We start from the raw sequence: 42,204 nt of genomic DNA, 5'->3' as shown, positions 1-42,204 counted from the left end.
AGGTCGCCGCGCGGTCTTACCGGGCCTGGAAAAGCCGGCTCCCGGCCCTGCGAACCCTGGAGGACGCCCGCATCACTGATGCGCTGCGTGGCCTGAAGGTTCCTGACGGGAAGGGCCAGCCCCGCCCCGAGGTGATGTACGGGCGGCGGAAAATGACCGTCTGGCTGCGGCGGAACGGCTTCCCCGAGGCCTCCAAACATACCGTGGACCGGCTGATGCGTGCTGAGGGCATGAACGGACTGGTCCGCGGACGCAGGACGCGCACCACGATCCCCGGCAAGGACGGCCGCAGGGCACGGGATCTGCTGAACCGGGACTTCCATGCCCCTGTTCCGAACCATACCTGGGTCACGGATTTCACCTATGTTCCGGCCTGGTCCGGGTTCGTCTACGTCGCACTGGTCATCGACCTGTACTCCCGGGCCATCGTGGGGTGGGAGACCTCCACGGTCAAGGACACCACGTTCGTGGAGCACTGCCTGCGCATGGCGCTGTGGCGCCGCGAACACTCCGGCCGGCCGGCACGGGAAGGGCTGATCCACCACTCCGACGCCGGCTCGCAATACACCTCAATCCGCTACACCGACACCCTGACTCTGGAGGGCCTGCAACCCTCGATTGGCAGTGTCGGGGATGCCCTATGACAATGCTGCCGCGGAGACCGTGATGGGCCTGTTCAAGAACGAGGCCGTGGCCCAAGGGTCCCCGTTCCGGACCGGGGCGCTGAAGACCGAAGATGACGTGATCGAGATCGTGTTCGAGTGAGTCCACTGGTACAACACGCAGACTCCCGCCGTCAACCTATGGGGCAGATTCGGGGGGTTGTTTGGGCGCAGGGGTAGGTGGTGGACGTGCCGGTCGGCCTGTCCACTAAGAGGGCTTTTGCGAGTTAGCCTGCGATTTGCAGTGGCGTTTCGTCCGTTGAGGGTTTGGTCAGTCCCGTGGTTTCTGGCTGTGCGTGGGCGGGAATTGCTTCCTTGCGGAGGGCGTGCAGGCCCGGGTCGTATTCAGTGCGTTCGTGCCAGCATTTCCAGAGAATGCGGACCCAGCGAGCGGCGATGCCGCGCAGTGCCCGGTGATGGCCCTGTCCGGCGGCACGGGCGGCCTGGTAGTGGCTGCCGGACCAGTGCGGGTCGTCACGGACGGCGACGAAGGCCCACCAGTCGATGGCGTGGCGCATGCGTTTGTTCGCTGCGTAGCGGAAGCGGACCTGTCGGGTGCGTCCGGAGGCGCGGGTGACCGGGGCCAGTCCGGTTTCGGCCAACAGGGCTGCCGGGGAGGGGAACCGGGCCCGGTCTTCTCCCATGCCGGCCAGCAGGGTCGCCGCGGTGACGGGCCCAGTGCCGGGGAAGCTGGTGAAGATTCTCGTGTCTGGGTGCAAGGCCAGGAGCCGGTCGATTTCAGTGTCGTAGTCTCGAAGGTGTCGGTTGAGCAGGGCGAGCTGTTCGGCGAAACGGACGGCAGTGAAGGCCTTGCCGTGGTTGGTTCCGGTCCCGGCGGCCAGTAGGTGCGGGCGGAGCCGCTCTATGAGTGTTTCCGCAGGTGTCCGGCCGGAGTAGTGCTGTGCCCTGATGAAGGATTCCATGCGTTTGACGCTGAGCCGCGCGGTCTGGACCGGCAGCGATTGGCGATGTTTTCAAGAGTTCCCAGTATTTACAAGGGCTGGAATCTGGTTCGAGCCCCACCTCGGGCACAGTGTTTCCGCAGGTCAGACGTCTCTTTCGCCTTTGAGTGTTGACTGTCAACATCCCGCGCGCGGGTCCCCGAACCTGACTCCGTCGGAAGTCTTCAGTTGTGGCTGGCCGTTCCTGTGGCCGGAGCTTCCTTTCTGCCGGCTTGAGCGATGGTCTCGCTTTTCACTTCTTCATGGGCCTGGGTGGCCGGAGCAACGTGACCCAGGTTCGCGAGGGGGAGCAGGGTTGTGTGCTGCTCGTTGGGTGTTCCTGTTTGCATACCTGTTCATGGTGGCTTTCTTGATCCACTGCATGACCGGGGTGAAGTTTTTGAGATCTTTTTGGTGGCTGATTCCGCAGCTTGGACGGGCGCTTCATTGGCCACTGCTTCATGGCGGCATGTGGTGGAAACTGCGTGACGTGAAAGGTGAGCCAAACGGCTTGCTCCCAACCGTCATAGATGCAGCCTGAACTGGGCTGAACGTTCCAGGCAGGAGGCCGACCGCTGCCTCTCAACACTCGGCAATTGGACGTGGTCGTCCAATTGAAATCGCCGGTTCGATCGCGGCAGGCCTATGCCGTGGCTTTTGCGGCGAGTCTTGCGCGAAAGGAGCCCGGCCTTACATGTAGGCCGGGCTCCTGCTATTTCGGGCCGTATTGGACCCATTTGTCGGGGTGGTGTTCGCCGTCGATCATGCGGATGGTGCCGGATGGGGATCGCATCACAATCGATTCGGTGGTGATCGTCGATTTCTCGTATCGGACGCCCCGGAGCAGGTCACCGTCGGTAATGCCTGTCGCTGCGAAGTAGCAGTTGTCACTGCGGACGAGGTCGCCGGTGCCGAGGATCTGTGCTGGATCATGACCGGCTTCGGCGGCTTTGGCACGTTCCGTGTCGTCCTGTGGTGCCAGTCGTCCCTGGATAACACCGCCGAGAGTCTTGATTGCGCAGGCGGCGACAATGCCTTCGGGAGTGCCGCCGGTGCCCATCATCGCATCAACGCCGGTGCCGGGCCGTCAGGCGGCGATGGCGGCAGCGACGTCGCCGTCCAGAATGAACTTTGTTCGTGCGCCGGCTGCCCGGATTTCATTGATGAGGTCACGGTGGCGTGGCCGTTCCAGGACGGCGACGGTCAACTGGCTGATCTTGACCCCCTTGGCCTTGGCGATGAGGTGGAGGTTCTGTGCGACGGGAAGGCGCAGGTCAAGCAGATCCGCGGCTTCGGGTCCTGTCACCAGTTTTTCCATGTAGAAGTCAGCCGATGGGTCGAACATCGCGCCCCGTTCGGTGGCGGCGAGGACCGCCAAGGCGTTGTTCATCCCAAGGGCTGTGAGCCGGGTGCCGTCAACCGGGTCGACGGCGACATCGCAGGCAGGGCTCGTACGAAGCTCACAGCCTGAATCTCAATCCCAAGAACAAGCCAGTATCCGGTTACGTAGCTTGGGCAGGCGTCGGCGACGACGATGAAGAAGAGGTGGCGTAGGACCACAAATGGAGACCCACAACGACAAGAAGCTCCGGTTTGGACATCCCAAGCCGGAGCTTCTTCAATGGTTCAGGCTAGTCCTTTTGCCGGGCGATGAAAGCGCCCATTCCGGGGACGGTGAACTGCACGAGCCCGTGTTCGGGCGCGAAGATGATTCCCTTTTCGATGAGGCGGGCACGCTGGCTGGTGAGAGAGCTGTGATCCTTCCCGAGGCGGCTGCTGAGGTTCGCTGTGGCGGAGGGACTTTCGCCGTCTTGGCTCATTGCCCGCAGATAGCTTCGTTCGGCAGGTGTTGCCCGTTGCCAACGTGCGACGAAGAAGCCGTGGTCCAGATCGGCTGTTCCGAGCTCCACGGCCAGGCGTGCATCTCCGACCGTGATCACCTTGTCTGAGGCTGTCTGCCATAGCGCGCGCCCGTAGGCCTGAAGGAAATAGGCGTAGCCGCCGGCTGCATCCAGCACCGTGGTCAGGGCCTATCAGCCTGGAGACAGATCATTTCTGTCAGGGTGAGATTTAGGACTGCTGAGTCACGCTGTGCGGTAAGTCGCGTTCGGCTCTATCCTGACACGCTACGACAAACTACCTGACGTCGGCATGGGGTGTGCCGTAGGCATGGGGTGTGCCCTAGACTGGACGATCTCATCCTGGGCTGGTTTTCCGGACCTGATGATGAGTCCGGTACACAACGGCCCGTGTCGCCGAAACTTTGAGCATGCCCCGTTCCAGCGTTGTTAGGAAGGCACAAATAGTTCGGCATTGAATATGCGCGCGTACTAGCACTTGTAATGGTTCCGAGACTGGCCCACTAAAAAACAAGGGCGCCCGCTCAGACTCCCGAAGGTGGGTCGGGGGACGCCCTATTGCAGCGCGGTGCTAACGGCCGTAGGGGTCTGTGATGCCGATGTATTGGGTGGTGGTGTATTCGGCGATGCCTTCGGATCCGCCTTCGCGGCCGAGGCCTGATTGTTTGACGCCGCAGAAGGGTGCTGCGGCGTTGGAGATGACGCTGGCGTTGAAGCCGACCATGCCGAACTCGATTTGTTCCGCGACGCGGAGGAGGCGGTTGAAGTCGCGGCTGTAGAGGTAGGACGCGAGCCCGTACTCGGACGCGTTCGCGAGCCGGATGGCTTCTTCTTCCGTTCGGAAGGTGGTGACGGGGGCGACGGGTCCGAAGATTTCCTGGTCGAGGATGGCGGCGTCGTTGGGGACGTTGGCGAGGACGGTGGGCTGGTAGAAGTAGCCGGGCCCATCCACCGGGCCGCCACCCGTAGCAGCAACAGCGCCGGCGTCGAGGGCGGCACTGACGAGGGCGTGGACGTCGTCGCGGGCACCGCCGTCGATGAGCGGGCCGACCTGGGTGGCCGGGTCGGTGCCGCGGCCGGTGTTCAGGGCGCCCATGGCGGCGGCGAACTTCCGGGTGAATTCCTGTGCGACGGATTCGTGTACCAAGAAGCGGTTGGCGGCGGTGCAGGCTTCGCCCATGTTCCGCATTTTGGCGACCATGGCCCCTTCTACGGCTTTGTCCAGGACGGCGTCTTCGAACACGATGAACGGTGCGTTTCCGCCCAGTTCCATGGAGGTCCGCAGGACTTTGTGCGAGGCATCAGCCATGAGCCGTTTGCCGACCGGGGTGGAACCGGTGAAGGAGACCTTTCTCAGTCGGGAGTCCTTCAGCAGCGGCCCGGAAATGCCCGAAGCCGAAGAGGACGATACCACGTTCAGGACCCCGGCAGGCAGGCCCGCTTCCATCATGGTCTGAGCGAACAGCTGGGACGTCAACGGCGTCAGTTTGGCGGGTTTGAGGACCATGGTGCAGCCGGCGGCGACGGCCGGGGCTACCTTCCGGGTGGCCATCGCCAGCGGGAAGTTCCACGGCGTGATCAGCAGGCACGGTCCCACCGGCTTGTGTTGGACCAGGATCTTGTTCTTGCCCTCCGGGGTGGTGAGGTACCGGCCGTAGTCCCGGACGGTCTCTTCGGAGAACCAGCGCAGGAACTCGGCGCGGTAGGTGACTTCGCCGCGGGCTTCGGCCAGGGGCTTGCCCATTTCCAGGGTCATCAGCAGGGCGAAGTCTTCGGCGCGTTCGGTGACCAGGTCAAAGGCCCGGCGCAGAACCTCCGCCCGGGTCCGGGGCGCTGTCCGCGCCCAGGACGCCTGGGCGGCGTCAGCCGCGTCCAGAGCTGCAATGGCGTCTTCGCTGGTGGCGGAGGCGAGGGTGGCGAGGACCTGCCCGGTGGCGGGGTCGTGGACGTCGAACGTGCCGCGGTCGGACGCCTCCCGCCATTGCCCGCCGATCAGAAGGCCATTGGGGACAGAATCCAGCAATTCGAGTTCGGTGAGTGTGGGGACAGGGATAAGCATGGGTTTTCCGTTCGTTGAGCAGGTTACGGTGCGCGCCCGTGAGAGGTTGCGGTCTTGTGCGGCCGGGAGAATGCGTGACGCTGGTGGCTTAGTAGGCCTTGACTCTCTGCTCGACTATGAGGTGGATGAGTGCGAAGATGCGGTATTCGTCGATGGCTTTGAGCGCTGCTTCGATGGCAGCGGGGACATCGGCGTCCTGTTCAACCTTGATGCCGAAGCCACCGAATGCCTGGGCCATGAGCGCGAATTCCGGGTTTTTCAGTTGCGTTCCGGAGACCCGGTCAGGGTAGTGGCGTTCCTGGTGGGTGCGGATAGTGCCGTATTCCTGGTTGTCCATCACGATTACCAGGGGAGTGGCACCGTACTGGGTTGCGGTGGCCAGTTCCTGGCCGTTCATGAGGAATTCCCCGTCGCCTGCGATGGTGACGATGCGCCGGCCGGGGTATTCCAGGGACGCTGCGATGGCGGAGGGGACGGAGTAGCCCATGGAGCCGTTGCGGGCGCTGACCATGGAAGCGTAGCGCTGGGTGGGGAAGTAGCGGTGCGCCCAGTTGGTGTGTTCCCCGGCGCCAAGGGTGATGGCATCCGTCGGCAGGATTGGCACGAGGTTCGCCATCAAGGTGTCCATCCGGGCAGGACCGTTCGTCGGCGCCGCCGGGGGTAGGGCTGCAAAGGATTCCTGCTCGCCGCGCATCCGGGCCGTCCAGGCTTTCCATTCGTCCCTGACCGGGAGTTCGATCTTGGCCAGGTCGCGGATGAACACGTCAGGTTTGGCGACGATCTGATAGGAGACCGGTGCTGAGCGGCCGCGGAGGGATGGGTCGATGGTGACCAGGAAGTTTTTCTTGGACCAGTCCTGGCGGCACAGGAATCCGTCGGTGATGACATCTCCCGGGGACAGTGCCGACAAAGACCAGCAGGTCAGTTTCTTCGAGCAGGTCATAGGTCGGGCGGGGGCGCCCGTAGCCGATAGGACCGACGTAGGACGGGGAATCAAACGGGACAGTACCCTGGGTCCGCCATTCGGCCGCCGCGGGGATATGGTGCTTTTCCAGCCACGCGGTGAATTGGTCAGCGCCTTCCTGCGTCCAGTCGTTGCCGCCGGTGACGAAGAGCGGCTTGCTGGAGCTGGCCAGGGCAGTGGCCAGGGCATCGGAATCCACCCTCGTCATACCTCCGGTGGCGACGGGGATGGGCGGGTGAAGTTCGGCGGGGATCTGTTGCCGGATGACGTCCTCGGGCAACCCGATGACAACGGGGCCGGGCCGGCCATTCATTGCAGAGAACAGGGCCTCGGCGACGATTTCCGAGGCACGCTCGGCGTGGTCCAGGACCATCACGCGCTTGGCGCCGGTGCCGAACCAGGCCTTGATGTCGAATTCCTGGAAAGCTTCGCGGTCCCGGTGCGCGAACGGGATCAGGCCCACGAACAGCACCATGGGGGTCGAGTCCTGCCACGCGGTGTGCAAACCGACATGGGCGTTGGCCGCACCCGGGCCGCGGGTGACCATCGCTATGCCCGGCATCTGGTTCATCTTGCCGTCGGCCTCGGCCATGTACGTGGCCCCGCCCTCATGGCGGCAGACAATCGTTTCAATGGGGGAGTCGTGGAGTCCGTCCAGGACGTCAAGGAAGCTTTCGCCCGGGACGACGTGGGCGCGCCTGATGCCATGGGCCACCAGCGTGTCAACAATGACGTGCCCTGCCGACTTTGAAGTTGCCACCCGCAGATTGGACTTGGTTTCGTGGGGTTCGGACTTGGTCTGGGTCATAGTCAAAAACTTTCATGAGTGATCCGATTTAGAGGGGTACTTGGCAGGAGGTGTCCGAGTTTTGTTTTTTTGCCATCGCGGGTCTCCATCGACTGTCAGTGGGGCGCCGCAGTTTTGGGGATGACGGGCAGGAGCAGACGTCCGCTGCTGAGTTTCGGATGCTTGGGTGAACAGCCGGACGGCAACGAGCGAGTGAAGAGGTCCTGCTGGGCAGCGGAAGGGAAAACCGGAACCTCCCGAGTTGCGAGAAGCGGGAGGTTCCGGTGGTAGGTGGATGGTCCGCTATTGAGCTCGGTACGGCGATCGGCATGTTCTCAGTCGGCTTTCGGCCCTTGGCAGAAGCAGCAATTTGCCTTGGTAGCCGGGGCCTGGGAACGACGTGATCGGACTTCCTTAGGAGGGCCACCCTTTATTCCGTGCTTGCCGACAGTCAAGCGGACTTAGCAGGCGGCAAGCCACCGTCGTTTTTCGATTCTTTGACCAAAAGGTACCGTCGAGGTCACGGCTACCGTAAAGGACCAATAATCGTGTTGGGTAACCAGGACTCCCGCGCCTCCCATTAGTTGCGCCTTTAGTTCTGCGATTTCCACTGCTCGGGCTAGATCATTGTCGATGGTGACCGCATCATCTCCGTTGACTCCCAGAACCGATTCTGATTCTTGGAATATGGTCATTACTTTTTCTCCATCTATGGGGGCAGCATTAGCTCGGCGGGTTTGTTCCTGGATTAGGAGCTCGGTGCTGCGACCCGATCGAATTTTTTGAATCCGCGCGCGTACTGCTGCGGATAGTCCATTGGTTCTCCCAGTTCGGCCGCCGCACGCTGTGCCCAGTTGGGGTTGGAAAGCAGTTCCCGCGCTAGGAATACGGCGTCGGCTCTGCCCGCGGATACGATTTCAGCTGCCTGGCCTGGTTCAGTAATCAGTCCCACGGCAGCGGTGGGTATGCCTGCTTCGCGTCGTATTTCTTCGGCAAACTGCACTTGATAGTTCGGCTGCACCGGAATCTGGGCATCGGGTGCTATGCCGCCGGTCGAGACATCTAACAAATCGACTCCGTGTTCTCTAAGAACCTTTGCGAGCAGAACCGTTTCGTCCCGAGTCCAGCCAATTCGTCTGTCCTCAGTGTCCCCAGCAAGCCAGTCCGTGGCAGAGACTCGGAAGAACAGGGGTTTGTCCTCTGGCCACTCGCGTCGCACGGCATCGACGACCTCGGTAGCAAATCGCATCCGGTTAGGAAGGGAACCTCCGTAGTGGTCGGTGCGGTGGTTCGAGAAGGGTGACAGGAATTGATGTATGAGGTACCCGTGGGCACCGTGTAGTTCCAGTACATCGAAACCGGCATGGCGTGCGCGACGAGCAGCTGCACCAAAAGCCTCGACGACAGAGCGGATTTCCGCAGTTGTGAGTTGCCTCGGTGCGGGAATGGAACCGAAAGGTTCTGTGCTGGGTCCAACACGGTCCCATGTCCTCTCGATATGGTTCCCTTCTTTCCAAGGGCGGCCTGTCGCAGCTTTTCGCCCTGCGTGCACTAACTGGATGCCCACCGCTGTTCCATGGGCGTGCAGAAAATCAAGGATTCTGCCGTGAGAGCGGGCTTGCTGGTCGTTCCACAACCCCAGGTCGTACTCGCTGCTGCGTCCCTCCGGGCTGACGGAAGTCGCTTCCACCATTGCCAGTCCAACGCCGCCTATCGCACGTGCCGCGAAGTGTTGAAAATGCCAGTTGGTCGCTGCACCAGTGTCGGGTCCGGTGGGTGTGGATGAAAACTGCATCATTGGTGACATCCAGATGCGATTTCGGATTGTCAATCCGCGCAGCGTGATGGGATCGAACAGGCTCGTCATCGTGCCACCGCCGCAGGTACGTCCGCGCCCAGGAAGGCTTTTCCGTTACGCAGCAGCGCGGCCCGGTCCAGCCCGCAGGTGTTGACGAAGGACGGCAAGCTAGTTTCGGCCATGTCAAACGGGTAGTCGGTTCCACAAAGGATCCGGTTCTCTCCAGCATGTGACTGCAGCAGGTCAAGAGCTTGGGCGTCGTGCGTCACGGTGTCGATGTAGGCTGCCCGGAAGAGTTCTCGTGGATTCCGTGAACTGTGGGCCCGGACGTCCGCTCTGGCCTGCCAGGCATGTGCCCAGCGTCCCAGGAGGGCGGGCGCGCAGCCACCACCGTGGACAAAGCAGATCCTGAGATTCGGTAGTTCTTCTAAAACCCCGCCAAGGATGCTGGATGCGACCGCTGTGGCGGTCTCCACAGGGTTGCCGATGAGATTGGCCAGGTAGTGAGATGACCATTCAGGTCGCGGCAGCTGCATTGGATGCACGAGCACAGCGAGTTGGTGCTTTGCGGCTGAACGCAGCACTGACCGAAGCACTCCGGTGTCGAGCGATGTCCCTCGTAAAACAGGGGGAATCGCGATGCCTGCAAGGATACCGGCCGCGGCGATATCGGCCACCTGATGGTCGGCTGCCCCGGCGTCATCAAGCTGGACCAGTGCCAGGCCGGAGAGTCGGCCGGAGGACTCGGCGACGACCTTTGAAAGGCTGGCGTTGTACGAGTTGATGTAGTCTTCGGCCGGCGAGTTTACAGCGAACGCGAAAGGCGGCGGCGACAGTGCTCGTAGGGCTATGCCATTGGCATTCATGTCGGCGATGATGGCGCTTATATCGCTCATTGCCTCTGTCCGGATAGACAATGGCAGGTTGCCTAGGAACAATTCACCGTCCTGATCCCGCATGGCCCCGAACGGAGAGCCAGGTGGGAGCCCGAACAGGTCTGCCGGCAGCCAGTGTGCGTGGACATCAACCAAGTCGGCGCTCATGGCCCCACCACCGGTAGTGGTTCGTTCTCGGAGTCGAGGTGTTCGACAGTGGTGAAAATCAACTCCGTTTGACCGACATTTTCGATGTCATGGAGCAGATATTCTCCGTGCGAGAAATGGAAGTGGCGGGTTTCTCCGGCTGAGTACGAGACGTCACGAGTGGTGCCGTCGTGTGTGTGTTGACGACTGGTGCCGGCGTTAATAGCGGTCCAGAAGTAGTCCAGGACGTGGCGGTGGGCGTGCCAGCGGTCCCCCGGTGAGAGTCGTATTTCCCAGACTCGCACACGGTTATTTTCACTGAGGAGTTTTGATCCCACTTGCCCGTCAAATGCGTGGGTGTCGAATTCCTGGCGCAGCTCGTCGGACCATCCTTCGAAGTTTGTCCCGACAAGGGTTCCGGCGAGGGGCAGATCGCTAAGGAAGCTATCAGTAGTCATGGGTGAGCCTTTCGATGGTGGTTGTGGGTTAGCGGCCCGGGCCGTATAGGCCGAATCGAAGATCTGCGTCTCCTGGGGTCCACGTGTTGGTGAACTGGGATCGTTCGCCCATGGCCTTTACCCGCGCGAGCAGGTTGCTGCTGAGCTCGAGCTGGCCGGGTTCCCACTTCTCCAGGGCCTCGGCGACGTTGCCTGCCGAGGCTGTCAGCGCCTCACTGAGCGCCCAGGCATCTGCGGCGGCCTTGGCGGTGCCGGCGGCAGCATGAGGTCTTGCTCCACACGCCGCATCCCCGATCAGGGCCACCCGGCCACTCACCATCTTCGACGCACGCGAATCCCAGACAACCTGGATAAAGGGCGCCTCGGTCGCCGTCACCACTTCGGCTGCGGCTGGGGCAAGGATGCGCGTGGCAGTCTCGCGCATCTCGTCTACATAGCGATCTTGAACCTGGTTGGGGTGCACTGACACTTTTCCCAGGAATCCTTGCTTGTTGGTGAGCATTTCGTCGAGGTCCGGCCCCGCGGCTACGTTGCGGTACCAGACGTAGTTCATGAGACGTTGGCCCTTAGCGACGCCTCGCTCGCTGGGGATGGGATACATGGTGATTTGGGAGTGCGGAACGACGTTGTAGGTGACTGCGTCATTGAGCAGGGCGGCTGTTTCGGCGGTTAGATTGGCTTCGTCGACCGTTCCGCGCCATCCGATGTACCCGGAGTAGTCGAGGGTGACATCGGGGTCGATCCGGGCTCGGTTGCCTGATGTGACACCGTCGGCTATCACGACGAGAGATGCTTGCTCTCGCCGGCCGCTGACGAAGCGCACGGTCACGGAGCCCTCGTCCTGATCAAATCCGCAGGCAAATTCACCGAGGTGGTAGTGCTCGCGTCCGAAGTCCGCGAGCAGGGCTCTATAAAATGTTCCCCAAGACGTATGGGACCAGGAACGGGCTTCTCTATCGATGATGTGGTTGTCGGAATCAATGTACTGGACCCAGTTTGTCGTGGTGCTAACATCTTCTGGTCGCTGTGAACTGCGCTCCCGAAACCATCGCAGGGTGTCCGGTTGCAGAACGATACCGCCGCCGCGGCCGTCCAAATCAGATGGTGTTCGTTCATAGACATCAACTTCAAAGCCGAGGTCTCGGAGTAGAAGGGCGGCAGTGAGTCCGCCAATGGATCCTCCGATGACCACTGCTCGCGATCCGCTGTAGGCGTTCATGTCGAGGCTCCTTTCGCTGATACGGGGTCGGTTGAGAGGTCTGAGGGGGTGTCAGTTGGGAGTTCGGCGTTGCGAGTTTCAGGGGCGAAGTACAGCCCAATGAGGCCGATAATTCCTGTGGCGGCCAATACCGCTGTCGCCACGCCGAGGTTGCCGCCAAACCAGGACGTCGCTATGACACCGGCGACGAGCGGACCGGCGGCGGTGATATACCGGCCGATGCTGTTCGCCAGGGCAATTCCGCTCGCCCTCATACTTGGGGAGAACATTTCGGGTCCATAGACGAAGTTTCCTGAGAGTGCTCCAAACAGCCCGAACCCAACGATGGGGATGACAATCAGGTAGGTGGTGTAGTTGTGCTCGAACGGGAAGAGGTAAGCGATGCTGAGCCCGGAAATCATGAAGCTGACCAGGAACGCTTTGCGCCGTCCAATGGCGTCAGCGAGGAAGCCCCATGAGGCGTACCCGAGGATTCCGCCGGCGTTGAACAGCATTGATGAGACTGCAACGCGGTGGTTGGCCACCTGGGAGGAGAGGGATTCGGCGACAGTCATGTCCCTAATGATTTGGGGGTACCACGTGGAGACGCTCCAGAATGCCAACAGGGAGCCGGAAGCAAGGGCGGTGCAGATGAGGGTTGTTCGCAGATGCGGTGGTGACAGGAGCCGACGTAGGACGAATTGGTCTTCTGGTCGGCGTGTGGCTTTTCCTTTGCGCTCCTTGCGCTCCGCGATGACCGTCTTAATCTCTTCAGGTTCGGGAACATAGCGGCGCAGGAACCACACGAGAAACGCAGGGACGACTGCCAGGACAAGCATGAACCGCCATCCATGATCGCTTAGCAGAGCGTAAGCCAACGCAGCCATGAAGAAACCGGCTGCATAGCCGGACATCATCACACCGCAGGCCCGGGCACGGTACTTGTTGCGCCAGACTTCTGCAACGAGTGCCGCCCCTACTGGCGCTTCAACGCCGGATCCAAGGCCGGCGATGAATCGGAGAATGCCGAGCTGCCACCATGTGTCGGCAAATGCCGCCAATGCCGTAAAAAGGGCGTAGGTGAGGATGCCGATCGAAAGTACTCGGACCCGACCAAAGTAGTCGGCGAGAACACCAAAAAGGATTCCGCCGGTTGCCCACCCGGCAAGGAACAGGGCTACAGTCAGACCACCGTAGAGTCCGATCTGACCGGGACTGACCACGATGCCGGAGTGAGGCAGCAAGTCCGTCATGGCAGGGCCTAAAACCAGCGCGTAGAGGCTGCCAGCGAATCCGTCGAGTGCCCATCCCATGGTGGTGCCGAAGAGTACTAGCCATTGCACCCGGGTAATTTGCTGCCGCCAGCCAAGACTAGCCGTGGATCCGTTATTCAGAGTCACGTTATTGTCCAATCGTCAAAGGGTCGGTGACTCAGTTGAGCCGCTCGGGGGCGTCGGTCCCGTACCAGTCGACGTCATGGTCGGCGATCCGAACGACGATGGTCTTTATCCAGGTGAAGTCGTCAAAGGACTCTGTCCCAGCGTCCTTCCCGGTTCCGGATTCCTTGATACCGCCCCACGGCAAAGACGGTTCAAGACGGTGGTGATCATTGACCCAGACCATGCCCGACTCAATCGATGCCGCGACGCGATGGCCACGGGCGAGGTCGCGGGTCCAGACAGCCGCGCCCAGGCCGAAGCGGTTGTCGTTGGCCATTTCGATGGCTTCCGCTTCTGTGTCGAAGGGGACGACGACAGCGACGGGGCCGAAGATTTCCTCTTGGGCGACACGCATGGAATTTGTTGCGTCGGCGAAAACCGTGGGCCGCAGGAAGAAGCCGTTGCGAAGATCGTCAGGCAGGTCCGGGACTTTTCCTCCCGCGGCGAGCCGGGCGCCCTCCTGCTGACCGATTTTTATGTAGTCCATGACTTTGCTGCGTTGCAGGTCGCTGATCATCGGCCCGATCTGAGTTTCGGGCTGAGCGGGATCACCAATTTTGATTGCATTTGCCCTTGCAACCAACGCGGAGACAAACTCGTCGTACCGTTCCCGCTGTACGAGGAACCGTGCGCCGGCGACGCACGACTGCCCGGACGCTACGAACGCGGCGAAGGCAGCTCCTTCGGCGGCAGCCTTCGGGTCGTAATCGCCAAATACGATAACAGGGGTCTTGCCGCCTAGTTCAGCTGTGACGCGCGCGAACCGTGATGCTGTCGCTACTGTAGCGGACCTGCCGGCTTCGGTCCCGCCCGTCAGCGTAATCTTGGCGACGTCACCGTGCTCGCTCAGTCCGATCCCAGCTTCTCGTCCCCCCGTCACAACATTGATCACTCCTTCCGGGACGCCCGCATCGGTGATGATACGGGCCATCGCAAGGGTGGTGAGGGGGGTAAGTTCGGACGGTTTGAGGACGACTGTGTTCCCGGTCGCCAAGGCCGCTGAAAGGCTCCGGGCGAGGATCAGAGCAGGGTGATTGAAGGGGGTGATGATTCCGCAGACTCCCAGGGGTGTGCGCTTCTGGTAGGTCAAGTAGGGGCCGTCACTGGGTAGGACAGCTTCGCGTTGAGCCGCGAGAAGTGCGGCGTTGTAGCGGAACCACTCCGGCACACGGGACAGCTGAGCTCTGGTTTCAGTAATCGGACGGCCATTGTTCTGTGTCTCGAGTGTGAACAGCGATTCGCTGGCGGCCTCAAGAGCGTCAGCCGCCCGGAGCAATACCTTCGCTCGCTCCGTCCGGCTCATGCGCGGCCAGGGTCCGGACTCGAAAGCCGCCCTCGCAGAGGCAACGGCCTTGTCGACGTCGACACGTCCTCCGTCAGGAACTGTGGCGATCGACCGGCCTGTCGCGGGATTCGAGATGGTCAAGGATGCTCCACTATCGGCAGAAACATTCTTGCCGTCGATAAACATAAATTGCTCGATCATGTTTGTCTCGTTTCTTGGTCGTCAGCTGCTCTGCTGCGGCCTCTCTCGGGAAAGGATCATTACCAGTATGCGATCTCAATCACATGCTGAATATGTGCGAGCCCACATAAAAGTCAACAGCAGGTGTTTATCGCGACACCTTCGGTATCATGGAGTAGTGAGCTACCCCTCGATAAGTGGACCGCCGAGCGCTGAAGCCTCCTTGGAGAGTACCGAGGGATCCCTTGAGGTACGGCGGTGGCTGGACAGCGTTCGTGCGATCACTCAGACAGTCGTCACCGCGCAGCCGCTCACCGATGTCCTTGATCTCATCGCCGGGACGGCCGCATCGCTGATGGGGTATGACTTTTGTGGCGTACTTTTACCAGACGCTTCTTCTCGCAAGCTCACAATCGAGGGCTCCAGCGGCCTATCCTCGGATTACATCGCCCAGGTCAACGCAAACCACCCGGTCCTTCTCGACCAAGACGCTGCTTTCGAAGCTCCATCCAGTAGGGCGTTTCGGACCGGCCGACCCGTGGCTATTGCCGACATCCAAGCGGAACCGCAATTCGCGCCTTGGGGAGGAGTTGCCAAGGAGCAGGGCTACCGCTCCATGATCTCGGTGCCGTTGCTGGATTCCGACCACGCCGTTATTGGCACACTAAACTGCTATCGCGCGAACATTCACGACTATGGCCAACAGGAAACTGCGCTTCTCGCAGTGCTAGCCGATCACGCTGCTATCGCTCTCACTACTTCTCGCTTGCGATCGGCTGAAGCCCGACAGATAGAGGAATTGGTACTGCTCAATCGGGAACTTCACTTACAGCGAGACTTGCTGCAGAAGTCCGAGGATATCCACCAAAAGCTGACTGAGATTGCCCTGAGGGGTGGCGGTGTCCCAGGCATTGCCGCGGCACTGTCAATCCTGATTTCGCGAGACATCTTGATCGAAGACGCACAAGGGACAGTGATCGGTCGCTCAGATCCCGCCGTCAGGTTCCCGGACGATCAGACGAGAGCCGGCACCAGAGACGACGAGGCTAGCCTCTTCGGGATCTACCCAGTGCTGCTTGACGAAAGCGAGGTCGCCAGGATTTGGACTGCTGGCGGACCCGAACCACTTACGGCGATTGAGCGTCGCGCCGTTGAACATGCTGCAGTTGTCACCTCGCTCGAGCTTCTACGAGCACGAACAGCTGAAGAAGCGCAATGGAGACTTCAAGGCGCAGTCCTAAACGACCTCCTCACCGGGGAGTCGTCCGCCATGAGCACCATCGTTGCCCGCGCAGAGCGGGTAGGCCATGATCTGACTCTCGAGCACTCAATGGTCGTTATCTCCTTAACGCATGTCGCTCAAAGCGATGTCAACACTTGTCTGCAACAGGCCCTTCGCCGGATCAACGCCTGGACTGCGCCATTCAAACCCCGCCCGCTGTCCGCTATACATCACGATCGAATCGTCGTCCTGATTCCCGCCGCATTCGGGCAATCAACGTTCCAGATGGACTTGAGCGACGAGGTCCGCAGGCTCGCCGCTTCACGTCGCCCAATCGCCTCAGCGACGGCGGTATCACTAGGCCCCTGTCCAGACCTGAAAATGTATCCCCGCGCCTATCGCTCAGCGGCCGGGGCGCTAGACATGCTGGCGCTCACCGGACAAACGGATACCTCCGTGACCCTAGACGACCTAGGCCTCGTAGGTTTACTCCTTCAACTCGACGATGCGTACCAGCTGCTTCAGTATGCAGATCGCACGCTTGGACCGGTGCGTGCCCACGATTCCTCGCGAGGTACAGAACTTATTAGGACTCTCCGAACCTACTTCTCATGCGGGCTGGTCAGCGCAGACACCGCCCGACTTCTCCATGTACACCCCAATACCGTTGGACAGCGCCTCAGACGCATCCAAGCACTAACGAACAAGGACCTCACGCGCCCCGACCACGCCATGGAGCTCGCAGCCGCCCTAACTGTCGGCGATGTTGCCCAAGCAACACCTAGACCTTGATCCACCGGCTGCCTGATATGAGCGGCCCCCGGTTCTGTTTGGTCGGTTGGATCGGGGTCTGTCAGATTAACGGTGGGTCTGGCCTGGCTTGTGATTAGTTGATTCTGCCCTCGAATGCGATCGCGAATGCGTTCAAGGCCGGCTTCCACCTCGTCGCCCATCGTGCCCGGCCCTGCCCTGTGGGGTCAAGGGACCGGGTCACGAGGTAGAGGCATTTCAGGGCCGCGGCGTCGTTCGGGAAGTGGCCCCGTGCCCGCACTGGGCGGCGGTAGCGGGCATTGAGGGATTCGATCGCGTTGGTCGAGCAGATCACCCGGCGGATCTCGGCGTCCCAGTCAAGGAACGGGGCGAACCCGGCCCAGGCGTTGCGCCATAGCCGCCCGATCGCCGGGTACTTCGTGGCCCACTTGGCCTCGAATTCCCCGAACCGCTCCCTCGCGGCGGCCTCGGTCGGGGCGGTGTAGACGGGCTTGAGGTCCCGGGAGAGCTCGTCCCAGTGCTGGCGGGGCGCGTAGCGGAAAGTGTTGCGGATCAAGTGGATCACGCAGTCTGCATTCCTCCCTCGGACACCAGACACCCGAGGAATTCGAGGAGACATACTATGCTCAGGAAATCGGTTCGTCACCCGACGACGCCGCCAACATGAAGGCGGCATAATTCCCGGGACGGTTCAATGTCCACTATGAAAAAATTACTCTGGGTAAGACATAACTCAAGAGATAAAGCTCTCCTGCCGGCCAAAATTGTCCGTAAGCCGGTGGTCCGGGTAACGTCCCATAAGCCGGTCCTTGAACGGGCGCTTCATTAGCGCGGTGTGTGGCGGTAGCCGACCCAAAAGAAACCGAACTTGCTTGTCTCCGGCGGATGGCAGATGACGAGGATGCTTTCAAACCGACTGTTGTGAGTTTGTGCATCTTCCGGACGCGGGGCCACTAGCTACTCGGGCGTGGAACTCGAGAGCGTTGTTCTCTGCTGCTAATTGCTGTGTTTATCGAGGACCTGCCCTAAAAGCGCCATGAGCTGAGCGCGTTCGGGGGCGGTCAATGGTTCGAGTAGGGCATCCTGTACCTGCCCCAGTTGTGCGTCGAGGTCATTGAGGTAGCTGCGGCCAACATCAGTGAGCGCGACTGTTTTGCGGCGGCGGTCGAGGGAATCGGCGGTCCGTTCCACGCACTCGCCTGCTTGAAGCCGGTCGAGGACGGCGACGATGTCGCTTCGGTCCATACCAAGCCTTCGACCCAACTCGGCTTGGCTCAGGGGCCCAAATTCCTCTAAGCCCGCCAGGACGGCGAAGTCTGAGCGCAGGACGGTTGACCCCAACATAGAGGCGGTTAAGCGGGTAGCGCGCAACGCAACCTGGTTGACAAGCCAGCTGGGCAGGCGCCGCAGCCGCTGTGGCTGCGGAGCAGGCTGGACTGCGGCCCGAGGTGAATCACTCATAGGCTGAACAATACCCCTACTTGTTGGCCGGACCAACGAAAGCATACGATGGTCCCGCCAACGTTGGATAGGCCAACGTTTATCGAAGGGCTCGTAAATGTTCCGGACGCAGGAAGACAGCGCCACAGACCTGATTCCTTGGCCCGCTTGGCGCCTGGCGCTGGTGATTGTATTTGGCGCGTTCATGAGCGGGCTGGACGCCTCTGTTGTCGCAGTCGGACTAGACACTCTCTCGCGTGAATTCGACACCGACTTGAGCGTGGTGCAGTGGGTGGGGAACGGCTACTTGCTGGCCTTGGCCGTCTCACTCCCAGCGTGTGCTTGGGCTGGCCGCCGATTCGGGGTCGGGAGGCTATGGCTGCTTGCCCTGGCAGGGTTTACGATTTCCTCCGGCCTGTGCGCGATCGCTGGATCGGTTGAATGGCTGATCGCCGCGCGGGTGGTTCAGGGCCTGTGCGCGGGCCTGCTGATCCCGGCAGGTCAGACCATTCTCGGGCAGGCGGTCGGACCACATCGCCTGGGCCGAGTGATGGCGAGCTTGGGCGTAGCAGTCACTCTCGCCCCGGCCCTCGGGCCGGCCCTCGGCGGCATCTTGCTTCACGTCGCTTCCTGGCCCTGGCTGTTCCTGATCAACCTTCCACTCGGCGCGGCCGGGCTGGCCTTGGGTGGGCGGTACGTACCCCGCGACAAAGCGGGCACGACCGAGCGGCTGGATTTGACCGGCCTGCTGCTGGTCTCCATCGGGCTGCCTTTGGTGGTTCTTTCGCTAACGTTGTGGGCCGAACACCGTACCGCCACCGCCGCGATAATCGGGATGCTCTCCCTAGGCATTGCACTGTTGGGCACCTTCGCCCTGCATGGCCGTCGCGTCGCCCACCCAGTGCTGGACCTTCGCCTGTTCGACAATCGCACTTATGCCGCTGCTGCGACGACAACAGCGTTCGCCGGTGCAGTGATGTTCGGAGCAGGGGTACTCTTCCCGCTCTACTACCAGCTCGGGCGTGGCCAGGATCCCTTGGCCACAGGCCTGCTACTGATCTCTCTTAGTGCCGGCACCGCCGTAGCACTCCCGTTCAGTGGCAAACTGGCCGACCGCTACGGCGGTGGGATCGTCGCCGCCGGTGGTGCGGCTGCGACTCTGGTGACCACCGCACCATTCGTCTGGCTACCCCTAGAGACGCCGGAGATCCTTGTCCAGTCCTTTTTGGTTCTGCGCGGGATGGCCCTCGCCTTGGTCGTGGTGCCTGCCACGGTCAGTGCCTACCGCGCCGTCGCCTCGGAACAGCTACCTGATGCCACTACTCAGGTGAACATCCTCCAGCGCATCGGCGGAGCTCTCGGCGGGGCAGTGTTTACCGTCGTCGCCGCCACCCACCTTCCTACCGATGCAGAAGCAGCGTTCTCCGCGGCATTCGCGTGCTTGACCGCAGCCTGCGCGGCCGCGCTCCTCGGTGCCGTCTCGATGGCAGTCAGTGAACACCGACACTCCTCCACGCCCACCTGACATCCACCCGAACTAAGGAGAAGCCATGCTTCGAATCGCCATCGTCATCGGCAGCACCCGTCCCAACCGCCAATGCCATACCGTCGCTCAGTGGGTGCATACCCACGCCGGGCACCGGCAGGACGCCGACTACGAAATTTTGGACCTAGCTGACTTCAGCCTGCCGCTGCTCGATGAACCAGTCGCAGCTGCGATGAGCAACGATTACGCACGCGAAACCACGCGCGCCTGGTCCCGGGCCATCGCTGCCTTCGACGGGTACGTGTTCGTAACCCCTGAGTACAATCATGGCCCGACCGCCGCGTTGAAGAACGCCTTGGACCTGCTCTTCGTCGAGTGGAACGACAAGGCTGCCGGCTTCGTCAGCTATGGACTCCAAGGCGGGGTTCGGGCGGTGGAGCACTTGCGCGTGATCGCAGCCGAACTAGCCGTCGCTGATGTACGTATTCAAGTGGCCCTGTCCTTCTCCAACGACTTCACTGATCGGCAGCTACATCCGCATCCCCACCAGGAAGAAATCCTGAATCGAATGCTAGACCAACTCAGCAGCTGGGCCACGGCGCTGCAGACCGTTCGTCTTACAGCCCAGAACACGGCACTGACAGGGGCAGGCTTTTCTGGTTGACGGTTCTCTCCGTGCAGGGCGATGGTGTTCTCCTCGATGCCTGCCAGGAAGCTCTTTCCTAGTTTGGAAAGCGTCAGTTCCCTACGTCTTTCCCCGTGCGGCCGCTGAAATTTCTTGTGCTGCGATCAGGCCTGCAACCTCTAACCTTCGAATGGTCCGATAAGGGCCCTGCTCTGTCAGTCGCCAACCCATATCTTGGCGGTCATCTGAAAGTGCCCATAGACGGCCACCTCGCTACCCGTCCGCGGCCATGAGCTTTGCCCAGGCATGGCCACATAAGTTGCCCACAGGCGGCCAGCCGAAACGCACTCAAAGTAAGCCCGGAAACCCCATACGGCCGTTGGCCGCTGCCACCGTCGCGCGATGATCTCGGGGGATACCCCCAGTCAGCGAGCGGGAGTGGGTCTAAGGCCCTTCTCCCGCTCGTTAATGCGGGTAGGAGGGGTGCAGCGTCATCCCCGCCGATGCGCACATCCGCGTACGGGCGCCCGCTGGCTCGCCGGCACCGAATCCTCGGACAGGGCCACCGACCGTTGACCTCTGACTCAAGAGCGCCTGCCCACAGGCGGCCAACAGAACGAGCATTCCGTGGCCGCCCGCGGGCATTTGCGATGGCCCTTCCTTACTGAACCGACCGCGTCATATTCGGGACGGAGCCTTCCTCGGAAAGAGCGGCACCTTGACGCCCTAAACTGGAATGAGCGTAATTTCGCTTCCAACTTTCGGGGTCCAGTTCAAAGTCGGGTCTTTCGTTCGTTAAACGCTGCCCCCGGACTTCTGCCCGGTACATTGACCTTAACTGGGACCCGGTCCAGGACCGGGATGGCCGGGCCGTTAGCCCGGATTTTTCATGGGTTGGCAGTCGGAGGGCTTGAGGCGGTTTGAGCCGGGGCTGGCTTTGGGGGACTCTTTGGTGGCAGGCCAGGACGGCCCTTGGCGTCGGGATCGGTTGGGGTTTCCACGGACCCCGTTGCGGCTTTCTTTCTGCTGGTAGTGACTGGGGGTTTGTTGCTGTCTCAGGCCCGCATGATTGGGCAGGTCCTTCGGATCTGGTTTGCTATCCGTTCAAGGGTTTCGAGCAGGCCCGCGATGAGCGGCATTTCAGGCGCTGTTCGGGGCAGGAGCAGGTGGTTGCGCCGGGCGCGGTTGATGATTTTCCCGGCGGTGGCGAACAGCCGGTATCGCCAGCGCTTGATGTCCCATCCTCTGGCGTGGTGGCCGTCCGGAAGTGCGGCAAGCTGCAGCCAGGAGATGAGGTTAGCGGCCAGTGCGGCGGTGTTGGCCCAGGCCTGGTTCGCGGCGAAGTCGTAGAACGGGAGTTTGCCAAGGCCGGTGTTCTTCAGTGTCTTGATCCGATTCTCGCACCGGCCGCGGGCCCGGTGCCGGGCGTCCAGAAACGGGCCGTGCCAGCGGGGTGCGTTGGTCAGGAACGCCGTGATGCGGTGCCCGTCCAGATCCAGGAGGGTCGGTTGCGCGCCGGGATGCAGGGGCTCGGCGCGGAGATAGATGTTGGTGCCCGGTGGATAGTCGATCATGGGGATCACCTCGGTGGCATTGATCACCCACGCATCGGAGCGGTCCGGCCTGTCCTGGTCCAGGGCGGGCTGCCAGTACTGTTTGTCGTTGAGCCAGTCGATCATGTGGGCTTTGCCCGCCGGGACGGGGTAGGAGACGGAGAACTGCACCTTCAGGGAGTGCAGGTACCAGAGGAACTTCCGTGAGGCGCCCGCGCTGTCGGTGCGGACCAGGATTCTCTGCCCGTCCAGCCTGCCATCAGGGAAGAACGCCTCGGGAAGCTGCGCGGTGGCTGCCTCGAAAACACGGATGTGGTCATCGGCGCTGTTTGCCCCCGCGCTGCCGGGCCGCAGCAGGCAGGCAAGGATTTCCCCGGTGCCGTTGGATGTGCCGTAATCAACGCTGGCGATGAACGGGGCGAATCCATACCCGCCCTTGTACGTGCCGACAGCATGTTCCTTATCCGAGTGGGAGGTCACCAAAGTGGCATCCAAGTCCAGGATCAAGGGATCCGCTGCGGTGGCTCTGGCCGCCGGGTTCCGGTTCCCGGCGGCGTCCCAGGCCCTGGTCCTCAATTCCCGGGTGAGTGTCTCGAAGCCGTAGCTGAACAGCTCGGGGTTGGCCACGGTGCGTTCGAAAAACCGGGACACGGTCGCGTTAGAGGGCAACGGCCCGAAGAGCCCGGGCGATGAGCGCAGCATGTCCAGATCGGTGACATGCTCGCCGCCGCCGGCCAGCATCAGCGCCAGGGATCCGATCAGCCGGCCGGGACGGTGCCGGGCGCCGGATGGAACGAACTGTCCCAGCCGGTCCTCGCAGAGCCCGCGGAAACCGAGCGCGTCGATGAAGCCGGCGAGGACGTTCAGCCCGGCATGGGAGACCAGCGACTGGCCCGTGAAAGTGACCGGAACGGACGGGAAAACACAGGTACGATTAGACACCGGAAGGGTGCTCCTTCGCTCGGCGGAATAACGGTCTCGACAACCACTATTTTCCCAGCTCAGAGCACCCTTCCCCTGCTTAAACACACGCTTTCAACAGCCCACCCGTGAAACTGCCGGGTTAGCAGTCGAAAACACCCCTGTAGCCAAGCGGAGCAGCCGGAGCCTTCGGCAAGCCCCATTCACGTAGCAACAGCAACACTCGCACCCCATTCGGTCGTCCGCTTCGCGGCCGGCTGTTGGGTCCAGTGCCGGCTCCGCAGGGCTCCGCCGTCCCGGCCCCTGTTTTGCCTAACGGCGTTTATTGGCTGCTGTCCTTATGTTGTTGCCAGGTAGTTTTCCGTGGCCGTTGTAGGGTCGTGCTACCCAGGGGAGGCGGGTATGGCTTTGGCTGCTGTGCCGGACGGTCTCGCGACGGCTTCGAAGGATTGGCCGCCCGCCACCCCGCGATGACCCGACCGCTGATTGAGAGACGCGACATGATCGCCGGATAAGGACACGACGGCGCGGTTATCCGCTGGGTTCCACCCAACCAACAGACTGGAGGCTGTTCTTGGTGCACCTACGGGCCGGTATTGACGCCGGCAAAGCCCACCATCACTGCGTCGTGATCGACGCCGACGGAAACCGGCTGCTCTCCCAAAAAATCCCCAACGACGAACCGGCGCTGATCGAGCTCATCGCCAACGTCCTGAAACTGAGCGCCGGAGACGACGTGGTCTGGGCGACCGACCTGAACCAGGGAGGTCCGGCACTGCTGATCGCCCTGCTCCTCGCCCACGGCCAACACATCCTCTACATCCCTGGGCGGATCGTCCAACCACGCCTCCCGGCTCTACCGGGGCGAGGGAAAGACAGACGCCAAAGACGCCGCCGTCATCGCCGACCAGGCACGCATGCGCAAAGACCTGCAGCCCCTGCGGGCCGGGGATGAGACCAGCACCGGGCTGCGGATCCTCACCGCCCGCCGGGCCGACAAAGCTGCGGATCGGACCCGGGCGCTCAACCGCCGGCAGGCCCAGCTGCTGGAATACTTCCCCGCTATAGCGGGCCTTTGACTACAGCCGCTCAAAGGCTGCGCTGTTGCTACTCACCAAGCACCGGACCCCAGACGGGATCCGCCGCACCGGCCAGACACGGCTCCATGCCTGGCTGAAGAAACACGGCACGCGCTCGTCCGCCGCAGTCGCGCAGACCGCCATGGACGCCGCGAAATTGCAGCACACCACCATCCCGGCCCAGCGTGTCGGGGAGCTGATCGTCGGCGCCCTCGCACAGGAAATCATCACCTTGGACAAAGAACTGGCCGAGTTGGACATACTGATCAGCGAGAAAGTTACTGAACACCGGCACACCCAGACCCTGCTCAGCATGCCCGGCTTCGGACCCGTCCTCGCCGCTGAGTTCCTCGGCGCCACCGGGGGAGACCTGGCGGTCTTTCAAACTGCAGACAGGTTTGCTGGCCTCGCCGGACTCGCCCCCGCGCCCCGGGACTCTGGCCGCATCATCCGGTCCGTCGGGGAACCTGCAACGAGAAACCAAGATCTTCCGTAGGGTTCCAGGAAATTATGGAGCCGCGAAGAGTTGCTCAATTGCTTGGAAACGGAGGCTAACCTGTCGAGCGTTCGCGTCACGGATCAACATCCTTCCCTGGTGGAGAGCGAACCCGGAGTTCGCGTCCATGGGCTGCCTGATCGACGTTCTGACGCCCCCGCCTGATAGCGTTGTCCTGTCTTCCGGCCTCTTCTCCCAAGAAGATGAGACCTGACATGACACCTGCAACGGCCTGTTCACGACGCTGCGCCATCGAGTCCTTGCGGGCGTCGATGCCGTGGGCTTGGTTTGGTGGGCCGCTCTTCGACTTCATGTCGTTCCTTGTGCTTCTTCGCGCACAAGCGACACTGTCTTCCGGCCGTTTCTGTACTGAGGGCGCTATCCCAAGTCGCGTGCGATCTGCGCGGCGGTTCGCTGCATGAGCGGGATGCGGCCCTTAAGCTTCTCAAGGTCTTGCACCATGCGGATGGCGGTCACCGAGAGTGCGCCGACCACCCCCGCCGAGCTCCTGATAGGCACTGCGACGCAGTTTACGAAGTCTTCGAACTCGCCGTCGTCTTTCGCCCAGCCCTGCTCGGCGATCGTGGAGAGCTCGGCTTCCAGCGCCGCGCGCGTCGTGATCGTGCTGTCGGTGTACTTCTTCCAATCCGTCGTCGCGAGCACCGCGTCGCGCTGGGCCTGATCCAGACTCGCGAGAATTGCCTTGCCGACTCCGCTGCAGTGTGGCTGCACGGGGGCGCCGACCCGAGAGTACATACGCACCCCGCTCGCGTCTTCGACTTTGTCGACGTAGACGATGGAGCTCTCCATGAGCGCCGCGAGGTGCACGGTGTTTCCCACAACCTTGTGCAGTTCGCGCAACGGACCGGATCCCACTTCGCGCAGGTCGATACTCTCGAGCGAATTCTGGGCGAGCGCGACGAGATGAAGGCCCAGCGCGTATGTGCCGTCCCTGCGTCGGCGCGCGTAGCCGACCTCCTCGAGCGCCTGCAGTTCGCGGAACATCGTCGACCGGTGCAGGCCGAACTCCTCTGCCAGCAGCGCGACTGACTTCGGCTCAACAGCGATCGAGTCGATGATTCGCGCGGCCCGCTTCACGCTCTGTGACATTCGTCCTCCTGTTTGCCCGTTTCAGGTCTCCAATGCTGCATGGCGCTAACCCGTCGCGCTCTCTCGCCGCAGCCCGCGGCCCGGCATCTCTGGTAGCAGCTGTCGGCCCGCCAAGACGGGGATGCCGGCGACAAGAACGTCGTCGATCCCGACGGCGTCGCCGAGCGGAGACGCGTAAGTCGCGGTGTCGGCGACGGATGCGGGGTCGACGACGATGAGGTCGGCAACCCAACCCGGCGCAACGCGGCCTCGGCGCCCGAGCGAAAAGCGCATAGCCGGCGCGGCGGACAGGTGGGAGACAGCATCCGTCCACGACCAGGTCGAGGTCTCGCGCACGTATTCACGCAGATACCGTGCGAAGGTACCACGAGCGCGCGGGTGCGGGTGTGCACCGATAAAGATCCCGTCGGATCCGCCGATGTGGCCAGGGTGGGCGAAGATGCGAGCCAGCTCGGAGACCGGGCGGTCGTATCTCACAGACATGACAGCGTTGGTCTGCAGACGCGAGGCAGCGAGCACATCGAGCGCAAAGTCGATCGCGTCGGTCCCGGCCCGCTCTGCGGCGTCTGCCACTGTGAGGCCGTGCGCCCATGAGTATTCAGCTGACGGGATGTGGGCGAGAGTGATCATACTCGGCCATTCGGGACCGAGACTCGCCTTGCGGTCGACCTCAGGGAACCAGTCTCGGCGCAGCCGTTCCCGCTCGCCTGTATCGCTGAGAATTCGCAGCACCTGGTCGACGGGTCGCGCCGACAGCTCCGGTGGCAGAAGCGGCATGCCGAGAAGAGTGCAGCCCCGCGTGTACGGGTAGGCGTCGAAGGTGGCGTCGGCACCGGCACGCTTGAGCGCGTCGAGTTGCTGGAGCACTACGTGTGCTTCGGCGTGGAAGTGCGACACGTGCACACGAACACCGGAGGCTGCCGAGATGGCCGCGATCTCGTCTATGCCCTCCGCCGAGTTGGCTTCGTAGCCTCCGCGCATGTGTGTCACGTAGACGCCCCCTGCGCGGGCGACGGGTTCGCAGAGCCGGGCTATTTCGTCTGCGTCGGCGAAGATTCCGGGAACGTAGTCAAGGCCCGTGGACAACCCGACGGCACCGTCGCGCATGCCCTGATCGACGAGGTCGGCCATGGCGCCGCGCTCCGCGGCGTTCGCCTGGGCAGTCGACCGCCCGCAGACTTCCCAGCGCAGGGTGCCGCCCGGCACGAGATACGCCGCGTTGAGGCGAGTTGCTCCGTCGACCGCCGACAGGTACTCGGCGACTCCGCCACCGGCGTAGCTCGGGTGCGGTCCGTTGATCGCGGCGAAGTACTCCGACGCGTACCTGCCATCCCCCGGCGCGTACGAGACGCCGTCTTGACCGGCGACGATGCTCGTCACGCCCTGCCTCAGCAGAGCGAGCTGCACGCTCTCCTCTGCGAGGAGCCCATCAACGTGCGAGTGTGCGTCGACGAAGCCGGGCAAGACATAGCGTCCTGTGCAGTCGATAGTGCGGTCGCCTGAGCGTGCAACATCCTCACCGACGTCGATGATGTTCTCGCCTTCGACCACGACGTCCGCTTTCCGCATCCCCGCGGCGTCGACGACGGTTCCACCCTGCAACACCAGGCGCATACGCTGCTCCTCTTTTCTGCTGATCATTCTGTACGCGTGCCTAGAAGAAGGTACGCACGAGGTCGATGACGCGGTCTGATTCGCTCGACGAGACGACCGGCAGGTAGTGCCACTTGTCGAACGCGGTGCACGGGTGCGAGAGCCCCAGTGTGACCACCTCACCGAGCGTAACGTCGTGCACGCCTACGCTCAAATAGCTGTGCTGGTCGTTCATCGCCGTCACCGCTGCACCGTTGAATGTGACCCACTCGTGCCCGAGATCCGACGCGGTCGCCCGCGGAATCGGGAGCCCCTCGTCGAAGGGAAAGTCGCGCTTGCCGCCGTCGAGAAGCGCGAGACCCGGCTCAGGGTGCGAGACGACGCGGGCGACACCGTACATTGCCGAACGAAGCGGCCGCGCGACGTTCGTTCCGGCTTCATCGAGCGGCGAGATGCCGCGGTAGAAGCCGTCGTCGTGTGTGATGTAGGCGCCCGAACGCAACGTCCAGCGTGTCCGCGAATCCTCCCCCATCGCTTCAGCGTAAACGTCGGCGACTACGTCGAAGTAGGCGCTGCCACCCGCGGTGACATAAATCTCACCGTCATCGTAGAGGTCTCCGAGCGCCTGGTGTAGCTCCACCTGGTTCTGCAAATACGCCCGCACCGCGCCCAGTGCGCGCTGCGATCGATCGTGGCCGAGGCTGCCTTCATAGCCGGCGACGCCGGCAAGACGAATCACATCGGATGCTGCCGTGCGACGGGCGACGTCGAGGGCTGCCTCAATCGACCGAGCCCCCGTTCGGCCGCCGTCCGCTCCGAGCTCGACGCAAACATCGACGGGGCGCGAAAGATCGATGTCGCGAAGCGCGCGTTCCATCGCCTCGATCGTCGTCACGGAGTCAGCCCAGCAGACGAAGCGAACCTCCGGATCCGCCAGCTCGCCGGCAAGGTACCGCAGGGAGCGCTCGTCGACGACCGCATTGGCGAGCATGATGGAACTCAGCCCGAACGATCGAGCGGTGCGCACCTGCCCCATAGTGGCGAGCGTGATGCCGAGACAACCCGCGTCGAGCTGCTTCTGCCACAGGGCCGGAGCCATTGTGGTCTTGCCGTGCGGCATCAGCTCAAGCCCCCGCACTCGCGTCCATTCCGACATGACGTCGAGATTGTTCCGCATCGCGTCCGCATCGAGCACCACAAGGGGTGTCCAGAATTCGCCGAGTTGCGGATCAGAGTCAAGGAACTCTCGGACGGTGTTCCCGTACGCGCGGACCGGAAGCCCCTTGTCGCGAGCCGAGAGGCGCTCTTCCGCGAGCTCATCTAGACGAAGTTTTTCCGGCATGGTGCCCACTCTCGCTGACGTGTGCATTATTTGCACAACGTGTTGCATGTCCGCTGCTAACCATAACCCTCCCAGTCCCGCACCACAAGCTCGGTGTAGTTGTGCATATATTACAACGAGGATTGCATCTTGTGCACTCCGGGTGCAATAGTGGTTGCCATGAACTCTGAGGCTATTCCCCGCGTGATCGCGATCGGCGAGACGATGATGCTCGTCACGCCCGCGACGGCCGAACCATTGATGTCGGCGACCGACTTCCACCTCGACGCTGGCGGCGCCGAATCGAACGTAGCATCGCACCTGGCGCGCCTCGGGGTGCACGCCGCGTGGGTCAGCGCGGTCGGCGACGATGCCCTCGGCGAGCGTCTCCGCGCTACGATCGCAAATCGCGGGGTAGACACCCGGTGGGTGACCTCTGATGCTGAGGCATCCACGGGCGTGTACTTCAAAGATCCCGGCAACACCGTGCTCTACTACCGCACGGGTTCTGCTGCGTCCCGCATGGGACCGGCCTCGATCACGGGCGTTCCGCTGGAGGATGCCGACATTGTGCATCTTTCCGGCATCACGCCCGCGCTCTCGCCAAGTTGCGCAGCCCTTATGGATGCTGTGTACGACCGCGTAGCCGCGAGCGACGCCGTGCTCAGCTTCGACGTGAACCATCGGCCGCCGCTCTGGCCGGGAGGCACTGCTGGCCCGGCGCTGCTGTCGCTCGCCCGCCGCGCTGATGTCGTGTTCGTCGGACTGGACGAGGCCGAGACACTGTGGGGGTGCGAGACCGCGAACGACGTGCGCACGCTCCTGCCCGAGCCCGACCGGCTCGTCGTTAAAGACCGCGACGTCGGCGCAACCGAATTTCATGGCGCCGACCAGGCGTTCGTCTCCGCGATCCCCACGGACGTCGTTGAGGCGGTTGGCGCGGGAGACGCGTTCGCCGCCGGTTACCTGGCCGCCGCTCTCGAAGGCGCGTCAGCATCCGATCGACTTCTCGCCGGGCATATTCAAGCCCGACTCGTGCTGCAGTCGACGAGCGATTTCATAGCCGAACCCATGAAGCAGAAAGGCTGACGATGGCCGACAATTCAGAATTTGATGCGCTTTTCGATTCGGCGCCCCTGATGGCGATCCTGCGCGGAATGGGCGTAGAGCGCAGCCTCACTGTGGCCACAGCCGCATGGGATCTCGGCATCGACGTAGTCGAGCTCCCGATCCAGACGGCCGACGACATCGAGGCCCTCCGGGTCGTGTCGGCCGCCGGTCGCGACCGCGGCAAGCGCGTCGGAGCTGGCACTGTCGTGACGGCCGAGCATGTGGCGCAAGCAGCGGCGGCCGGAGCCGAGTTCACCGTGAGCCCCGGTTTCGATATTGACGTTGTGCGGGCCTCGAGCGAGGCGGGACTGCCGCCGCTTCCCGGAGTGGCCACGCCGAGCGAAGTGCAACTCGCCATGAAAGAGGGACTCACTTGGCTCAAGGCGTTCCCTGCCTCGCTTCTGGGCACCGGCTGGTTCGGGGCGATGCGCGGGCCGTTTCCCGCAGCCAGGTTCGTCGCGACGGGCGGAATGGATGCGACGAACGCGGGCGCCTTCCTCGATGTCGGCGTCCGCGTCGTCGCGGTCGGCTCGGCGCTCGAAGACGAGTCTCAGCTGCCGCGCCTCGCCCAGCTGCTCGAACGCCAGCCGTGACTGACATCAGCGAGCGGCTCGCGTTCGTCGATGCGAGGCTCGCCTATGAGATAGACGTTGTTGCCGCCTTCCACGCACAGGCAGAGGGCACTGCGGTGATCGTCGATATACGCAAGGATCGCTCGTGGGACCACGGGCACGTGACCGGAGCACTGCGGCTGCCCGCGAGCAGTCTCGACAGCGACCTTGAAGATCTGCCACGCGACCGCACGATCGTGGTGTACGCCTGGGGCCCGGGCTGCAACGGAGCGACGCACGCGGCACGAGTGCTGCTTGAACGCGGATTCGACGTCCGCGAGATGATCGGCGGATTCGAGTACTGGACCCGAAACGGGTTCCCCATCGAAGATGCGAACGGTGACGCGACCCGGCCCTCCGATCCGCTCGTTACGGCCGACTTCTGACGCCCCTCATCGCCGACTCACATGTGTTGCTTCTCGCACACAGCCTCGATTCATTCGACATTCAACAGGACGAGGCACCTGCACCGCTTGCTCCTTGCTCAACCCCTTTTCGACTTCGAAACCGGCGTCGCCAGGGAACCGGAGCGACATCACAGACCAGCCATCTCCGGGTAGCGGTCCGTTCAGGAGCTTGATCGGCTCGTCGCGAATTCTCGACTCGGCATACTCGACACGAACATTGTCCTCGACACGAACATTGTCGGCGATCGGGAAACGGTCAGGAAATAGCTGAGGCGGCCCGATCGCGTTGCGGATCTCCGCCTGATAACGATAGTCGTCGAGCAGGCGGATGAGCAGAGCGCGCTGGGCCGACTCGACGTCGAATGTTCCCGCCTGGGCCCGGTGACAGCGGCCACCGAGAGCGCTAACGTGTTGCCGATGGTGTTTCCGCGGTGTTCCACGCACCGAATGCCTCAAGTCGTCCGATCATCCCTTCTTCTGTGAGCCGGCGAAGCAGGCAGGATCTACTCGTTCGGATACTCCATATCAGCCAAGGCGACATGGCTTCCGTTGTCGAGCGATTGCTTGATGAGAATCCACCGTCTGAGCAGTTGGGTCTGCGTCGGTTTCGCCCGGATACCCTCGGAACGTGTCATGCTCCTCCGGGTCTGGGGGGCGAGAACGACCAAAACGACGTCTGAGGCTCCATTCGCCAGGTCGGCAGACGCAACTTTCTTCGATCGACTAAAGGAGCGGATGCTGCTGCACGCAGCATCCGCCGTCGACACGTTCGGGCCGCCGTTCGCTATGCACGACGGCCCGAACAGTGTGTGAGTTACTTGCCCCCGGGGATCGCCGCGACGGCGTCGATCTCGACGAGGATGTTGGCGAGTTGCGAGCCGACCGTCGTCCGCACCGGATAGGGCTCGGTGAAGAACTCTTTGTAGGCTTCGTTGAACTCGGCGAAGTCCGCAAGATCGGCGAGGTGCACCGTCGTCTTCACGCAGTCGTCGAGGGTGAGGCCGCACTCCGTCAGCGCGGCCCGCACGTTGCGAAGCACCTGACGCGTCTGCTCCCCGACGCTGTCTGCCACGGCGTTGTCGTTCGCGGCATCCTGGGGACCGAAGCCGGCGGTGTAGACGAACCCGTTCGCCTCGACTGCCTGGCTGTAGGGTCCTGCGGGCTGCGGCGCATTCGTGGTGTGAAATGCCTTCTTCGTCATAGATTTCTCCTCTTTCTCTTGTAGTTGGTCAGTGGTGGTCGACGGATGCCGCTCGCGCTCAGTCCAGCTCCCGCAGCCGTCCGGCGTTCTTAGTGTCGGGCCTGATCGACGCGTAGGCCGTCGCGATGATACCGGCGATCGCGATCACGGCCGCATAGATGATGACCGGCCAGATGTTGCCGAACGCTGCGAACAGCGCGGTGCAGATCAGCGGGGCGAAGCCGCCGCCGAGTGTGTTCGAGAACTGGTAGCCGATGTTCACGCCTGTGGTGCGCGACTCGACGTCGAACATCTCGGTCAGCATCGTGTGCAATGTCGCCTGCATGGCGACACCGGGGATGACGAACCCGACGATCATCCCGAGCCAGATCATGACCGCCATCTCCGTACTGAAGAGGGCGAACGCCGGGTACAGCAGCAGCACGAAAATGATGCAGGCGATGATGTAGAACCGGCGACGGCCGACCTTGTCAGAGAGGTGGCCCCAGAGCGGCGCCATGAAGATCTGCAGGATGCCGACGATCATCGTGCCGAAGAAACCGACCTCGGCTTTCGTCCCCTGGCTCACCATGTAGCCCAGTCCGAAAGTCAGCACGACGTAACCGGCGATGCTCTGCGGCAGACCAATGAAGAGGCCGAGAATCGTGTTCTTGGGGTGACGCAAAGCCTCCTTGAGGGGGTTCTTGCGCTTGACTGTCCCCAGCTCAATCGTCTCTTTGTACGTCTTGAACTCGTCCGACTCCTCGAGCTTGCTTCGGAGCACGACCGCGACGACCGCGAGAACCCCGGCGAACAAGAACGGGATACGCCAACCCCATGTCATGAAGAACGAATCAGACCCGGATCCCAGCACCCCCATCAGGCCAGCGGAGACCATGTTCGCGACGCCGGCGCCGGTGATGAGCAGTGCACCGAAGAGGCCACGGCGGCCCGGCGGTGCGTACTCGACGACGAGTGTGGCCGCGGGTCCCATCTCGCCGCCGACGAAGAGGCCCTGCAACATCCTGAAAAACACCAGCAGGATCGGCGCCGCTATCCCGATCGTGGCGGCCGACGGGATGAGTCCCATGGCTGCAGTGCAGATTCCCATGCCGACAACGGTGATCATGAGCGACATCTTGCGTCCGAACCTGTCGCCGACGTAACCGAACAGGATGCCGCCGACGGGGCGCAGCAAGAAGCCGACCGCGAAGCTGGCGAACGATGCGAGCATGCCGATGATCGGCTCCTCCCCGGGGAAGAACACCGCAGGGAATACCACAGCCGAGGCAAGACCGTAGAGGTAGTAGTCGTAGTACTCCATCATGGTGCCGATGGCAGCGCCGGCGATCGTCCGGCGGTCCTTTCGGGGAATCGCGCGTAGCCCGATTGTGGGCTGCATCGTTGAGTTGGCCATAAGGGCCTCCTTACTCTTTGTATAAGATTTAACGCGGTGGCGTAACCGGAGAGCCAGTCCTCGTCCCTGAGATCTGGGCATTTTCGCCGCCGTTCGCGTAAAGTAGGTGCCTAGACAAAACGTTAAGTTAGCACCAGTCTAGACATTATGTCTACAGGTTTAACAATCTGTTAGGGCAGGGAGGGAAACAGAATGCAGACCGACACGGCCGTCTCGCCGAAGAACATGCCAGTACAGCCGAGAACCTACGAGTCGATCGATGAGGTGTGCGCGGTGTACCGACCGGCGATGCGCGCGATGGCCGCAGCTGCCGGTCCTGGCTGCGAAGTCGTGCTTCACGATCTGTCTGCAGATTCCCCCGATCTCGAGCACACGATCATCGCCATCGAAAACGGGCATGTGACCGGGCGTAAGGTCGGCGGCCCCTCGAGCAGCCTCGGTGCCGGGGTAATCCACAATCAGGATGCCGACCACAACGCCTTCGGGTACCGCGGCTTCACAAGCGATGGCCGGCAACTGCGCTGTTCGTCGGTCTACTTCCGCAACACGGAGGGCAAGATCATCGCTGCGCTGTGCGTTAACGTCGACGTCAGCGCGCTGCAACAGGCCCGGGCGCTCCTCGACGGACTGATTCCGCAAGCCGCCCCCGAGTCGCCCGATGAGCCGAACGAGTTCTTCGGACAGGATCTGGTGGCCGTCATGGACGCGATGGTCACCGACGCGATCCGCGCCATCGGAAAGCCCGTCGCGCAGATGACGAGGGACGACCGCGTCGCAGTGGTCAGGAAGCTAGACCAGCAAGGAGCACTCCAAATGCGCAAGGGAATGGAGCACATCGCGTCGCGACTGGGCATCTCGCGGGTAACGGCGTATTCCTACCTCGATGAGGCGCGCGCCGACAGCGCGTGACTCGCATGACTCAGGAAAGGCTTCGGTGGCCGCGCATTTACGGCCGATGGCTGCGCGTCCCCGACGGTATGCTAATGACACTTCCAGCCGGCAGGTGGACCTGGCATGGTTTCGATCCAGGATCGAACCGCCTCCTGAATCGCCAGGTGTAATGGTCGGCCAGGGTATCGGACAACATCAGCGAGCATCCGCTACCGGCGCCATGCCCGAAATAAGGGACGTTCACGTCACTATCGCGAACGTTAGTTCCCCCACCTTGCGAGTAGCTGGGACAGCCCCTATCCCACATATCAGGTCTCGTAAATCAACGGTTTTGCGAGACGCCGGACGGGGCACGCACGGCCCTTCAGTATGTGACTGTTAGCGGAGAATGGCGGTTAAATCGCAGTTGAGGACGGCGGTTTCTTGGTTCCGTTGGCGTCCTACGGACGGTCGAAGTTCCAGTCGTCGGCGTGGCCGGTCAATGAAATCGTTGCTTGGTGTCGACATCAGGTTTTGGTGGCGCATTCGCCGCCGGCCTGGCCCTGTTCATCGCTTCCGATGTTCAGGTAGCGGTATATTGTCGCCCGGCTGAGCCCGACTATCTTGCCGATGTCGGCGGGTTTGATACCTGCTGCTTTGAGTTCGTGGGCGCGTTTCACGGCCGCGCTTTCCGCTGTGATGGAAGGTCGTCCGCCTTTGCGTCCGTGGGCTGCCGCGAAGGCCATGCCTGCCTGTGTTCGCTCGGTTGCCGTGTCACGTTCGAGCCGGGCGAGAGCGGTCAGGATCGTCAGCATCGCCTTGCCGTTTGGGCCGGTGGTGGTAATGCCCTCGGTCACGGACCTGAGTGTCGCGCCTTTCGCGTTCAGCAGTTCGATGAACTGGAGCAGCTTTTTCGTGGAGCGACCCAACCGGTCCAGCTTGCAGATCACCAGCTCGTCCCCGGGGCGAAGGTGGTCAAAGATCTTGTCCAGCTCGGGTCGGCCGGCCCGTGTGCCGTTCACGCCATGATCTGTGAAAATCCAGTCACAGCCGGCTTCCCGCAGTGTAGCCGTTTGAAGCTCTGCAGACTGCTCTGCAGTGCTGATCCTGGCATATCCGATAGTTACCACTTCGCCTCCCTTTGTCTCATCCACCATTGGTGTCTGATGTTTCTGGATTTCGTCTCCGTCGTCGAGGTGGACCGGGCGCCGGCGTTGCGCGTGCCGGTGCGGTTTGGCGGTTAGCTGATGCCGATGACGAGTGTTGAGCGTGCTGCTTCGATGACGTCGTCGGTGATGGTGTTGAGTTCGTTGATTTTCATGACGCGTTCGACCTGGGTGAAGAGCCGGTCGATGAGGCGGAAGTTTCCCCTGGTTATGCGGGCGACGGCGGCAATGGCCTGGGCGTCGGTGAAGTCTTCGGGGTCCAGGGCTTGTCCTAGTTTATGCCAGCGGCGCGCAGGACGAAATGCAGTTCTTCTTGTTCGAGGGGACGGTATTCGTGGGCGAATCCGACCCTGCTGTAGAGCTGGGGGTAGCGGCTGAACCATTTTTCGATGCCGGGCATGCCGATGAGGATCAGGGCTACGTTGTCGCGGTCGTAGCGGTCGCGCAATAGTTCCAGGGCTGTGGCGCTGAGACGTTCTGATTCGTCGATGATGAGCAGTTCGACGTATTTGTTGACGCGGGTGTGGGGTCCCGTTCCCTTGCCCATGTCGGACAGGTGTTGGTCCACGCAGATCGATACGCGTGAGCTGGTGTGCTCGATGTCGCCGTGGATCTGTTTGGGGGTGGTGAGCACTGCGGGGGTGTAGAAGACGGTGCGGGAGCGGGAGAGTGCGGCATAGACCTGATGGTCGGATTCTTCCCGGGGTCCCCACTCCTCCAGGAGCTTCTGCGCCTTGTGCCAGTTGGCCTAGCGTCTGGCGGAGAGGGTCTTTCCTATGCCGGCTTGGCCGTAGCAGATGCCGATGGTGTGCTGGCGGCGCACTGCGTCAGCGAACTCGACGAATCTGCGGTGTTCTTTGGTGGCAATGAAGCCTTGCCCTGTCATCGGTCGTCCTCCAGATAGGTGCGGAGCTTTGGACGCTTCTTTGGCTGGTCCGTCGGCTCGGGGGCCGGAGCCTGTTTGGCTGGTGCCAGGTCAGGCAGGTGCTTGGCTACGACGGCGATCCGCTGGTTGATTTGTCCGTGAAGTTCGCGGCGGCGGGCCGACCGTGCGGCTTGGATGTCCTTGAGGGTGATGGTTGAGGTTTCGTGGTCAGGGTTCACGGCCCGGCAGATGAACTGGTTCTTGTGGAAGACCCGGATTTCGGTGATGTCCCGCGGGTCGTAGCGCACGGTGACGGGTTCGCGGACGTAGGCGGCCAGCAAGGGTGAGACGTATCGGAGGCCTTGGAAGTGCACGCCGTCACGGTGGACGATCCGGGGTTTGGCCACCGTCAGCAACAACAGGTTGAGTTCGTCCATCGATGCCGGCAGCCTGGGCAGCCATCCGTCGCCAGTCCAGGCATTGTGCGGGGTCGCCTTGATTTCCGGGTGCTCGCGCTGGTGGTAATCCGCCATGATGAAGCGGCCAATGGTCTCGTCGAGTTCCTTGAGGGTTATTCCCGGGGCCGGCGGGGTGCCGCGGCTCAGGTGACTGGGAAGTTCGGCCAGCAGCACCGTATTAACGGTGCCGAAAAACCGTTCGATCTTGCCCCGTCCTTGCGGCCGGGCGACCGTGGAGTAGGTGATTTCGAAGTGAAGGTCTTTCGCGGTCTGGGTCAGGTGGTTGCTCGTGAAGTCCGATCCGTGGTCAACGTAGAGGACGTCCGGGATACCGCACATCGGCCAGCCAGTCCCGGCTTTGGGCCAGATGACCTGCCGAAGTGCCAGGGCTGTGTTCGTGGCCGACGGTGCCCCAAGGAAGACTGTGTAGCCGCAGATCGCGCGGGAGTAGTCGTCCAGCATCGTGGTGAGCCAAGGCCGTGCCGGTTTCAGGTTGGCGTCGAGCACGAGGATGTCCAGTTCGGTGTGGTCTGCCTGCCATATCGCGTTCGGCCGCTCGGCGCGGTGTCGCCATGCAAGTTCATAGTTGTCCCGGTATGCAGCCGTTCCCCGCTGGGCGAGCGTTCTCATGCCGGCGTCAAGGCCGGCAGTGATGGACCGGACTGTGCTGTAGGAGAGCGGCGGCCAGCCGTGGCCGGCAGCGACCCGGTTGGCCATGCGGGCGATAAGGGCCACCGGCAGGGCTGGTTTCACCAGGGCTAGCCCCTCATCAGGGCAACCAATTCGGGGTTGGTCTTGCGCTGAGCGGTCCGGCGCTTTGCTGTCGCTAACCCGGAGATGCCGTGACGTTTATGGGCCGCATGCCAGCGCTGAAGCGTTCGAAGTCCTATGCCTTGCTGCGCGGCCAGTGTCGTCAGTGGCACTCCGTCTTCGACACGCCGGCGCAAAATCTGCCAGCGCAAGAACGCCGTGTGTTCAAGCATGGAGGCAGCCTCCCCGTTCAGGGTGCTGCCTCCGCCAGTCACCGGATCGTCTTCTGTCCGGAGCGGCGCCGCACCGCGGCAGGTGACGGCTCCCGCCGGAGGGCCCGGTAAACGGTCAATTCTGAATGGTTGCAGGGCTGCTTGAATCGGCCCCAGTCCACCCATTCTCCTCGAGATTGGTTTAGTCGTTCTCCGCAGGTTGAGTGAGGCGCCGGAAGTCTCGGGATAAGTAGAAGGCGATGGCGGCGGCGTTATCGATGTTTACGGTCACGGCCAGGGTTCTGTGTCCCGCGTCGTGCAGGGCCTGCATGGCGTGCTTGAGGAGTTCTTCGGCGAGGCCCTGCCGGCGGTGATCGGGATGGGTAAAAAGTTCTGCTATGAAAGCGGTTCTGGATCCGCGGTCTCCGAGTGCTCGGTCCGTGGTGATGATGGCGGCGATAATGCGCCCGTCTGCGTCAGCGGTTAATAGGGAAGCTTGGGGAATGGGGGCTCCGTGGGTACCTTCGAAGACGGCGCTGATCCTGTCGGCTGCCTTCTCTGTGTTCGTATGGCTCGTTCCGTCGGCGTAGGCCTGCGAATAAAGAGCTGCAAGTTTCGGGAGGTCCGTGGCCTTAATGCTCTGGGGAGAACGGGCTGCAGGTTTGAGATCCTGCGGTTCAAGAAGCGCTGCCAGTGCGATTAGAGAGACCATGACCTGACTTCCGCCCGATATTGAAACGAAACCCTACCCGAAGTGTGGGGCGAATCTGTGCGTGGGCTTGAGCAAAAAGCTCATTCCGTTTAATCCCCGCGCGTCCAACGTTCTCTCCTTGGCAGGGTGGGCCCGGTCGTGTGAATCAGGCCGCGGGCGTGGCACTTGGCGGTTGCTCTGCTGCAAGGGGTGGGCCGGGGAGTGGGATGACTTCCAATGCTTCGACGTCTAGGAGTTTGCGTGTCCCGTTTCTTGCGTCGATGATCCAGAACATGCCCATGGATGGAATGGTTGCGCTGACCCATCCGTGGTGTATGAGCCGTCCATGGTGCCAAGCTTCAATCTGGGTACCTGGTGAAAGTTCCGCGCATGACCGGATGATCCGGTCCCTGTCTGCCGTCATGATCAGGTCCTCCTGCTCTCGTTCCCCGCTTCGAGCCTAGGCGCGAGAGGTTGCGGTGGCGTTTCGGTGCAGTGATGCTTCGGTTTAATGCCGGTGTTTTAGCATTGATGCTGGGAATTACGGGTCATCATTCTCCCAGGGTGCGCTTAGTGATGCTGCAGGTTGAGTGTGGTCGTTACCTGGGGCCAGGTTGGCAAGTCGGCCGTGATAGCGGGGCACAGTCACCTCTCTGTTACCAGGTATGAGAAGACAAAAGAAAGCCCAGGCAGAGCCGATATCCGCTCATCAACCAAGCGATGCACGGCAGACGAAGCATCAAAGAGACTTTGCGCGTTGTAACAAAACCTCTCAGCGCCAAGAACGAGGATGAAAGTACTCCACGCGCTTAGCCCGAGGCATCGAAAGGACGACGACGGTTGCGGGCCGCCGTCGTCGTTTTCGCGCCGCGGACTTAACACCGCGGCAATCATCGGGACATTCAGGGGAAACTGCCCGGGCGGACCATGAGGAGTGCCCCTCCGGAGTCCTCATGCCGGAATATCGGTGAGGGGCATCGCCCGGTCGTCGCCGGCAATCCTGCGGCTGCCTTTCCTGCCTTAAGGGGTGCACGAATGCCAACGCCGTTGAACCAAAGCGTGGCGGATTCCACGCTGCTCACCCGGTCCCTTCCACTGGGGCTGCTCCGCTCCTTCGTCCAGTCGGAGGCGGCCGGCGACCGCTGACGCCCTCCCTGCTGGCCGAACTCAAAGTCCTCGCAAGGGTTCCGGGGCTGCTGGTGGCCTGCAATTACGGCGGAACGCTGTGCGACGCGGAGGGCATCTCCACCGAGACCCTGCCGCTGGGCAGCGCGGCGATTGCCCTGCGCGCCCCGGCCGCGCTGCCCAACACCCACGCCGCCGTCATATCCGGGCGCTCCCTCCGTGACCTCGCCGCCGTGTCCCGCCTGCCGGCGGAAGTGCACCTGATTGGCTCGCACGGTGCCGAGTCGGACATGGGGTTCGCACACGTACAGCCACTGGCCACGGAAACTGTCCTGCAGAAGGTCAGCGCAGCGCTCAACGAAGCGGTGGGGTTTCAGAAGGGCATCTGGATCGAGCGGAAACCCGTAGCCGTGTCCATCCACACCCGGCCCGCGACGGCAGACGTGGTGGCGGCAGTAACCGCCACCGCCCGGACATCGCACGTCACCACGGGCTGTTCTTCATCGTGGACGGGTCTGTCCTGGACCTGTCCGTAGTGGAACCGTGCAAAGCTGACGCCCTGGAAAACCTCCGGTCCAGGCTAGGCGCCAGCGCCGCCATGTATGCCGGCGACGCGTACAGCGACGAACTCGCGATCGCCACCTTGCGGGGCCCGGACATGGGCCTGCACGTCGGCCCCGGGGAGACACGTGCAGGCCCACCGGCTGCGCGATCCGGAATCCTTCGCCAGGATCCTTGCCATCCTGTTTGAACTGCGGCGGGCATGGCTCTTCGGCAAGGACGCCGTAGGGCTGGAGCGGCACTCGATGATCGGCAACGGCTCCTCAACGGCCCTGGTTACGCCGGACGCCAGGATCTGCTGGATGAGCCAACCCCTGCCGGACTCCGGCTCCCTGTTTGCCCACATTCTGGGCGGCGAGGCGGCGGGCCACTTTTCGGTGGGGCCCGTCAAGGCCTCCCAGGTGCTCGGCCAGCGCTACGTGGACAGTACGATGATCGTAGAGACGCGATGGACGGACGTCACTGTCACGGATTACCTTGAACCAGCTCCGGATGGGATCACGAGCCTTGTCCGGGTGCTGTCCGGAAGCGGCGCGGCGAGGATCGTGTTCGCGCCCCGCCCGGACTATGCCAACGCGCCATTCAGCATGGAGGTCCGAGGCGACGAGCTGCATGTGGTAGGAACGTCCGATCCCATCACCCTTTTCGCGCCGGGCGTGCGCTTTGCCGTCGCCTCGGATGGCCGGCATGCCAGCGCCACGGCCGCAGTCAACCTGCAGGACGGTCCGGTGGTGCTCAACCTCCGCTGCGGCGACACTGGGCCGCAACCAGCGGACCCCGGCGGCGAAACGGAGCGGCGGGCCGGCGTCGCACTCTCCTCACGCAACTGGGTTCAGACCCTGGAACTGCCCACCGTCAAACCCTCCCTTGTCCGCCGGTCCGCACTCGTGCTCCGCGCCCTGGTCCACGAACCCACCCGCGCAGTGCTGGCCGCCCCCACCACCTCGTTGCCCGAAGGCATCGGCGGCACCCGCAACTGGGACTACCGCTACTGCTGGCTGCGTGACGGCTCCATGACCGTCAATGCCCTGGTGGACCTGGGCTCCACGCAGGAAGCGGCGGGATTCCTGGGCTGGCTGGGACGGATCCTCGAGCACGCCCCGGGCCCGGAGTGGCTGCATCCGCTCTACTCCGTCACGGGGGCGCCGCTCTCCACGGAGTCCGTGATCGACTGCCTCCCCGGCTACGCCGGCTCCCGGCCCGTCCGGATCGGAAACGCGGCGGACCACCAGGTCCAGCTGGACGTCTCCGGTCCCATCGCGGAACTCATCCACGCCCTCAGCGCCAGGGAAGAAGCGCTCGACGACGACCATTGGGAGCTGGTCCAGATGGCCTCGGCGGTGCTGGCCCGCTGGCAGGAACCGGACACGGCATCTGGGAGGCCCGGCGTGCACCCCGTCACCATGTCTACACCAAGGTGATGTGCTGGGTGACCCTTGACCGGGCGCTGCGGGCTGCTGCCCGGCCACGGACGCGCCCCTGGACCCACCTGGGAACCCACGGCCACCGCCATCCGGGACGAAGTGCTGCGGGAAGGCTGGGATGACTCGGCCTCCTCGTACACCGTGGCCTACGACAGCCCGGACCTGGACGCCGCGGTGCTGCACATCGGGCTGTCCGGCCTATTGGACGTCACGGACCAGCGCTTCCTGGATACCGTGCGGGCGGTGGAGCGGGAACTTCGGGTGGGGCCCACCGTTTTCCGGTACAAGTACGACGACGGCCTGCCGGCCTGGAGGGCGGCTTCCACATCTGCACCACCTGGCTGATCGAGGCGTACGTCGCGGTCGGCAGGATCGAGGAGGCCTGGGACCTTTTCGACCAGTTGGTGAACCTCTTTGGACCAACCGGACTTTTGCCCGAAGAGTACGATCCGGGCACCGAAACCCACCTGGGGAACCATCCGCAGGCCTACTCACACCTCGGTTGCATCCGTTGCCGCCGGCTGCTTGCCGCCCACCAGGACGGCCTGGAAACCCGAAAGCACTAAGGAGTGTCGCTAAAGCAGGCCTTTAGCCAGACGAGCGATGCAGCGAGCTGAACGGCAGCCAGATAGTTGCGACGGGGAGCGTCCAACCGCGTGGTCAGGCGGTTCAAGGCGAAGTTTCATGTAATCGGAGCCGGTATGGCCACTGGTGGTGACCTCCCTGTAAAAGTGGGGAAATATCGTCCGGTTAGCGTTGGAATTGATGAATCCGTGCGGGGGAGGGAACTGCTGATGCGTGTAGGACTTATTCGGGTGTTGACGACGTCGGACCGGCGTCTGCTCCATGCCCATGGGAAGCTGCTGCAGGAGACGTTCGGTTTCACTGTCACCTCCCGCTGCATTCCGGGCCAGCCTTCCGGGGTGTACGACGAAGCGTCACTCATGGCCGCCGCACCGAAGGTCGTCGAGCTGGCACGGGAAATGGCCGAAGAGGCCGATGCGCTGATCATCAGCTGCGCCTCGGAGCCCGGCCTGGCGGAAACCCGTGCCCTGGTGGGCGTCCCCGTAATTGGTGCAGGGTCCGCG

General features: G+C 62.7%; 34 protein-coding genes and 5 pseudogenes (1 of these 39 only partly in view). 14 read left to right on the top strand and 25 right to left on the bottom strand.

The window, feature by feature from the left end:
• Together J7E82_RS09005 and J7E82_RS21015 are read left to right on the top strand one after the other, a co-directional pair.
• Positions 1–644, top strand: a 644-nt coding sequence (locus J7E82_RS09005) for an IS3 family transposase (protein WP_214862259.1), incomplete at its 5' end; no start/stop codon positions are given.
• Positions 634–765 (top strand): hypothetical protein, encoded by a 132-nt coding sequence (locus J7E82_RS21015; RefSeq protein ID WP_285289712.1) that lies wholly within the window; start codon positions 634–636, stop codon positions 763–765. The genes J7E82_RS09005 and J7E82_RS21015, both read left to right, overlap by 11 nt.
• 124 nt (positions 766–889) lie before the next feature.
• On the opposite strand, the gene J7E82_RS09000 is transcribed toward J7E82_RS21015, so the two are convergent.
• The 11 genes and pseudogenes from J7E82_RS09000 to J7E82_RS08950 all read right to left on the bottom strand — a co-directional run bounded on the left by J7E82_RS09000 (position 890) and on the right by J7E82_RS08950 (position 14,673).
• On the bottom strand, positions 890–1,585 hold the full coding sequence (locus J7E82_RS09000; RefSeq protein ID WP_214862258.1) for a transposase: 696 nt from the start codon (positions 1,583–1,585) through the stop codon (positions 890–892).
• Positions 1,586–2,315: 730 nt separating this feature from the next.
• Positions 2,316–3,056 (bottom strand): annotated as a pseudogene (locus tag J7E82_RS08995) (fructose-bisphosphatase class II family protein); the annotation flags it as partial.
• Positions 3,057–3,234: 178 nt separating this feature from the next.
• Complete coding sequence (locus tag J7E82_RS08990) at positions 3,235–3,621, bottom strand: hypothetical protein (RefSeq protein ID WP_214862257.1); 387 nt, start codon at positions 3,619–3,621, stop codon at positions 3,235–3,237.
• Between the two features lie 412 nt (positions 3,622–4,033).
• Positions 4,034–5,521: an NAD-dependent succinate-semialdehyde dehydrogenase gene (locus tag J7E82_RS08985; RefSeq protein WP_214862256.1), complete on the bottom strand. Its 1,488-nt coding sequence runs from the start codon at positions 5,519–5,521 to the stop codon at positions 4,034–4,036.
• An 88-nt stretch (positions 5,522–5,609) separates the two neighbouring features.
• A pseudogene (locus J7E82_RS08980) lies at positions 5,610–7,293 on the bottom strand (thiamine pyrophosphate-dependent enzyme).
• Between the two features lie 727 nt (positions 7,294–8,020).
• The gene (locus tag J7E82_RS08975) at positions 8,021–9,139 is read right to left on the bottom strand and encodes an NADH:flavin oxidoreductase/NADH oxidase (RefSeq protein ID WP_214862255.1); all 1,119 of its coding nucleotides are present in this window, start codon (positions 9,137–9,139) and stop codon (positions 8,021–8,023) included.
• Positions 9,136–10,113 (bottom strand): amidohydrolase family protein, encoded by a 978-nt coding sequence (locus J7E82_RS08970; protein WP_214862254.1) that lies wholly within the window; start codon positions 10,111–10,113, stop codon positions 9,136–9,138. Before J7E82_RS08970 ends, J7E82_RS08975 begins: the two co-directional genes overlap by 4 nt.
• Positions 10,110–10,550 carry a hypothetical protein gene (locus tag J7E82_RS08965; protein WP_214862253.1) on the bottom strand — a complete coding sequence of 147 codons (441 nt, stop codon included), beginning with the start codon at positions 10,548–10,550 and terminating at the stop codon, positions 10,110–10,112. The genes J7E82_RS08970 and J7E82_RS08965 overlap by 4 nt, the downstream gene beginning before the upstream one ends.
• Positions 10,551–10,578: 28 nt before the next feature.
• Positions 10,579–11,769 (bottom strand): FAD binding domain-containing protein, encoded by a 1,191-nt coding sequence (locus tag J7E82_RS08960; RefSeq protein ID WP_214862252.1) that lies wholly within the window; start codon positions 11,767–11,769, stop codon positions 10,579–10,581.
• Complete coding sequence (locus tag J7E82_RS08955; RefSeq protein WP_214862251.1) at positions 11,766–13,148, bottom strand: MFS transporter; 1,383 nt, start codon at positions 13,146–13,148, stop codon at positions 11,766–11,768. The genes J7E82_RS08960 and J7E82_RS08955 overlap by 4 nt, the downstream gene beginning before the upstream one ends.
• A 31-nt stretch (positions 13,149–13,179) precedes the next feature.
• On the bottom strand, positions 13,180–14,673 hold the full coding sequence (locus J7E82_RS08950) for an aldehyde dehydrogenase (protein WP_214862250.1): 1,494 nt from the start codon (positions 14,671–14,673) through the stop codon (positions 13,180–13,182).
• Between the two features lie 157 nt (positions 14,674–14,830).
• Between J7E82_RS08950 and J7E82_RS08945 the strand changes: the two genes are divergently transcribed.
• A complete protein-coding gene (locus tag J7E82_RS08945) occupies positions 14,831–16,666 on the top strand; it encodes a GAF domain-containing protein (RefSeq protein ID WP_214862249.1) in 1,836 nt (611 codons plus the stop codon).
• Between the two features lie 94 nt (positions 16,667–16,760).
• On the opposite strand, the pseudogene J7E82_RS08940 reads toward J7E82_RS08945, so the two are convergent.
• Both J7E82_RS08940 and J7E82_RS08935 read right to left on the bottom strand, forming a co-directional pair.
• A pseudogene (locus J7E82_RS08940) lies at positions 16,761–17,213 on the bottom strand (transposase); the annotation flags it as partial.
• 428 nt (positions 17,214–17,641) lie between these two features.
• Positions 17,642–18,106, bottom strand: coding sequence for a MarR family winged helix-turn-helix transcriptional regulator (locus J7E82_RS08935; protein WP_214862248.1), 465 nt, complete (start codon positions 18,104–18,106; stop codon positions 17,642–17,644).
• 97 nt (positions 18,107–18,203) lie between these two features.
• Between J7E82_RS08935 and J7E82_RS08930 the strand changes: the two genes are divergently transcribed.
• Positions 18,204–19,610 carry a DHA2 family efflux MFS transporter permease subunit gene (locus tag J7E82_RS08930; protein WP_214862247.1) on the top strand — a complete coding sequence of 469 codons (1,407 nt, stop codon included), beginning with the start codon at positions 18,204–18,206 and terminating at the stop codon, positions 19,608–19,610.
• 25 nt (positions 19,611–19,635) lie between these two features.
• Positions 19,636–20,235, top strand: a complete 600-nt coding sequence (locus J7E82_RS08925; RefSeq protein WP_214862246.1) for an NADPH-dependent FMN reductase — start codon at positions 19,636–19,638, stop codon at positions 20,233–20,235.
• A gap of 1,016 nt (positions 20,236–21,251) precedes the next feature.
• On the opposite strand, the gene J7E82_RS08920 is transcribed toward J7E82_RS08925, so the two are convergent.
• A complete protein-coding gene (locus J7E82_RS08920; RefSeq protein ID WP_214862245.1) occupies positions 21,252–22,691 on the bottom strand; it encodes an IS1380 family transposase in 1,440 nt (479 codons plus the stop codon).
• Between the two features lie 556 nt (positions 22,692–23,247).
• Here J7E82_RS08920 and J7E82_RS21305 point away from each other — a divergent pair.
• Genes J7E82_RS21305 through J7E82_RS20655 form a run of 3 tightly spaced genes read left to right on the top strand, consistent with a single transcriptional unit; the run spans position 23,248 to position 24,245 of the window.
• On the top strand, positions 23,248–23,625 hold the full coding sequence (locus tag J7E82_RS21305) for a transposase (protein ID WP_374223602.1): 378 nt from the start codon (positions 23,248–23,250) through the stop codon (positions 23,623–23,625).
• The gene (locus J7E82_RS20660; RefSeq protein ID WP_374223601.1) at positions 23,570–23,749 is read left to right on the top strand and encodes a transposase; all 180 of its coding nucleotides are present in this window, start codon (positions 23,570–23,572) and stop codon (positions 23,747–23,749) included. The genes J7E82_RS21305 and J7E82_RS20660 overlap by 56 nt, the downstream gene beginning before the upstream one ends.
• 25 nt (positions 23,750–23,774) lie before the next feature.
• Complete coding sequence (locus J7E82_RS20655; RefSeq protein ID WP_251041637.1) at positions 23,775–24,245, top strand: transposase; 471 nt, start codon at positions 23,775–23,777, stop codon at positions 24,243–24,245.
• Positions 24,246–24,321: 76 nt separating this feature from the next.
• Here J7E82_RS20655 and J7E82_RS08910 read toward each other — a convergent pair whose 3' ends face one another.
• The 4 genes from J7E82_RS08910 to J7E82_RS08895 form a co-directional block, all read right to left on the bottom strand.
• Positions 24,322–24,558, bottom strand: a complete 237-nt coding sequence (locus J7E82_RS08910) for a hypothetical protein (RefSeq protein ID WP_214862244.1) — start codon at positions 24,556–24,558, stop codon at positions 24,322–24,324.
• Positions 24,559–24,623: 65 nt separating this feature from the next.
• Positions 24,624–25,355, bottom strand: a complete 732-nt coding sequence (locus tag J7E82_RS08905) for an IclR family transcriptional regulator (RefSeq protein WP_214862243.1) — start codon at positions 25,353–25,355, stop codon at positions 24,624–24,626.
• Between the two features lie 45 nt (positions 25,356–25,400).
• A complete protein-coding gene (locus J7E82_RS08900; RefSeq protein ID WP_214862242.1) occupies positions 25,401–26,996 on the bottom strand; it encodes an amidohydrolase family protein in 1,596 nt (531 codons plus the stop codon).
• A gap of 13 nt (positions 26,997–27,009) precedes the next feature.
• On the bottom strand, positions 27,010–28,290 hold the full coding sequence (locus J7E82_RS08895; RefSeq protein WP_214862241.1) for an alanine racemase: 1,281 nt from the start codon (positions 28,288–28,290) through the stop codon (positions 27,010–27,012).
• Between the two features lie 129 nt (positions 28,291–28,419).
• On the opposite strand from J7E82_RS08895, the gene J7E82_RS08890 reads away from it, so the two are divergent.
• Genes J7E82_RS08890 through J7E82_RS20650 form a run of 3 tightly spaced genes read left to right on the top strand, consistent with a single transcriptional unit; the run spans position 28,420 to position 30,376 of the window.
• On the top strand, positions 28,420–29,358 hold the full coding sequence (locus J7E82_RS08890; RefSeq protein WP_251041636.1) for a sugar kinase: 939 nt from the start codon (positions 28,420–28,422) through the stop codon (positions 29,356–29,358).
• Between the two features lie 2 nt (positions 29,359–29,360).
• Complete coding sequence (locus J7E82_RS08885; protein ID WP_214862240.1) at positions 29,361–29,972, top strand: bifunctional 4-hydroxy-2-oxoglutarate aldolase/2-dehydro-3-deoxy-phosphogluconate aldolase; 612 nt, start codon at positions 29,361–29,363, stop codon at positions 29,970–29,972.
• Positions 29,969–30,376 carry a rhodanese-like domain-containing protein gene (locus J7E82_RS20650; protein ID WP_308113720.1) on the top strand — a complete coding sequence of 136 codons (408 nt, stop codon included), beginning with the start codon at positions 29,969–29,971 and terminating at the stop codon, positions 30,374–30,376. The genes J7E82_RS08885 and J7E82_RS20650 overlap by 4 nt, the downstream gene beginning before the upstream one ends.
• A gap of 835 nt (positions 30,377–31,211) precedes the next feature.
• On the opposite strand, the gene J7E82_RS08875 is transcribed toward J7E82_RS20650, so the two are convergent.
• Both J7E82_RS08875 and J7E82_RS08870 read right to left on the bottom strand, forming a co-directional pair.
• Positions 31,212–31,598 (bottom strand): RidA family protein, encoded by a 387-nt coding sequence (locus J7E82_RS08875; RefSeq protein WP_214862239.1) that lies wholly within the window; start codon positions 31,596–31,598, stop codon positions 31,212–31,214.
• A gap of 58 nt (positions 31,599–31,656) precedes the next feature.
• A complete protein-coding gene (locus tag J7E82_RS08870) occupies positions 31,657–32,994 on the bottom strand; it encodes an MFS transporter (protein WP_251041635.1) in 1,338 nt (445 codons plus the stop codon).
• 192 nt (positions 32,995–33,186) lie between these two features.
• On the opposite strand from J7E82_RS08870, the gene J7E82_RS08865 reads away from it, so the two are divergent.
• The gene (locus J7E82_RS08865; RefSeq protein ID WP_214862238.1) at positions 33,187–33,903 is read left to right on the top strand and encodes a transcriptional regulator; all 717 of its coding nucleotides are present in this window, start codon (positions 33,187–33,189) and stop codon (positions 33,901–33,903) included.
• Between the two features lie 488 nt (positions 33,904–34,391).
• Here J7E82_RS08865 and J7E82_RS08860 read toward each other — a convergent pair whose 3' ends face one another.
• The 5 genes and pseudogenes from J7E82_RS08860 to J7E82_RS08845 form a co-directional block, all read right to left on the bottom strand.
• A complete protein-coding gene (locus tag J7E82_RS08860) occupies positions 34,392–34,994 on the bottom strand; it encodes a recombinase family protein (protein WP_214862237.1) in 603 nt (200 codons plus the stop codon).
• A gap of 110 nt (positions 34,995–35,104) precedes the next feature.
• A pseudogene (locus J7E82_RS08855) lies at positions 35,105–35,916 on the bottom strand (AAA family ATPase).
• Positions 35,913–37,106, bottom strand: a complete 1,194-nt coding sequence (locus J7E82_RS08850) for a Mu transposase C-terminal domain-containing protein (RefSeq protein WP_308113719.1) — start codon at positions 37,104–37,106, stop codon at positions 35,913–35,915. The pseudogene J7E82_RS08855 and the gene J7E82_RS08850 overlap by 4 nt, the downstream one beginning before the upstream one ends.
• 5 nt (positions 37,107–37,111) lie before the next feature.
• On the bottom strand, positions 37,112–37,336 hold the full coding sequence (locus J7E82_RS20645; RefSeq protein WP_251041632.1) for a helix-turn-helix domain-containing protein: 225 nt from the start codon (positions 37,334–37,336) through the stop codon (positions 37,112–37,114).
• Between the two features lie 181 nt (positions 37,337–37,517).
• Positions 37,518–38,027: a GNAT family N-acetyltransferase gene (locus J7E82_RS08845; RefSeq protein ID WP_214862236.1), complete on the bottom strand. Its 510-nt coding sequence runs from the start codon at positions 38,025–38,027 to the stop codon at positions 37,518–37,520.
• Positions 38,028–39,041: 1,014 nt separating this feature from the next.
• On the opposite strand from J7E82_RS08845, the pseudogene J7E82_RS21195 reads away from it, so the two are divergent.
• Positions 39,042–41,682 (top strand): annotated as a pseudogene (locus J7E82_RS21195) (trehalase-like domain-containing protein).
• A 228-nt stretch (positions 41,683–41,910) separates the two neighbouring features.
• On the top strand, positions 41,911–42,204 hold the beginning of the coding sequence (locus J7E82_RS08835; RefSeq protein WP_214862235.1) for an aspartate/glutamate racemase family protein. 360 nt of this gene lie beyond the right edge of the window; 294 of the gene's 654 nt are visible here — the first part of the coding sequence; its start codon is at positions 41,911–41,913; its stop codon lies off the right edge, out of view.

It is taken from the genome of Arthrobacter sp. ISL-30 (assembly GCF_018613855.1).
GTDB lineage: Bacteria > Actinomycetota > Actinomycetes > Actinomycetales > Micrococcaceae > Arthrobacter.
This window is presented reverse-complemented; position numbering and strand designations above follow the sequence as displayed.

What these genes read in the sequence shown, in the direction of transcription:
- J7E82_RS08950 (WP_214862250.1), bottom strand. Translation starts at nt 14,673, where the DNA reads ATGATCGAGCAATTTATGTTTATCGACGGCAAGAATGTTTCTGCCGAT.
- J7E82_RS08975 (WP_214862255.1), bottom strand. Translation starts at nt 9,139, where the DNA reads ATGACGAGCCTGTTCGATCCCATCACGCTGCGCGGATTGACAATCCGA.
- J7E82_RS09000 (WP_214862258.1), bottom strand. Translation starts at nt 1,585, where the DNA reads ATGGAATCCTTCATCAGGGCACAGCACTACTCCGGCCGGACACCTGCG.
- J7E82_RS08870 (WP_251041635.1), bottom strand. Translation starts at nt 32,994, where the DNA reads ATGGCCAACTCAACGATGCAGCCCACAATCGGGCTACGCGCGATTCCC.
- J7E82_RS08900 (WP_214862242.1), bottom strand. Translation starts at nt 26,996, where the DNA reads ATGATCAGCAGAAAAGAGGAGCAGCGTATGCGCCTGGTGTTGCAGGGT.
- J7E82_RS08875 (WP_214862239.1), bottom strand. Translation starts at nt 31,598, where the DNA reads ATGACGAAGAAGGCATTTCACACCACGAATGCGCCGCAGCCCGCAGGA.
- J7E82_RS08865 (WP_214862238.1), top strand. Translation starts at nt 33,187, where the DNA reads ATGCAGACCGACACGGCCGTCTCGCCGAAGAACATGCCAGTACAGCCG.
- J7E82_RS08925 (WP_214862246.1), top strand. Translation starts at nt 19,636, where the DNA reads ATGCTTCGAATCGCCATCGTCATCGGCAGCACCCGTCCCAACCGCCAA.
- J7E82_RS08885 (WP_214862240.1), top strand. Translation starts at nt 29,361, where the DNA reads ATGGCCGACAATTCAGAATTTGATGCGCTTTTCGATTCGGCGCCCCTG.
- J7E82_RS08965 (WP_214862253.1), bottom strand. Translation starts at nt 10,550, where the DNA reads ATGACTACTGATAGCTTCCTTAGCGATCTGCCCCTCGCCGGAACCCTT.
- J7E82_RS08960 (WP_214862252.1), bottom strand. Translation starts at nt 11,769, where the DNA reads ATGAACGCCTACAGCGGATCGCGAGCAGTGGTCATCGGAGGATCCATT.
- J7E82_RS08985 (WP_214862256.1), bottom strand. Translation starts at nt 5,521, where the DNA reads ATGCTTATCCCTGTCCCCACACTCACCGAACTCGAATTGCTGGATTCT.
- J7E82_RS08845 (WP_214862236.1), bottom strand. Translation starts at nt 38,027, where the DNA reads ATGGTCTCTCTAATCGCACTGGCAGCGCTTCTTGAACCGCAGGATCTC.
- J7E82_RS08970 (WP_214862254.1), bottom strand. Translation starts at nt 10,113, where the DNA reads ATGAGCGCCGACTTGGTTGATGTCCACGCACACTGGCTGCCGGCAGAC.
- J7E82_RS20645 (WP_251041632.1), bottom strand. Translation starts at nt 37,336, where the DNA reads ATGCTTGAACACACGGCGTTCTTGCGCTGGCAGATTTTGCGCCGGCGT.
- J7E82_RS08910 (WP_214862244.1), bottom strand. Translation starts at nt 24,558, where the DNA reads ATGAAGTCGAAGAGCGGCCCACCAAACCAAGCCCACGGCATCGACGCC.
- J7E82_RS21015 (WP_285289712.1), top strand. Translation starts at nt 634, where the DNA reads ATGCCCTATGACAATGCTGCCGCGGAGACCGTGATGGGCCTGTTCAAG.
- J7E82_RS08905 (WP_214862243.1), bottom strand. Translation starts at nt 25,355, where the DNA reads ATGTCACAGAGCGTGAAGCGGGCCGCGCGAATCATCGACTCGATCGCT.
- J7E82_RS08895 (WP_214862241.1), bottom strand. Translation starts at nt 28,290, where the DNA reads ATGCCGGAAAAACTTCGTCTAGATGAGCTCGCGGAAGAGCGCCTCTCG.
- J7E82_RS08935 (WP_214862248.1), bottom strand. Translation starts at nt 18,106, where the DNA reads ATGAGTGATTCACCTCGGGCCGCAGTCCAGCCTGCTCCGCAGCCACAG.
- J7E82_RS08930 (WP_214862247.1), top strand. Translation starts at nt 18,204, where the DNA reads ATGTTCCGGACGCAGGAAGACAGCGCCACAGACCTGATTCCTTGGCCC.